Below are 56219 nucleotides of genomic sequence, written 5' to 3'. Positions count from 1 at the left end.
GCTGGTGTGGGTTGGCGCGCTTGCGATTCCGCATCCAGGCGCTGGTCGGTGCGTCTCCACCCACCGGCGCGAGTGTTCGGTAACAGGAGGACACAGATGTCCGAGACCTTGGCCGCCGACGGCGGCGGGCTTTCCCTTACCGGAAGCAATGTGACGTACGTCGTCATCGCCGCGGTGATCGCGCTGGTGGCGCTCGTCTTCGCCGCCGCCCTCACAAAGGCGGTGTTGGCAGCCGGCAAGGGCACCACCAACATGCAGGAGATCTCGGGGGCGGTCCAGGAGGGCGCCTCCGCCTACCTGCTCCGCCAATTCCGCACCCTGGCGATCTTCGTCGTGATCGCCGTGGTGCTGCTCTTCCTGCTGCCGGTGCACGACACCGACGGCAGCGAGACGGCCGTGAAGATCGGCCGCTCGCTCTTCTTCGTGGTGGGCGCACTGTTCAGCGCGTTCATCGGCGGCGCCGGCATGTGGTTGGCCACCCGCGCCAACCTGCGCGTCGCCGCCGCCGCCCGGGAGCGACAGGGTGGCCGCGAGGCCGCCATGAAGATTGCCTTCCGGACCGGTGGCGTGGTCGGCTTCCTCACCGTCGGCCTGGGCCTGTTCGGTGCGGCGCTCGTCGTCCTGGTCTACCGGGGCGACGCGCCGACCGTGCTGGAGGGCTTCGGCTTCGGCGCCGCGCTGCTCGCGATGTTCATGCGGGTCGGCGGTGGCATCTTCACCAAGGCCGCCGACGTCGGCGCCGACCTGGTCGGCAAGGTCGAGCAGGGCATCCCGGAGGACGACCCGCGCAACGCCGCCACCATCGCCGACAACGTGGGCGACAACGTCGGTGACTGCGCAGGCATGGCCGCCGACCTGTTCGAGTCGTACGCGGTGACGCTTGTCGCCGCGCTCATCCTCGGCCGGGCCGCGTTCGGCGAGGACGGCCTGGTCTTCCCGCTGATCATCTCCACGATCGGTGTGCTCGTCGCGATCGTCGGCGTCTTCATCACCCGACTGCGTGCGGCGGACCGCAACGCGCTGACCGCGATCAACAGGGCCTTCTACCTCTCCGCGGTCCTCTCCGCGGTGCTGGTGGCGATCGCCGCGTACGCGTACCTGCCGGCGACCTTCGCCGGTCTGGAAGGCGGGCTCACGGACGTCGACCGCAACCCGCGGCTGGTGGCCATCGGCGCGGTGGTGATCGGCATCGTGCTGGCCGCCGCGATCCAGGCGCTGACCGGCTACTTCACCGAGACCAACCGTCGCCCGGTGCAGGACATCGGCAAGAGCTCCCAGACGGGTGCGGCCACAGTCATCCTCGCCGGCATCAGCATCGGCCTGGAGTCTGCCGTCTACTCGGCGCTTCTCATCGGCGCCGGCGTCTTCGGCGCGTTCCTGCTGGGCGGCAGCTCCATCACGCTGTCGCTGTTCGCGGTGGCGCTGGCCGGCACCGGCCTGCTCACCACCGTCGGCGTCATCGTCGCCATGGACACCTTCGGGCCGATCTCCGACAACGCCCAGGGCATCGCGGAGATGTCCGGCGACATCGACGAGCACGGCGCGCGGACGCTCACCGAGCTGGACGCGGTAGGCAACACCACCAAGGCGATCACCAAGGGCATCGCGATCGCCACGGCGGTCCTCGCCGCCACCGCGTTGTTCGGCTCGTACACCGACTCGCTGCGCACCGCGTACGCGGACGCCGGGGTGGGCGACGTGGGGTCGGAGATCCTCAACTCGCTGAACGTGGCCAATCCGCGCAACCTGGTCGGCCTCATCATCGGCGCGGCTGTGGTCTTCCTCTTCTCCGGGCTTGCCATCAACGCGGTGTCCCGCTCGGCCGGTGCCGTGGTGATGGAGGTCCGCAGGCAGTTCCGTGAGCTGCCCGGCATCATGGACCGCACCCAGCGCCCGGAGTACGGCAAGGTCGTCGACATCTGCACCCGGGACGCGCAGCGCGAGCTGATGACCCCCGGTCTGCTCGCCATCCTGGCGCCGATCGCGGTCGGCTTCGGTCTCGGGCCCGGCGCGCTGGCGTCGTACCTGGCCGGGGCGATCGGGGCGGGCACCCTGATGGCGGTCTTCCTGGCCAACTCCGGTGGCGCCTGGGACAACGCCAAGAAGCTCGTCGAGGACGGCGCGTACGGCGGTAAGGGCTCCGAGGCGCACTCCGCGACTGTCATCGGCGACACCGTCGGCGACCCGTTCAAGGACACCGCCGGCCCGGCGATCAACCCGCTGATCAAGGTGATGAACCTGGTCTCGCTGCTGATCGCGCCGGCCGTGGTGGCGTGGAGCGTCGGCGACGACCGCAACGTCGGTCTGCGGGTGACCATCGCGCTGGTGGCGACGGCGATCATCGTGGCGTCGGTGATGTTCAGCAAGCGCAAGGGCATCGCGATGGACGACTCCGACGCCGGTGGCAACACCGGCGCGGGCAGCACGGACCACCGCCCGGAGACGGTCAGCGCCTGACCGTCGACGGCACCGGGGTCCCCGGTCGACGTACGCGTCGGCCGGGGACCCCGGCCGTCCGGACCGGTGCCACGCCTGGCCAAAGGCCGTACGCTGCAACGCATGCGTACGTGCCGGGCGTCTGCCGCCGGAAAGTTCACGGTGGTCCTGGCCACGATCGTCGTCGTGCTCACCGGCTGCGGAGGGAACCCCAGCCCCCGGGCCTGGGCGGCCACCGTCTGCGGTGCGCTCACCCCGTGGCGCTCCGAGATCGACAAGCTGACCAGCAGCACGGATGAGCAGATGACCGCGCAGACCACCCCGGCGCAGGCCAAGGAGAACCTGGTGCGGCTCTTCGGCGGGGCGGAGCAGGCGAGCGAGACCGCACGCCGCAAGGTGGAGCAGGCCGGCGTGCCGGAGACCGACAACGGCGAGGTGATATCCGCAGGCTTCCGTGGCTCCCTGGAGAAGATGCGGGACGCGTACGGTCGGGCCCGGGACACCATCGACAAGCTGAGCACAAGCGAGCCGACAGCCTTCTACGCCGGTGTGCGGGCCGCCGTCGAGACGCTCAACAAGGAGTACGACGCCAGCGCCCTGGACACCAGCCAGCTCAACTCCGAGGAGCTGAAACAGGCCTTCGACGAGGTGCCGGAGTGTCGCTGAGCGGGCTCGGTGACCCCGGGAAGGCGCAACCGCCCCCGGCGCTGTTCCCCGCGCCCGAGCCCGACGTTTCCGTACCCGCGCGGCGGCGCGGCGGCCCGGCCCACCCTGACCCACAGGTCCCGGCCGACGACGCCGGCAGGCAACTGGTCTTCTTCGGCGCCGACGCGGTCGAGCCGACGGTCGCCGACCTGGCCGGACTGCTCGCCGGCCCGGGCGAGGTGGTACGGATGGGCGGCACCGCACGCCTCTCGGTACGTGTGGACGCCGCCTGGCGGGTGCACGTGCTCGTCGCCGAACTGAGACAGCGCGGGCTGGCGGCGAGCTGGGAGCCGACCGGGGACGAGCGACACGCCGTCCGTACGTCGTACACCCGGGTCTTGAAACCGCTCGCGGCAGCGTGGCTGAACGGCCCGGCGAAACGCCCACCTGCCACCTTCCATCTCACCGGCCGGCGGCTGCGGTTGTGGCTCGCCGCCGCCGGGACGCCGGAGCCGCCCGGCGGGTTCCTGCTGGGGCTGGGGGAGAGCGACCGGGAGTGTTGGGAACCGGTGGGCGCGGCGCTCGCCGCCGCCGGGTTGGCCGGCACGTTCGTCGGCTCTGACGAGGGCGGACCGGCGTACCGGATCACCGGCCGTCGCCGCCTGGCCCGGCTCGCCGAGCTGGTCGGCGGCCCTCCGCCCGCCACTCCGGCCGACGCCTGGCCGGTGCGTCCCTGACCCGCCCTGTCGGGTGGGGGCGGGCCTGGGCGGCGAGGTGTCAGGTGTAGGACAGTCCGGCGGGTCGATCCAGGCCGAAAACGGGCGGGTCGGGCCTCGGCCGACGGTCCGCCATCGTCACAGTGACCCGCTTCGGGGCCTACCCACGGTGTACGGTGGCGCCGTCCGGCAGTGCCGAGCGCGGCGGGGCGGGAGTTGACCGTCGCGCGGTGGCGGTTTGCCGCCCGCGAAACCCGAAACGCGGACGGCGCGTTACGTTGGACATCCGGACCGCCGGTGCGACGGCGGGGTCGAAAGCGGTCGCTGTCCGGGCGCCGGCAGGCCACGAGCAGGAGTGAGGTCGGGGAGAGACGTGCCGAGCAACGCTGGAACCACCCGTCTGGTCATCGTCGAGTCACCGGCGAAGGCCAAGACGATCTCGGGCTACCTCGGCCCGGGGTACGTCGTGGAGGCCAGCTTCGGTCACGTCCGCGACCTCCCGCGCAACGCCGCCGACGTGCCTGCCAAGTACAAGGGTGAGTCCTGGGCCCGCCTCGGCGTGGACGTGGACAACGGCTTCCACGCCCTCTACGTCGTCTCCGCCGACCGCAAACAGCAGATCAGCAAGCTGGTGAAGCTGGCCAAGGAGGTCGACGAGATCTTCCTGGCCACGGATGAGGACCGCGAGGGCGAGGCGATCGCCTGGCACCTGGTGGAGACGCTGAAGCCCAAGGTGCCGGTCAAGCGGATGGTCTTCCACGAGATCACCAAGCCGGCGATCCAGGCGGCGGTGGCCAACCCCCGGGAGATCGACCGCGACCTGGTCGACGCCCAGGAGGCGCGGCGGATCCTCGACCGGCTCTACGGCTACGAGGTCTCCCCGGTGCTGTGGAAGAAGGTCATGCCGAGGCTCTCGGCCGGCCGTGTGCAGTCCGTGGCGACCCGGATCGTGGTCGAGCGGGAGCGGCAGCGGATGGCGTTCCGCACCGCCGAGTACTGGGACATCCTGGCCACTCTCGCCGTGGCGGACGCCGGCGAGGGGCCACGAAACTTCAACGCCACACTCATCGCGCTGAACGGCGACCGGATCGCCACCGGCAAGGACTTCGAGCCGACCACGGGCCGCGTCCGCGCCGGCGCCGGGGTCGTCCACCTCGACGAGAGCGGCGCCCGTGGGCTGGCGGCCCGCCTCGACGGGCGGCAGTTCACCGTCACCCGGGTCGAGGAGAAGCCCTACCGCCGCCGCCCGTACGCGCCGTTCATCACCTCCACCCTCCAGCAGGAGGCGGCCCGCAAGCTGCGCCTGTCCTCGCAGCAGACGATGCGCACCGCGCAGCGCCTGTACGAGAACGGCTACATCACCTATATGCGTACCGACTCGGTGAACCTGTCCGAGACGGCCATCTCGGCGGCTCGCCGGCAGATCGTCGAGCTGTACGGCGAGCGCAGCGTGCCGCCGGAGCCGCGCCGCTACACCGGCAAGGTGAAGAACGCGCAGGAGGCGCACGAGGCGATCCGCCCGGCGGGGGACAACTTCCGCACCCCGGGCGAGGTGGCCAAGGAGCTGTCCGCCGAGGAGTTCAAGCTCTACGAGCTGATCTGGCGGCGCACCATCGCCTCGCAGATGACCGACGCGGTCGGCTCCAGCGTGTCGGTGCGGATCCGGGCGGTCTCCACCTCGCAGGAGGAGGCCGACTTCGGCGCGACCGGCAAGACCATCACGGACCCGGGCTTCCTGCGCGCGTACGTCGAGTCCTCCGACGACGAGAACGCCGAGGCCGAGGACGCCGAACGCCGGCTGCCCACCCTGGTCAAGGACCAGCCGCTGACCGCCGACGAGCTGGCCGCGCAGGGCCACCACACCCAGCCGCCGTCGCGCTACACCGAGGCGTCGCTGGTCAAGGCCCTGGAAGAGCTGGGCATCGGCCGCCCGTCCACGTACGCGTCGATCATGCAGACGATCCAGGACCGGGGGTACGTCACCAAGCGCGGTCAGGCGATGATCCCGACCTTCCTGGCGTTCGCGGTCATCGGGTTGATGGAGCGGCACTACCCGCGCCTCATCGACTACGACTTCACCGCCACGATGGAGAACGAGCTGGACGAGATCGCCGGCGGTGACCACGCCGCTGTCGACTTCCTCACCGCGTTCTACTTCGGCAGCGCCAACGGTGCCGGCGACCAGGACATCGCCCGCTCCGGCGGGTTGAAGAAGCTGGTCACCGAGAACCTGAGCGACATCGACGCGCGCAGCGTCAACTCGATCCCGCTCTTCACCGACGACGAGGGGCGCGAGGTCGTCGTACGGGTCGGCCGGTACGGGCCGTACCTCCAGCGGGAACTGCCCGGCGGGGAGCAGGCGGCACCGGCTCCGGCTTCCGGCGAGGGCGACGAGGGCGGCACCCAGGGCGACCGGGCACCGATCCCCGAGGGCCTGGCCCCGGACGAGCTGACCCCGGAGAAGGTGCACGAGCTGTTCCTCGGCGGCGGCGGTGAGCGCAAGCTGGGCGACGACCCTGCCACCGGCGAGCCGATCGTGCTCAAGTCCGGCCGGTTCGGTCCGTACGTGTCCAGCGGCGAGCGCAAGTCGTCGCTGCTGCGGACGCAGACACCTGACTCGCTGACCCTGGACGAGGCGCTCAAGCTGCTCAGCCTTCCCCGGCTGGTGGGCGTCGCGCCGGACGGTGTCGAGGTGTTCGCCAACAACGGGCGTTACGGCCCGTACGTGAAGCGAGGCGAGGAGTTCCGGTCGCTGGACTCCGAGGAGAAGATGTTCACGGTCACCCTCGACGAGGCGCTGGCTCTGCTGGCCGCCCCGAAGACCCGTGGCCGTCGTGCCGCCGCGCCGCCGCTGCGGGAGATGGGCGTCGACCCGGCGACCGAGAAGCCCTTGGTGATCAAGGATGGGCGCTTCGGCCCGTACGTCACCGACGGGGAGTTCAACGCGTCGCTGCGGCGCGGGCAGACCCCTGAGGCGTTGACCCTGGAGGAAGCCTCCGAGATGCTCGCCGAGAAGCGGGCCAAGGGTCCGGCGCCGCGCAAGAAGGCGGCGGCGAAGAAGGCGCCCGCCAAGAAGGCGACGGCCACCAAGAAGACGGCCGCCGCCAGCAAGTCCACGGCCGCGAAGAAGACCACCACCGCCAAGGCGACGGCGGCCAGGAAGGCGGCCCCGGCGAAGAAGGCGGCCCCGAAGAAGGCCACCGCCAGTCCTGCCGAGGAGTGACAGCCAGCAGGCCGCCCCTAATGGGTTAAATGTCCAATTTGGTGGCGAGGCTCTGGTGTGGACTGCCTAATGTGAGGGGATGTTCGCAGCTCCTGTCCCGCGCCGGCGCGTGCTCGTCGGTGCTGCGGCGGGTGCGGTGCTGCTCGCCGTGGCCGCGGTCGGCATCCGGACGATGGACGCGGACAGCCCTTCGCCAGCCGTCGCCACGGCGTCGCACGCCTCCCCGCACACCGTCGCCCCCGGGTCGTCCACCGGGCTGACCCGGGATCCCGCCAACCGGCGGACCGTGCGACTCGTCGCCGCCGGTGACGTTCTGATCCATCCAGCGGTGACCGACCAGGCGCGCCGGGACGGTGCCCGCGCCGGCGGTTTGGACTTCGCCCCGATGTTCGCCGGGGTCGCCACGGCGGTCCGCGGCGCCGACCTGGCGCTGTGCCACCTCGAGACGCCACTGGCCGATCCCGAGGGCCCGTTCGCCGGCTATCCGTCGTTCAACGCGCCTCCGCAGGTGCTCGACGGGCTGCGCACCACCGGATTCGACGGCTGCTCGACCGCCTCCAACCACACCCTCGACCAAGGCGCCGACGGAGTGGCCCGGACAATCCGCGCACTCGACGCCGCCGGGCTGGGGCACACCGGCAGCGCCCGCAGCGCCGCCGAAGCGGCCAGGCCCCGGATCTACCAGGTCGGCGACGTCCGCGTCGCCCACCTGGCGTACAGCCTGAACTTCAACGGGCTGAGCCGCCCCCCGGGCCAGCCGTGGCTGGCCAACCTGATCGATCCGCCCGAGATCCTCGCCGCCGCCCACAAGGCGCGCAGCGCCGGCGCCGACATCGTCGTGCTCAGCCTGCACTGGGGTACGGAGTATCAGCACCTGCCGGACGCCGACCAGCGGGCCTGGGCCCAGCAGCTGATCTCTTCGCCCGACGTGGACCTCATCCTGGGCCATCACGCCCACGCGGTGCAGCCGTTCCAGCGCTTCGGCGACAAGTGGGTGGTCTTCGGCATGGGCAACGAACTGGCCCGGCACGAGGAGCCGATCGACGACAACCGCGAGGGTGTGATGGCCCGGGCGACCTTCACCGAGACCGCCCCGGGGCGCTGGACGGTGACCCGGATGGAGGCACTGCCAACCTGGACCGACCTGGCGCCGGCCCTCCGGCTGGTTGACCTGACCGCAGCGCTTGCCGACCCGGGTACCCCGCCAGGTCTGCGGGGCGACTACCGGGCGGCGTACCAGCGGGTGCTCGGTTACGTCCGGGCCCTGGGTGCCGGCGCGGACCAGGTGGTGGCGTCGGGCGGCTGAGCGCCGCCGCCGAGGCCGCCGTCGACCTGGCCGACCTCGCGCGCTAGCCGTCAGGCCCCGAGGACGTGGGTCAGGTGAGGGCTGGCGAACACCCGGTCGGGGTCCAGGCGGTCACGGACGGCCTGGAAGTCGGCGAAGCGGGGGTACGCGGTGGCCAGCGAGGCCGCGTCGCGGTAGTGCAGCTTGCCCCAGTGCGGGCGACCGCCCAGCTCGGTGGCGACCTTCTCGAAGGCCTGGAAGTACGGCTCGTACGGCATCCCGACGTACTGGTGCACGGCGATGTACGCGTTGTCCCGGCCGTAGCCGTGCGAGAGCCAGATGTCGTCGGCGGCGGTGAAGCGCACCTCGACCGGGAACAGCACCTTGAACGGCAGCCCGTCGACGATCCGTCGGAGCGCGGCGAGCGCGTCGGGCAGCGCCTCACGGGGAAGCCCGTACTCCATCTCGACGAAGCGGACCCGGCGCGGGGTGCAGAAGACCCGGTCGGAGCGGCCTGTGTAGTGGCGTTCGGTGAGCGCGCGGGCGGACACGGCGCTGATGCCGGGGGCCAGCGCCGGCAGGGCCCGGCCGAGACGGCAGGCGCCGGCGAAGACGGTGTTGGACAGGAAGTCGTCGTCCAGCCAGCCGCGCCAGCGGGGCAGCGGCCGGTCGTTGGTGGGTACCCGGTCGTTGGCCTTGACCTGGACCCGGGACGTGTACGGGAACCAGTAGAACTCGACGTGGTCGTGTCTGCCGATGAGCGCCGGCAGATCGTCGAGCACATCGGTCAGGGCGGCGGGGCGTTCGTGGGCGCGCAGCACGAAGGCGTCCACGCAGCGCAGGGTGACCTCAACCAGGACGCCGAGCGCGCCGAGGGACACCCGGGCGGCGGCGAGGACGTCGGGGTGTTCGTCAGCCGAGCAGCGCAGCACCTCGCCGGTGCCGGTGACCAGGGTGACCGCCTCGACGAAGGTGGACAGGCAGCCGTAGCCGGCGCCGGTGCCGTGGGTGCCTGTGGAGATCGCCCCGGCCACGGTCTGCGCGTCGATGTCACCGAGGTTGGGCAGCGCGAGTTGGTGCCGGGCGAGCAGGCTGTTGAGCGCGTGCAGGGTCATTCCGGCCGGTACGGTCACCAGTCGGCGTTCGACGTCGACGCTGATCGTGGTGGCCAGTTCGGCCAGGTCCATCCGCCTGTCGTCGGCGAGCGCGACGGCGGTGAACGAGTGGCCGCTGCCGGCCACCCGGATCCGGTGACCGGTCGACGCCGCGTCCCGGACGGCTTCGATGACGTCGTCCGGCGAGGCGGGGCGCAGGATGGCGGTGGCGCTGCCACGCTGGTTGCCGGCCCAGTTGGACCAACGGGCGGTGAGCGGTGCGGTGCCGGCCATGCGCGCTCCTCATTCATGAATATGAACTGACTTCATATCAGGAACGTTGTACCTGGTAAATACCGCAATCGAGCTCCGCTCGTTGTACCGGTAGTCACGGACTCGTGACGTGTAGATATGTTCATCCGTCGAAGGGGGGTGGCGCCGAGTGTCCACACCAGCCGCCACGACCGGGCCGCTGCGCCGCGTACCGGTGCAGGGTCGAAGTGTCGCGCGGGTACAGCGCATGTTGGATGCCTGCGCCGAACTCGTCGACGAGGTGGGGTACGAGGGACTGACCACCACCCTGCTCGCCGAGCGTGCCGAGGTGGCGATCGGGTCGGTCTACCAGTTCTTCCCGGACAAGCGGGCGATCGTGCAGGCGCTGACCCTGCGCACCATGGAGTCCTACCTCCAGCGGCTCGACGAGCGGTTCGCCTCCGACGAGATGACCCACTGGTGGGACGGCGTCGACGCGGGCATCGACGAGTACATCACGATGCACCGCACCGTCCCCGGCTTCCGTACCCTGCACTTCGGCGACGTGGTCGACCTGCACCTGCTCGACGAGCAACGGGACAACAACGGCGTGATCGCCGACCAGTTGGCCCGGGTGCTCACCGAACGTTTCGGCCTCACCGACGTACCGAAGCTGCGCTTCGTGCTGGAGATCGCGGTGGAGGCGGCGGACGCGCTGATCAAGCTCGCCTTCCGCCGGAAGCCCAACGGTGACGAGCGGGTGCTGCTGGAGGCGAAGGCGCTGATCCGGGAGTACCTGCACCGTCAGGTCGACGGCCGGGACAGCGACCGGACCGCCGACGAGCCGGCCGGGGCGGCGCAACCCGCCTGACGCGGCGCCGGGGCCGGCCTCAGAGAAAGGCCTGCCCCTCGCCCCGGTAGGTGGGCACGGTCGCCACGACCGCGTCCCCCTCGACCAGGTGCAGCTCGTTGACGCGTTCGCACAGCTCGCCGGCCTTGGCATGGCGGAACCACACCCGGTCGCCGACGCGCAGGGCGGCAGCTGCCGGGCCGGCCAGCGGGGTCTGCACCTCGCCGGCGCCCTCGGTCCCGACCAGCTTCAGCCCGGCCGGCAGCCACGGCCGGGGCAGCCGGCTGTCGGCGGCCGGACCGGAGGCGATCCACCCGCCGCCGAGCACCGTCGCCAGCTCCGGCGTCGGCCGGCGGACCACCGCGCAGGCGAAGAACGCCGCCGGGGTGGGCCGCCAGGCGCGGTAGGCGTCGAAAAGCGTCGGCCCGTACAGGCCCGATCCCGCGGTGACCTCGGTGACCGCGGGATCGGCGCTGGTCGCGGCCACGCTGCCGGTGCCGCCGCCGTTGACGAATTCCAGGTCGGCGTGTTCGCGTACCGCGGCCACCGCCGCACCCCGGCGGGCCAGCAACTCGCGGTACGACCCGCGCTGGGCCAGCCTGATCGCGCCGGCCAGCAGCGTCTGCCCCGGCGGAGCGTCGCCCAGGCCGGCGATCTGCGCCTCGTACGACATGAGCCCGACCAGCCGGAAGCCGGCCCGGCCCGCGACTGTGGCGGCGAGCGCGCCGGCCGCCCGGGCGCTGTGCACAGGTGAGCGGCGTACGCCCACGTGCACCCGCCCGCGCAGCGGTCGCCAGGACGCGTCCAGATCGAGGCAGAGCCGCAGCTCGGCGCGCTGCCCGGGGGCGCGGACGTGGTCGATGAAATCGAGCTGCCCGGTGCCGTCGATCATCAGGGTGATCGCGGCGGCCAGTGCCGGGTCGGCGGCCAGCTCGGCGAGGGCCGCCCGGTCTGCGGTGGGGTACGCGAGCAGCACGTCGTCGCTCACGCCGGCCCGGACGAGCCAGATCGCCTCGGGCAGGGTGAACGCCATCACGCCCCGCCAGCCACGCCGGCTGAGCGCCCGGCTGATCAACTCCCGGCTGCGGACCGACTTGCTGGCGAGGCGGACCGGCTTGCCGGCGGCGCGTTCGGCAAGCGCGACCGAATTGGCGTCGAAGGCGGTGAGGTCGACCACGGCGTACGGCGGGTTGAGGTGGGTGGTCGCCCGGTCCAGGCGCTCGCGAAGTTTGTCGCTTTCGATGGCCACGTGTGCACGCTAACTGTCCGACGATGAATGCGAAACACCCTCGCGTACGTCCGGGCTGCGGTCGGTGCCTCAAGCGGCCTAGGCTCAGCGAGCAGGAGAATGTCGCCGGTGGGGCGGCCCCCCACCGGGACTAGAGTGTTCCACCGGGAATGCCCAGCGATGGGCCGGCACGTGGAGGTACGGCCATCGAAAGCCAGAACAGCGGCGAGTCGCCCGGCGTGTCGCGCCCGGGGGACCAGTCGGGCAACGCCGCCAACAAGCCCAACGGCGGCCAGGTCGACGCGTCCGGCTACGCCGCCATCCGCTCGGTGCTGCGCATCCGGCCGTTCCGCAGGCTCTGGATCGTGCTCGGCGCGGCCTCCTTCGGGGACTGGCTCGGCCTGCTGGCCACCGCCCTCTTCGCCGCCTCGCAGGTGCAGGGCAGCACCGCCCAGGGTGCCGCGTTCGGTGGGGTCACCGCGATCCGGCTGCTGCCCGCGCTGGTGCTCGGTCCGGTGGCCGGCGTCTTCGCCGACCGGTTCGACAGGCGCTGGACGATGGTCATCTGCGACCTGCTGCGCTTCGTGCTCTTCGCCTCCATCCCGCTCTACGCCCTCAGCGGTGCCGCAGGCGGCCTGGTGGTCGGCTGGGCGCTCATCGCCACCTTCCTGATCGAGTCGCTCACCCTGCTGTGGATTCCGGCCAAGGAGGCCGCGGTCCCCAACCTGATCCCGCGGGCCCGGCTGGAAGCGGCCAACCAGCTCACCCTCATCACCACCTACGGCCTCACCCCGGTCGCCGCGGCCATCGGCCTCGCCGTGCTCGACCGTGGTGTCCGAGGCGCCGTGGGCGGCGACCTGCCCTCCTGGGCGGAGCCCGCCCAGCTCGCGCTCTGGTTCAACGCCTTCTCCCGGCTCGCCACCGCGTTGGTGGTGGCGTTCGGGATCAAGGAGATCAGCGAGGCGCAGCGCGGCGAGGCGGAGCGTGCCGAGCAGAGCATGTTCCGGCAGTTCTCCGAGGGCTGGAAGTACATCGGCCAGACACCGCTCGTCCGAGGCCTGGTGCTCGGCATCTTCGGCGCCTTCGCCGGCGGCGGCATCGTGGTCGGCACGGCCAAGTTCTTCGCCAACTCGCTGGGCGCCGGTGACGCCGCGTTCTCACTGCTCTTCGGCGCGATCTTCGTCGGCCTGGCGCTCGGCATCGGCCTCGGCCCGATGGTCGTCAAGGAGATGTCCCGGCGCCGCTGGTTCGGCATGAGCATCGTGCTCGCCAGCGCCGCCGTGATGACCCTCGCCTTCGCCATCCACCTGTCCATGGCGATCGTCGGCGCGGTACTTGTCGGCGCCGGCGCCGGCATGGCCTTCCTGGCCGGCACCACCCTGCTGGGCGGCGAGGTGGCCGACGAGGTGCGGGGCCGGGTCTTCGCGGTGGTGCAGATCGGCACCCGGCTGGTGCTGATCCTGGCCATCGGGCTGAGCAGCGTGCTGGTCGGCGTCGGTGGCTCACGCAAGCTGGAGATCGCCGACCTGGGCCTGTCCATCTCGTCGACCCGACTGCTGCTGCTCGCCGCCGGTGCCGCGGGCATCTTCGCCGGGATCAGCGCGTTCGGGCAGATGGACGACAAGAAGGGCGTACCGGTCCTCGCCGACCTCTGGGGCTCCATCCGGGGTCGTCCGCTCATGCCGTCCGAGCCGTTCGTCTCCGCCGGGCTCTTCGTGGTCTTCGAGGGCGGCGAGGGCGCCGGGAAGTCCACCCAGCTCACCGCGCTCGCCGAGCGGTTGCGCGATCAGGGGTGCGACGTCGTCGTCACCCGCGAGCCGGGGGCCACAGGCGTCGGACAACGGATCCGGTCCCTCGTGCTGGACACCTCCGGCGACGACGCGCCGTCCCCACGCGCCGAGGCGCTGCTGTACGCCGCCGACCGGGCGCACCACGTGGCCACCGTCGTCCGTCCCGCGCTGGTCCGGGGTGGTGTGGTGATCAGCGACAGGTACGTCGACTCGTCCCTGGCGTACCAGGGTGCGGGGCGTACTCTCCCGGTCGACGAGGTCTCCTGGCTCTCCTCCTGGGCCACCGGCGGCCTCAAGCCGGACCTGGTGGTCCTGCTCGACGTCGAGCCGCGCACCGGCCTGTCCCGGGTGGCCTCGCGCAACACCGGCACCGACCGCCTGGAGGCCGAGTCCGTCGCGTTCCACGAGCGCGTCCGGTACGCCTTCCTCGACCTCGCCGCCTCCGACCCGAAGCGCTACCTGGTGCTCGACGCGTCCCGGCCGGCCGACGAGATCACCGCGCAGGTGGTCCGCCGGGTCGAGGAGATGCTCGGCAAGCCGGGCGGCATCGTGCACCCCCGCCCGGCGCAGGGCCCGGACACGTCGGTGCAGCCTGAGTTATCCGATGCGGAGCTGGTGACGATGGAGCACAAGACCTGATGCCTGACGTCTTCGCCGACCTGGTCGGTCAGGACGAGGCGGTCGCCGAGCTGCGCCGGGCCGCCGCCGCGGCAGCGGCCGTGCTACGCGCCGGTGCCGCCGACCGGGAGCCCGCGCTGATCGCCGCCGGCCCGACCAGCGGCACCGACGCCGCGCCCGGTGGCGTGGACCCGTCGAGCGGGATGACCCACGCCTGGATCTTCACCGGCCCGCCCGGCTCCGGCCGCTCGGTGGCCGCGCGGGCCTTCGCCGCCGCGCTCCAGTGCGCGTACGGCACCGGCTGCGGCGAGTGCCCCGGCTGCCACACCACGATGGGCGGCACCCACGCCGACGTGCGGATGGTGGTGCCCGAAGGGCTGTCCATCGGCGTCGGCGAGATGCGTGCGCTGGTGCTGCGCGCGGCCAGCACGCCGTCCGGCGGGCGGTGGCAGGTGGTGGTCATCGAGGACGCCGACCGGCTCACCGAGGCGGCCGGCAACGCGCTGCTCAAGGCGATCGAGGAGCCGCCACCGCGTACGGTCTTCCTGCTCTGCGCCCCGTCCACCCACCCGGACGACGTCTCGGTGACCATCCGGTCGCGCTGTCGTGTCGTACCCCTGCGGCAGCCGCCGGCCGTTGCGGTGGCCGAGGTGCTGGTCCGGCGGGACGGCATCGCGCCCGACGTGGCGCAGTGGGCGGCGGCGGCCGCGCAGGGGCATGTCGGTAGGGCCCGCCGGCTGGCCCGCGACCCGGAGGCCCGTAAGCGACGCGAGGCGGTGCTCGCCGTTCCTCGCCGGCTGACCGGTGTCGGCGCGGCGTTCGACGCGGCGTCGGCGCTGATCGAGGCGGCCGAGGCGGAGGCCGAGGCGTCGGTCGCCGAATCGGACACGGCCGAGCGGGCGGCTCTGGAGACGGCGCTCGGCGCGGGCGGCACCGGGCGGGGCGCGGCAGGCGCGATCCGGGGTGCCGCCGGCCAGCTCAAGGAGTTGGAGAAGCGGCAGAAGTCCCGGGCCACCCGCGCGCAGCGTGACGCGCTGGACCGGGCGCTCGTCGACCTGGCCGGCTTCTACCGCGACGCGCTCACCATGGCGCTGCGCGCCCCCGTCGTCCCGGTGCACACCGACACGGCGGCGCTGGCCGGTGCCGGCGCCCAGAAGTGGGACGCCGAGGGGGCGCTGCGCCGCCTGGAGGCCGTGCTCGCCTGCCGGGCGGCGATCGAGGCGAACGTCAAGCCGCGGATCGCGGTCGAGGCCATGATGCTCGCCCTCTGGAAGGGCTGACCCGCAGCTCCCCGGCCCGTGGTCCCACCCGGGGGACCGGTCATCCACAGGCATCGACAGGCGCGATTGCTGTGCGGTACGGTCCGGTGTGCCGTGGTGACGGTGACGGCACGCTCAGTAAGGGTCATCCGGGAGGAGTCGGCCGATGCCGCGGGGGGAGATCGACGAAGCCTGGATCGAGGAGGCGGTGCGGCGCTACCGCCGCATCGAATCCCTCCAGGCCGAGTTCGACCAGGCGGTGTCGACCGTCGAGGTCACCGTCCGGTCTCCGGACGGCCTGGTCGAGGTCGTGGTCACCGCCGGCGGGCGGATCACCGACGTCCGGTTCCTCGGCCCGCTGCACACCCGCAGCCCGCGCGACGTGGCCGGTTCCGTGCAGGCCGCTGTCACCGCGGCGGCCGACGCCGCCGAGTGGGCGCGCGAGAAGCTGCACAACGAGACGTTCGCCGCCTACCGACCGCTCGCGGGGGCCTGAGATGGACACGCTGCGCGCGCTCTCCGCCCGGCTGGACGAGGCGAGCGCCACCCTCACGACCCTGTCCCACCGGGTCACCGCAAGCGATCCGGCCCAGGTGGCGTTCGGCGCGGACGCCCCCGGCCGCCCCGGCGAGATCGGCCGGGCGCTGCACAGGCAGTGGACCGCCGCCACCGACGACCGGGCGCGTGAGGCGCGGGCCGCCGCCGTCCGGCTGGCCGCCGCCGCGTCCGCCGTTCGTGAGGCCGCCGACCGTTACGGCGAGGTCGACCGGGCCGCCCGCCGCCGGCTCACCGGGGAGCCGTGATGGATCCGCTGGACCGGCTCGCCGAGCCCGGCCTCGACCTGCTGCACCGGGTGGACGCGCTGCTCGCCGCGGGCGTCCCCGAGGGGCACCGGGTCTGGCCGCTGCTGCGCCGCATGCAGGTCCTGCCCGGCGACGCGGTCCGTGGTTTCCTCGACCTGCATCCGGCGCCGCTCACCGCCGCCGGGCACGCCGTGCGCCGGCTCGTGCGGGGGTACGACGACGTCTGCGCCACGCTCACCGACCCGGTGCTGTGGTCCGGTCCGGCCGCCTCCGCGTACGGGCAGGAACGCGCGGCGCTGCTGCGCCACCTGGACGAGGGTCCGGAGAGCCTGGTCGGCCGGCTCGAATCCACAGCCGGGTACGCGGACGCGCTCGCCGACTGGGTGGAGGGCAGCCGGCTGGCCCTGGCCCGGACACTCGCCGACGTGCTCCGTTCGGCCGAGGCGGTCGCCGTGGTCGCCGCCACCGCCGCGGGTCCGCCGCTGCCGCCCGGGCCGGTCGGGCCGGGGGTGGCCGACGCCGCCGAGATCGCCGCGCGGGTGCTGGCGGTGCTCTGCGTCGCGTACGACGGGGCCGAGACGCTGCTGCGTCAGTGGGCGCCGAGCCTGGCCGAGTCCGCCTGGCGTCCACCGGTGGACGGCAGGCCCCGCTACGGGCAGCCCACCCGCGTCGGCTGGTAGCCGGCGTTCCGGACAGACCACGGCGCCGCTCGCGGGCACCCGACGTGAGCCGGCGCCCACGGCGACGCCGTGGTCTTCCCCCTGCACCCCCCGCAGGTCTGCCTCCACTCAACGCCGCCCAGGTGCGTTTGTCCTGCGCGCCGGCCCGGATTCAACCGTCCGGGCGAGGCGCAACGGCACGACGGGTCGCCGGGCAATAGGTCAAGTCGACGGTCATGGATGGCGGCGGCCGTGCCGGCCGGCGCGCTCGCGGCGGTGTCCCGTCGTAGGGTGGGGGGATGGGCATGCTCTGCGCGGTCAGCTTCAACCGGTACGGGCGCCTCTACTACCTCGACCCGGGCGACCTGCGTCCGCAGGTCGGCGACCGGGTGCTCGTCCCGACCGACGACGGGCCCGAGGTGGCGGAGTGCGTGTGGGCCGCCCAGTGGGTGACCGAGGAGACCGACGGGTTTCCCCGTCTGGTGGGGCTGGCCGGTGACGACGACCTGCGTCGGGACGAGGCGTTACGCCGCCGCAAGGCCGAGGCGAAGGTGGCCGCGAAGCGGCTGATCCGCGCGCACGGCCTGCCGATGAAGGTGGTGGCCGTCGACCATGTGCTCGGCTCCGCCGAGGGTGGTGGCGAGCGCAGCACCGTCTACTTCACCGCGCCGCACCGGGTGGACTTCCGCTCCCTGGTCCGCGACCTGGGTGCCACGCTGCACTGCCGGGTGGAGCTGCGTCAGCTCTCCGCCCGCGACTCGGCGCGGGTGCAGGGCGGTATCGGTTCGTGCGGTCGCGACCTGTGCTGCGCCACGTTCCTCACCGACTTCGAGCCGGTGACCATCCGGATGGCCAAGGACCAGGACCTGCCCCTGAACCCGCTGCGCATCTCCGGGGCGTGTGGGCGGCTGATGTGCTGCCTGAAGTACGAACATCCGCTATATCAAAGATTTCAGGAGACCGCCCCGGCGGTCGGCAGTCGGGTCTCCACGCCCGAGGGCGACGGCCGGGTGGTCGGCCACAGCGTTCCACGGGACGCGGTGACGGTCCGCCTGGACGCCGACGGTTCCCGCTGCTCCTGCTCCCGCGCGTCGGTCTGCGCCCCCCGCCAAGCCCACGACCAGCACTACGCCCCCTGACCACCCAGCCCCGGCCCTCGCCCTCCAGCCCCCGGCCCGGCCGTCGGCCCGGTTGATCATGAAGTTATTGCCCGTCCGCTCGGCGTGTCCGGGCAACAACTTCATGATCAACATTTGGCGTGGGCTTCAGGGGAGGGTGATCGGGGGTTCGGCCAGGCGGGGGTTCAGCGGGGCCTTGGGAGTCAGCCAGCTTGCCGCGGGTGACTGGTCGGGGTTGATCTGCCAGTCTCTGGAGACCCGGTCCACCGCGACGGGGTAGATGGTCAGGGTGCCGTCCGGGTCGATGCGCAGCCGCAGGAACGCCTTGGAGTCCTCGATGCCCTGACCGGCGAAGAGTTCGTTGACATTCACCCCGAACGCGCTCGCCACCAGCAGGTACGCGGCCACCACCTGACTGGACACCAACCCGATCACCGGGCCGTAGAGGACCGCTGCGGCGACCGCCGGCAGTGGCCACGGCCAGTCGTAGAACGGCAGCGCCAACCAGATCCAGGTGCCCCCGGCGGCCAGCGCCACCTGGGCCACGCCGTGGCCGACGCCGAGTATCCAGTGCCGCGCGTGCCGCTTGCCGCTCGCGCTTGGCGGCTTGGCGAACAGGGCCGCCGCCACCACAGTCACGAGCACCATCGCCACCAGCGGAACGCTGAACAGCCGCTGGTTGGTGCTGTCGGCCCAGTTCGCGGTCGCGCCCGCCATGGCCAGCATCAGCAGGGTGTGCAGGGTGCCGAGCAGCGTGGCGAAGCCGGGGTTGCGGAACGGCAGCCGGCCGAAGATGCCCCAGCCGTAGCGGCGGGAGCGGGCCGCCTCCGGGTAGCGGGCGGCCAGGTCGTACGCCTCGGTGCGGCTGGCACGCCGCGTCGGCGTGTCCCGTGGCGGCACCTCGATGCGCTCGGGCAACTTGTGGGTGGGGTAGAGGTACGCGCCGCCGCCACCACAGGTGATCAACTGCCTGTCCGTGCCGGCGTAGCGGGCGTAGTGGTGCAGGTCGCCGGAGAGCAGCAGCCGGACCTGCGCCCCCGTCGGGTCGATGATGGTGCGGACGAAGTAGTCGATCGAGTCGTACGCCGTCGGACTGTCCGCCGCCTTGACCCACGTCGGCGCCGGCGCCGCGATGATCACCTTTGACTCGGGGCCGAGCCGGCGGGCCACCTCGTCGAAGTAGGCCAACTGCGGGTCGTCCAGGTACGAGCCGGACTGGTCGTCCACACCCAGCAGCCACCAGCCCGCCGGCAACTCGATCGCGAAGTACGACCGTGACTGCCCGGTACGCCAGCCGGCGAAGTTGCGGTCCCGGGAGCGGACGAACAGCCGCAAGAACGCGGTAAGGCCGTCGTACCAGTCGTGGTTGCCGGGCACCGCGAACAGGGTGGGCTGCTCTTGTGGCATCACGGGCAGCGCGGCCTGGTAGGGGCCCTTGCAGCGGTCCTCGTACGAGGCGTACGCCGCCGACGGGTACACCTGGTCGCCGCCCATCACCAGGGTCTGCGCCCGGGGCAGCCGGTGCCCGTCCACCGTCAGTTCGGCCTGCGCCAGCAGGTACGCCACCGAGTAGGTGGCGTTGAAGCCGTCGCCCAGGTCGGCGACGTAGTCCAGCCACACCCCGCCGTCCGGCCCGACCTGGCGGAAGACGTCGTCGCCGAACGCGTTCTGCAACTCCCGCTTGTCCAGGTACGCCCCGAAGAGCACCGCCAGCAGCGTACGGATGCCCGTGCTGATCAGCAGGAACGGCGCCAGCCACGGCACCGGCTTGCGCGGCGTGAAACCCAACTCCAGCGGGTCGGTGCTGCGTGGCCGTCGGACGGCCCGCTCGGGGTGGTCGCGTTCGTCGCTCACCCGCCGCAGCGTAGTACCGGACCCGATCATGCGCTGTCCGGTAAACGTCCAGATGGCGGCCGATGTCCGCTTGGTGATACGGAGGCGGGGAGGGGTATCCCGTTCGGCCGGCGCGCGGGCGGTGCCGTACACTTGCTGATCGTTGCCGCCTTAGCTCAGTCGGCTAGAGCGACGCACTCGTAATGCGTAGGTCGACGGTTCGATTCCGTCAGGCGGCTCGGTACGGAAGCCCAGGTCATCGACCTGGGCTTCTGCCTTCTCCGCCTGAAGTGCTCCCTGCCGCCACCGGTGGGCAGCCGTTCCCGCCGGGACTTCCAGTCGTCTGCGGCGATTTACCGTCTTACCGGTGCTGATGTGGGAAGTTCGGCGGCGACCGTTCCCAACAGGGCCAGTGCCTGCGCCGACCGGCTGTTGGCCTCGGCTTGGTAGACGATCAACTGCTGGCCCGTCGCGCCGTCGACGGTGAGGGAGTCGTAGGTGAGGGTCAACTCGCCGACGTCGTGATGGTGGAACACCTTCGCCTCGTGGGTTTTTCCGCGTACGTCGTGACGTACCCACAGCCGGCGGAACTCGGGGCTCTTGAGGGACAGCTCCCCGACGAGGTCGATGAGTCGGGGGTCGTTGAGCATGTCGCCGGCGGCGGCCCGCAGGGCGCCGAGGCTGGACTGCGCGACCTGCCCCCATTGGGGGTAGAAGGAACGAGCTGCAGGGCTCAGGAAGACGAACCGGACGAGATTGGGCTCGTCTTCCTCGAACGCCTTGGCGAAGAGCGCACGCCCCAACCGGTTACCGGCCAACATGTCCATTCTGCGGTCGATGATCAGTGCGGGGGTGTGCAGCCAGCCGTCCATCAGGCGCAGCAGGCTCGGCCGGACGGTCTCACGGTGCCCCCTGCGGACGGGACCGCGGCTGGTCCTGGTCAGCAGGTGCAGGTGCGCCGTCTCCTCGTGATCGAGTCCCAGGGTGCGGGCTATGGCGTCCAGCACCTGGTCGGACGGGTGCTGTTCCCGCCCCTGCTCCAGACGGGTGTAGTAGTCGGTGCTGACTCCGGACAGCTGGGCGACTTCCTCCCGTCGCAGACCGGGCGTCCGGCGTCGGCCCGAGGAGACGACTCCGACCTCTCCCGGGCTGGTCATTTCACGCCGGGCGCGCAGAAAGTCGCCGAGTGGATTGGTGCCGTCCATGTTCCCAACATTAGCCACGGGCGACCGGCAGCCGAGGGGGTCTGCGGGGGTGTGACGCACCCTGGTTGACGGCCGCCGGAGGTCGGACCGTGGAGCCATGGAAACCACAAAAAAGGTCGTTCTGGTTACCGGCGCGAGCAGCGGGATCGGCGAGGCGGTCGCCCTGCGCCTGGCCCGCGAGGGGCATGACGTGGTCGCGGGCGCTCGACGGCGAGAGCGGCTCGCCGCGCTCGCCGACCGCCACGACAACATCCGGGTACGGCGGCTCGACGTGACCGACCGTGGCGACGTCGCCGCGTTCGTCGACAGTGCGGTCGCCGAGTTCGGGCGGGTCGACGTACTCGTCAACAACGCGGGTCTGATGCCGTTGTCCCGGCTCGACGCCCTGCTGGTCGATGAGTGGGACCGGATGTTGGATGTCAACGTGCGGGGATTGCTGCACGGAATCGCCGCTGTCCTGCCGGTCTTCCAGCGGCAGGGCAGCGGTCACCTGGTCACCGTCGCCTCCGTCGGCGCGCACGAGGTGGTGCCGACCTCCGCCGTGTACTCGGCGACGAAGTTCGCGGCGTGGGCGATCACCGAGGGTCTGCGTCTTGAGGCCGACCCGAGCCTGCGGGTGACCACGATCACGCCGGGCGTCGTCGAATCCGAGTTGGCCGAGACGATCACCGATCCGGTCGCCCGTGAGGCCATGAGGGAGTACCGCAGGAACTCGATTTCGCCTGATGCCATCGCACGGGCGATCTTGTTCGCCGTCGAGCAGCCGGCGGACGTCGACGTCAACGAGATCATCATCCGTCCGACCCGGCAGCGAGGCTGACATGTCAGGTATCTCGACCACCGAAGCCACCCCACACCCGTACGTCGGGATGTGGGTCACCGCCGACAACCAGATCCGGCAGGAGTTGCTGGCCAACGGGCGTTACGACGAGGCACGTGGCCAGCGGGACAGCGCCTACACCGGCCGGTACGAGGTGACGGGCGACCACATCGACTACTGGGATGACAGTGGGTTCACCGCCGACGGCCGCTTCGAAGGCGATGTCCTGCACCACGGCGGCTACCTGTTCTATCGCGAGGGCAGCGCGGCCCACCAACGGGCTGCTGTTACGCGGGGATCCAGCGGGTCATCCTCCTGAGCCGGGAGCGACGGCGTGTCTTCCACGCGGACGCGCCGTCGCCGTCTCCGCTGATCGCGCGAACATGATGCCGCCGAGACGGCTCTCCGGCGAGACGAGGATCGTCTGCGCCTCGACCCTGAAGCCGGCGTCGCGCAGCCAGGCTGCCATCTGAGCCGGTTGACGGCGGTGCACGTGGATCTTCATGGGGTGGCCGCCGTAGCCCTCCGTCTTGAGGGTCGTCTCGTCGCCCACGTGGAAGCCGAGCAGCAGTGGGCCGCCGGGGCGTACGACCCGCCGGAAGTGCGCGAGGACCCCGCCGAGCTGGTCGTCGGGGATGTGGATGAGCGAGTACCAGGCGATCAGGCCGGCGACCGAGCTGTCGGCGAGGCTGAGGTCGGTCATCGAGCCCACCGCGAACGCGAGGTTCGGGTGGTCGCGGCGTGCCACGGCGATCATCCCGGGCGACAGGTCGATCCCGAAGGCGTCGAGGCCGAGGGTTCCCAGATGGGCGGTGATGCGTCCGGGCCCGCAGCCGACGTCGGCGACCGGTCCGCCTCCGACGGTGGCCACGAGTTCGGCGAACAGCCCCAGGGCGGCTCGTTCGTACGGTGCCTGCGCCAGGAAGTCGCGCAGCAGGTGCGCGTAGTCGACAGCGACGGTGTCGTAGGAGGTGCGGGTGTTGGCCAACCAGTCGTCAACGGTCACCACGGCCACCCTAATTCACGGAATACTGGCGCGGTGACCGTGACCGTGAGCCTGCCCATCGCCGACCGTCGGACCTCGTACCGTTTCTATCGGGACGGGCTCGGCCTGGACGCGGTGGGGAGCTTGCCGACGACGGCCTGCCGGAGCCGTTGCAGTTCGCGGTGAACGACGGGTTGCGACTGATGCTGATCCCCAGTGGGCGCGCCGCCGGCGCCGAGGTGGTCACCGAGCCGGCCGCACAACCCTGGGGGTACGCGGGCATCTTCGCCGATCCGGACGGTCACCTGTGGACGGTGTCGGCCGCCCCGGAGTGAGCGGTGCGGGTGACCGCGGTCAGGCGTAGATGGTCTTCGCGTACTCCGGGCCGTAGTGCCGTTCCAGGTCTTCCAGGCTCTCCGCCGGCGCCTCGACCTCCTTGATCAGTCGGGCGCGGGTCGGCAGCGCGTCGGGCTGCCAGGTCTCCGGCCGCCACAGTTCGGAGCGCAGGAACGCCTTCGCGCAGTGGTAGAAGATCTGCTCGATCTCCACCACGACGGCGAGGATCGGCCGGTGTCCCTTGACCACCATGTCGTCGAACCAGGGTGCGTCGCGCACGAGCCGGGCGCGTCCGTTGATCCGCAGCGTGTCGGTGCGGCCAGGGATCATGAAGAGCAGACCGACGTGCGGGTTGTCGAGGATGTTGCGGTAGCCGTCGGCCCGCTTGTTGCCCGGCCGTTCGGGAAGCGCGATTGTCGTGTCGTCGAGCACCAGGGCGAATCCGGCCGGGTCGCCCTTGGGCGACACGTCGCAGGTGCCGTCCGCCCCAGCCGTGGCCACGAGGCAGAACGGCGAGGCGGCGAGCCAGTCGCGGTCGCGTTCGTGCAGGCGGGGGCGGTCCTTGTTGGCCGCCCGCGGGTGGGGGACGCCGAGCAGGTCGCGTAGCTCCTCATGCGAAGTGATCTCCACCGTCACGTTGATCCTCCCTCGACCGTTGAGCCGGTGGCGGGTACCACCGTCGGCCAGCCTAGGCCGCCGTGACCAGCGTGAGGTTTGCGCCGGATCGCCCGGGGTACGGCCCGCCGTACGAGACCGTCGCGCAGTGCAGCCGACACGTGGAGGCCGGGACATGGAGAGCCGACTCAAGGTGCTGGGTCACCCAGTCCATCCGATGCTTGTCATGTTCCCGGTCGCGCTGCTGGTCACCGCAGTGTTGTTCGACGTGGTGGACACGGTCGGCGGTCCCGACTTCCTCGGCGAGGTCGCGTACTGGAACATCACCGTCGGTCTGATCGGCGGCCTGCTCGCGGCGGCGGCCGGCTCCTTCGACCTGCTGGCGATCCCGACCGGCACCCGCGCGAAACGGGTGGGTCTGCTTCACGCGGGGGCCAACGTCGCGGTGATCCTCCTCTTCGCGGCCGTCTGGGCGGTCCGGCTCAACGCGGACTCCCGGGCCGCCGGCGGCGCCTTGATCGCGATCGAGGTCGTCGCGCTGGCGATCCTCGGCATCAGTGCCTGGCTCGGCGGTGAGCTGGTCGACCGGCTCGGTGTGGGCGTCGACCGGGACGCCGGCCTGGACGCGCCCAGCTCCCTGCGGCCGACCACGGCCCCTCAGCGGATCGGAGAGGTGAGATGAGCGAGCAGCAGGGTGGTTTCGGCAGGGGGTGGCGAGGCCGCCAGCAGGGCTGGGACCCGATGGGAGAGTTGCAGTCGTTGCGCGCCGAGCTGAGTCGCCTGGTGGGTGGCCGGTCCGCGTCGTCAGACGTCGAGCTGACCGAGACCTCCGAAGGCTGGGAGGTGGTCGTCCGGCTGCCCGGCGTGGCGCCGGAAGAGGTGGCGGTCGAGCTGGACGACCGGGAGCTGTGCGTGCGGGCCCGTTCCGAGGCGGAGGTCAACGCCGACCAGGGCATCCCCGGCGGCTTCGAGACGCGGGGCTTCGAGTACCGGATCGACCTGCCGTCCCGGGTCGACCCCGACGGCATCGACGCGGTGATGGACCACGGTCTGCTCCGCGTCCGGGTGCCCCGCGCGACGCGGCCCACGCCGCGCACCATCACCGTCGGCCGCACCGGGCCGCGTTCCGGCAACGCCTCCGGGGGTACGCCGACGCCTGCCGATCCCGCGGCGGACCGGGAGCTGCACCACCCGGACACCGTCGGCGAGATCGACAGGCCGTAGCGGCCGCGTGGCCACCCCGTCCCTGCTCGGCCCGACGGCTGGGCTCGTCCCCGACGTGCGGCGGGTCGCCGTGCTGCGCGCGAACGCGCTAGGTGACTTCGTGTTCGCGCTGCCGGCGCTCGACGCGCTGCGTGCGGCGTACCCCTCGGCGGAGATCGTGTTGCTCGGTGCGCCGTGGCACGTGAAGCTCTGGCAGGACCGGCCCGGCCCGGTGGACCGGGTCCTTGTGGTGCCGCCCGCCCCCGGCATCCGTACGCCGGAGTCGGGTGAGCCGGAGTCGTCGATTGACGACTTTGTGGCCGCCGCCGTCGGCGAGGACTTCGATATTGCGGTGCAGATCCACGGCGGAGGGGCCAACTCGAATCCGTTCGTCAGTCGGCTCGGCGCCCGACTGACCGTGGGCCTGCGCGCCGACGACGCACCGCCGCTGGACAGGTGTCTGCCGTACATCTACTACCAGCACGAGGTGATCCGCTACCTGGAGGTGGTGGGGCTGGTGGGCGCTCCGGCGACCACGATCGTGCCGACGCTGGCCGTCACCGACGACGACCGGGCCGAGGCGGCCCGGGTGCTCGGGCCGGCCGACCGCGCCCGGGTGGCGCTGCACCCGGGCGCCACCGACACCCGCCGTCGCTGGCCCGCCGAACGTTTCGCCGAGGTGGCCCGTGCGCTGCACGACGACGGGTACGAGGTACTGGTGACCGGTACGCCCGCCGAGCAGGAGGTGGTGGACCGGGTGGTCGCGGCGGCCGGGGTGCCGGTCCGGCCGCAGGTGGGCACGTTCAGCCTCGGCGGGCTGGTCGGTTGCTACGCCGACTGCGCCCTCGTCGTCTCCAACGACACCGGCCCGGTGCACCTGGCCGCCGCGGTGGGCACGCCCACGGTCGGCATCTTCTGGGTCGGCAACCTGATCACCACGGCGAACCCGTTGCGAGGCCGGCACCGGCCCATCAGCTCCTGGATGGTGCACTGCCCGGTCTGCGGGGTGGACTGCACGCCTGGCATCTACCCGCACCGGCCCGGCGACGGCGAATGCCCGCACCGCGACTCGTTCGTCACCGACGTGCCTGTCGTCGAGGTGCTGGAGGCCGCGCGGGACCTGCTCAGCCGGTAGCGGGCGCTCAGGCCGGCTGCGGGGTGTCCTCGTCGGCGAGGACCACCTCCCACGCCTCCACGTCCCGTTCGGTGACGGTGGTGGGGGATTCCAGGTGGTAGGCGCCGCTGGGCAGGATGCCCGCCCCGCCGTGCCGGGCCAGCACGGCGAGCTGGGCAGCGACGTCCTCGCCCTGGTGCTTCTCGTGTAGCCGACGCCAGAAGTCGAACCCGCCGGAGTCGACGAGCTTCGCCCGGTCGTAGAGCACACACCCGCCGATCCAGGACACCTTGTACGCGCGCCACGCGCCGGGCGGCAGCGCCACCTGATCCGTGACGTGCAGCAGATTGGCCGCCGAGTGGATCCGGGCCCGGTCCCACTGCGGGGTGCCCGGCCGGATCCGCTCCGGCGTGGGTGGCCCCGCCCACTCCTCGTAGTGCCCGTGCGCCTCCGGTCGGACGTCCTCGACGTACGACAGGCCGTGCACGCCGTTGCCGACGAAGCCGCAGCCCAGCTCGCCTATCGCGGTGACCAGTCGGTGCAGCGCCCCCGGTTCCAGCCAGACGTCGTCGTCGAGGTTGAGCACGTACCGGGCGGCCGAGGCGGCGAGCAGGTACGCGCGGTGTTCGGCCAACCCGCGTCGGGGCAGCCGGCGGGTCAGCAGCACCGGGTGCCCCCGGTGTCGCAGCGCCCGGGCCATCGTGGCCGCCGCCGGGTGGGCGTACGCGGGCTCGCCGTCGGACTGGTCGCTGACCACCACCCCGAAGCCGGGCACCCCTTCCTGGGCGGCGAGCCCGGCCAGGGTGACAGCCAGTTCGGCCGGCCGGTTGCGGGTCGGGATCAGCACGTCGACAAGCCGGTCGGCGCGGAAGCCCTCCGGCGTGCCGGGGTCGAGTGGGCGGTTCACGATGCGCGGGTGCGGGTGTTCAGCGACGGGTCGGGTTCCCGGGCCGGCTCGGGTTCCCGGTCGTGGCTGTGCGCCCGGATCCGCTCGATGATCGCGGACGTGGACCGGTCCGGCACGTACCCCAGGGTGCGGACCTGACCACCCAGCCGGCGCACCAGCGGCGCCTCGGGCACCAGCTCCGGTGGGTAGTCGCCGCCCTTGACGTACACGTCGGGGCGGACGGCCTCGATCAGCGCGGCAGGTGAGTCCTCCTCGAAGACCACCACGTGGTCCACACAGGACAGGGCGGCGAGCAGGGCGCCGCGGTCCTCGACCGGGTTGACCGGCCGGTCCGGGCCCTTCAGGCGACGAACGCTGCCGTCCGAGTTGACCGCGACGATGAGCAGGTCGCCCAGGGCGCGGGCCTGCTCCAGGTAGCGGACGTGTCCCCGGTGCAGCACGTCGAAGCAACCGTTCGTGAACACCACCGACCGTCCCGCCTCGCGGTGCTCGGCGACGAGCGCCTCCAACTCGTCGGTGCCGACGAGCGACGGATGCCCGGCGGTCTCCGGCGGCAGGTCGAGCGCGGTCAGCAGGTCCTCGCGACGGCACACGCAGGTGCCGGTGTCGGAGACCGTGATGGTGGCCGCCAGTTGGGCGAGCTGGGCGGCGGTGGGCAGCGGTGCGTCGGCGGCCAGGGCCAGCGTCATCGCCGCCAGGTACGCGTCGCCGGCGCCCACGGCGTGGCTCGCCGGTACGGGCGTGCTGTGGCTGCGCCGTGGCTCCCCGTCGGCGCCGCCGACCACCGCGCCCTCGGTGTCCAGGGTCACCGCGACCACGTCCGCCCCGGTGTGGGCGCGCAGTTCGGCGAGGCGTGACTCGGCCAGGACGGCCCGGTCGACGCCCGCCCCGGCCTCGGTGTTCACTGTGACGCCGGTGCCCGTGACGCTGAGCCCGTCGCCGGTCAGGGCGACCCGGCCCTCGCCGGGTGTGGGCTCACCGACCGGGCCCTGGCGGTCGTCGGTGGCGTCGTCGGCGCGGGCACCGCCCGGGGCGGCGCCGACGCTCAGTTCGGACGGGCCGTCGGCCGGATCGTGGTCGGGATGTTCCAGGTGCAGACCGGGGCCGGTCGCCGGTCGGGTCGCACCGCCGGCGCGGGCCAGCAGTCGGGTCGCCTCGGCGAAGCTGGGAGTAACGACAGTGGGCGCGAGCCCCCGCCAGTCGGCCAGGTCGTGGGCGTCCAGCGCGACAGTGGCGTACCGCTCCCGCTGCTCGACCAGCCAGGCGCGCACCGGCGCGGGCAGCGCGCCGAGGCCGTAGTCACAGACCACAAGCGTCGGCGCCTCCCCGCCGGCGGCGGCTCGCAACTCCTCGGTGGCGCAGTCCAGGGCGGTGAGCAGTCGGGTCACGCCGTCCGGGTCGAGCGCGTCGTCCGGGTCGCCGGAGTCCTCCCGGAGCAGGATCTGGTTGCCGGCCAGCATCCGCCGCTTCACCGGGGTGGGCCGGCCCGGCTGGTTGACCGTCCGGTCCCAGACGCCGGCGCGGTCCAGGCAGTCGTGCAGTTCGTCGCCGGCGACGTCCGCGCCTACCGGTGCGACGAGCACCGCCCGGCCGCCCAGGGTGGCCACGTTGACCGCGGTGTTCGCGGCCCCGCCGGCGGCGGAGATCCGGCGGCGCAGGGTGAGGACCGGGGCGGGTGCCTCCCGGCACAGCCGGTCGGACTCGGCGAACCGCCACTCGTCCAGCATGGCGTCGCCGACGACGAGGACCGGGCGTCCGAGCCAGCTCTCCACGACGGTGGCGAGCCGGCGCTGTTCCGCTGCTGCTCCTGCCATGCCGCCCCGGGTCCCCAGCGGCCTGCCGGACAAACCTGCGCGGCGACGGGTCGTGCCCTTCCTTACTGGCTTGGGCCGTTTCGGGCGTTGCGGGCCGGGAAGGGAACTGTGGTACCCCTCGGAAAGGAGATGTACCGAGATGGCAGCGACACTTCAGGGCAAGCGGATCGCCTTCCTGGCCGCCGACGGCGTCGAGGAGGTCGAGTACGTCCAGCCGCGCGAGGCGGTCGAGAAGGCAGGCGCGACGGCCGAGCTGGTCTCGCTCAAGCCCGGTTCCATCCAGGCGTTCAACCACCTGGACAAGTCCCGCACGTACGACGTGGACGTCACCGCGGACAAGGCGGACGCGGCCGGCTACGACGGGCTGGTGCTGCCCGGCGGGGTGGCGAACCCGGACTTCCTGCGGGGCGACCCGGACGCGGTGCGGTTCGTGAAGGCGTTCTTCGACGCGGGCAAGCCGGTCGGGGTGATCTGTCACGGCCCGTGGACGCTTGTCGAGGCCGACGTGGTGCGGGGCAGGCGGATCACCTCCTGGCCCACCCTGCGGACCGACCTGACAAACGCCGGCGCCACCTGGGTCGACGAGGAGTGCGTAACGGACGGCAACCTGACCAGCAGCCGCAAACCGGACGATCTGCCCGCCTTCTGCGCCCAGATCACCAAGGCCTTCGCCTGACCCCACCCGCCCATCGGTGTTGATCATGAGGTTGCCGCCATCGCGGCCGGCGTGTCGTGGCGATAACTTCATGATCAACGCCGGTAGGGCGGGGTTGGGGTTTTTCGCGGCTCGGCGCATGTTCTGCGGCTCGCGGGATAGAAGGGCACATGACCACCGAAGCCTCCGCCGCGCCGGTGCTGAACCGTCAGCAGATCCGGCTGCTCATGATCGGTCTGATGACCGGCATGCTGCTCGCCGCACTCGACCAGACAATCGTCGGTACGGCCCTGCCGACAATCGTCGGTGAGCTTGGCGGCATCAACCACTACTCGTGGGTGGTGACCGCGTACCTGCTCGCCTCGACGGCGTCGACCCCGCTGTACGGCAAGATGGCCGACCTGTACGGGCGCCGCCCGGTGTTCCTGTTCTCGATCGGCACGTTCCTTGTCGGCTCGCTGCTGGCGGGGCTGTCGCAGAACATGACGCAGTTGATCGTCACCCGGGGCATCCAGGGCCTGGGCGCCGGTGGTCTGCTCACGTTGGCGTTCACCATCATCTCGGACGTCGTGTCACCCCGCGAGCGTGGCCGCTACCAGGGGCTGTTCGGCGCGGTCTTCGGCATCTCCTCGGTGGCCGGCCCGCTGGTCGGCGGTTACTTCGCGGAGACGGACTGGCGGTGGATCTTCTACATCAACGTGCCGCTGGCGATCCTGGCCATCGTGGTCTGCTACCACGTCATGCGACTGATCCCGTTCGAGCGCCGCGACCACGCGATCGACTGGCTCGGCGCCGGCCTGCTGGTCGCCGGGGTGAGCTGTCTGCTGCTGGCGCTGAGCTGGGGCGGCAACGAGTACGCGTGGGGCTCCGGGGTGATCATCGGGCTATTCGTCGCGGGTGCCGTACTCGCCGTGCTCTTCGTACTCCAGGAGGCCCGCGTCGCCGAACCCATCCTGCCGCTGCGCCTGTTCCGCAGCGCCACGTTCGCGCTCGCCAACTCGGCCGGGTTCGTCCTCGGTCTGGTGATGTTCGGGTCGATCATCTTCATCCCGCTCTACCTCCAGATCGTCAAGGGCGCCTCGCCGACCCGCAGCGGTCTGCTGATGCTGCCGATGATGACCGGCATCATCGTCACCTCCATCCTCACCGGGCGTGCGATGAGCCGGATCGGCCGGTACAAGTGGTTCCCGGTCGCCGGGTCGGTGACGCTGCTGGTCGGCATGCTCCTGTTCACCCAGTTGAAGGTCGGCACCTCGCTCTGGCTCGCGTTCGCCTTCATGGTGGTGATCGGCGTCGGCCTGGGGCTCTGCATGCAGTCGCTGGTCCTCGCGGTGCAGAACGCGGTCTCCGTACGCGACCTGGGCGCCGGCACCTCGTCGGCGACGTTCTTCCGGTCGCTCGGCGGTTCGTTCGGGGTGGCGATCCTCGGCGCGGTGCTCTCCACGCGGCTCGCCGGAGGGCTGTCCGACCGGCTGCCCGGCGCGATCGCCCAGCTCCCGCCGCAGCAGCAGGCACAGGTGGCGGCGAGCGGCGGCACGAACATCTCGATCAACGACCCGGCGACCATCATGGCCCTGCCCGGGCCGGTGCGGTCGGCGATCCAGAACGCCTTCGTCGACGCGCTCGACATGGTCTTCCTGACCGCCGGCCTGATCGCGATCGTGGCGGTGGTGGTGACCCTGGCGCTGCCCAACAAGGAACTGCGCGGCGCCGGTCCGCAGGGTGCCAAGGGCGGTGCCGACCCGCTCGGCGGCGAGGCTCCGCCACCCGGCGGCAAGCCGCTGACCCGCGAGTCCAAGGACGAGGCGGCCGCCGACATGGAGGCCAAGTCCCAGACGATGATCTGACCTGGCGGCGCGAACGTGCCCCCGTCCCGCCGTGTGGACCGCGTAACGAAATCACGACCTTCGACGTCCTTCAGGGGGAACCGCCGATCGGCGGTTCCCCCGGCCGGTCGCACGGGGCGTACCGGCCGGCGCCGCTCGCGGCGGCTCCGCCGGCCGCGCGCGGTCTTCCTACCTACTCGGGGGACGTGCATGCCTCAGTACCTCGGACGCCGCCTGCTCGGCGTCGGTCTCGCGCTGCTCACCTCAGCTGCGGCAGTCGCGACGACGCAGGCCACGCCGGCCGCAGCCGCCGGCCGCGCCGACCTACGGCTCGACCTGACCACCGTCAGCTCCTCGGCCATGATCTGGCCGGACCGGACGACCGTGGTCGTGCGGGCGAGCGTCGACAACATCGGCACGGCGGGCGTGGACGATGTCCGGGTCTCCTTCAAGCTGCCCTCCGGCAGTTCGATCGTCGGCGCATCCTGGCAGTGCGACTACACCACTTTCGAATGCGTCCACAACTACGGCGCGGTGCCGGCGGGCGGCTCGGCGGAGCCGCTACTGATCTACCTCGACCTCCCGGCCGGACCTGCCGGAAAGGTCGCCACCATCGCGGCGACGGCCTCGACCAGCGCGCGTGAGGTGACCAGGACCAACAACACCGACCAGGTCCAGACGACCTACGCGCTCGCCGCGGACCTGCACCTGCTGCCCGGCCCGGACACCGGGGTGTGGGGCGAGACGGACGTGCCGGTCGAGGGTGGCCTGCTCCAGCCGATGTTCACAGTCAAGAACACAGGTACAGCGACCGCGCAGAATCTCCGGCTGGTCGTCGACCGCCCGACAGGCGTCACGCTTGACGGCGAGCCGTCCGGCGCCGACGGTTGGACCTGCGACCTGGCGTCGACGCCGTTGATCTGTACCGCCGGTCCGCTGGCCCCGGACGCCACCGCCGCCATCACCATCCCCATGCGGGCTGCGGCAGGCGTCGACGACGAGCGCTTCTCCGTGCACGGACGGGTCACCACGTCCAGCCGGGAATGGATGATCGACTCGAACAACGAGACGGACGTGCTGTACCGCTATGTCGGTCCCGGCCCGGTGGACGCCACCGACATCGCGGTCACCAACGTGGTGCTCCTCGACGACCAGGTGGTCGCGGGTGACACCCTGCCTGTCGGTGTCGTGGTGGAGAACCTGTCCGACCAGCCGGCCGAGGACGTCCGGGTCCGTCTGCTGCTCGCCCCCACGGTGCGGCCGACGGCCGGCGGTGCCGGCAATCCGGACTGGACGTGTGAGCCGGGGCAGGAGGCCGGGAGCGGCGTCTGGTACTGGGAGTGCCAGCGGGACGCCGTGTACCGGGGCGAGTACCACTACCTCCCGCTCGACGTCACCGTCGGCGCCGGTACGCCCGCCGGCCCACTGACCCTGACGGCGGCGGTGACCTCCGCGAACCCGGACACCGACCAGGCCGACAACACCCGTTCGGCAACGACTGTTTACCTTCCCCAGGGCACCGTACGCGGCACCGGCTGGAACGACGAGAACCGCGACGGCCAGCGGGACGCCGGTGAGCCGTTGATCTCCTACGAGCCGCCGGTGAACAGGCTGACGTTCATCCCCGAGGGCGGGTCCCCGATCGAGGCGCCCACGTCCGGATTCTCGATCTACGGCGACTACGAGCGCGCGTTGCCGCCGGGACGGTACGTGGTCCGGGCCGGGCTGATCTACGGCTGGCTGCCCACCATCCCGGACGTCGGGGACGACGCGACCGACTCGGACGTCACGCTGGTGCCGGAGTCGCCGTACAACGCCCCGTACGCCGACAGCACGGTGATCGAGGTGGTGGACGGCGGTGTGGTGACGATCGACGTCGGTGTGGTGCCGGCGACCTGATCCGACCTGGTGAGGCCCCGGAGTCGACCGGCTCCGGGGCCTTCCTACTTGAGGATCAGGCGGTTGGTCTTCTCGAAGACGTCCAGGTCGGCCAGGGTTTCCAGGACCGAGCCGGAGAGCGGGGCGGGGAACCGGTCCCGGGGGAAGAAGCCGGCGTCGGTGGTCTCGTCGGTGGTCCGGGTCAACTGCCCGTCCCACTCCTCGACCTTGAACGCCGTGGTGAAGACCTGGTACGTGTGCCCGTACATGTTGGTGCTGGTCCGGTCCGGGCCGGTGTAGAGGGCGAACGCGCAGACCCGCAGCGCCCTAAGTCCGGTCTCCTCGCGGACCTCCCGCACCGCGCAGTCGGCGATCGACTCGCCCAGCTCCATGGCCCCGGCGGGCATGGCCCACTGGCCGTTGTCGGAGCGTTGGATCAGCAGGATGCGTCCGGCGTTGTCGCTGACCACGGCACGGGCGCCGACGAACATCAGCGTCCGGTCCCCGGCGAGCGCGCGTAACTGTCCCACGTACGAATCGGCCCAGGAGATGCTCACCTGCGACAATTTACGGGGGTTCCCAAGGTGTGACCGGCGACACTAGCTTGTTACCCATGCGTAGCACGATGATGGACGCCCCCCTTCAGGTCTCCCGGATCCTCGACCACGGCGCCACCGTGCACGGCACGGCGGAGGTGGTCACCTGGACCGGCGCCGAACCCCGCCGGATGACGTACGCCGAGGTGGGTCGGGCCGCCGCCCGGCTGGCACACGCGCTGCGTGACGAGTGCGGGGTGACCGGCGACGAGCGCGTCGCCACCTTCATGTGGAACAACAACGAGCACCTGGTCGCCTACTTCGCGGTGCCGAGCATGGGCGCGGTGCTGCACACCCTCAACATCCGGCTCTTCCCCGACCAGGTCGTCTACATCGCCAACCACGCCGAGGACCGGGTGGTGCTCGTCGACACCACCCTCATCCCGTTGCTGGCCCGGGTGATCGGCGAGCTGACCACGGTGCGGCACGTGGTGGTGGTCGGCGGCGGCGATCCGGCGCCGCTCGTCGCGGCCGCCGGTGACCGGATCACCGTGCACCACTGGGACGCGCTGCTCGCCGACCGGCCCGAGGTGTACGACTGGCCCGAGGTGGACGAGCGCGACGCGGCGGCGCTCTGCTACACCTCCGGCACCACGGGCAACCCGAAGGGTGTGGCGTACTCGCACCGGTCGATCTATCTGCACTCCTTGCAGGTCTGCATGCCGGAGGGCTTCGGTCTCGGGCCGACCCACCGGGAGCTGGCCATCGTGCCGATGTTCCACGCCATGTCGTGGGGCCTGCCGTACGCGGCGTTCCTCTCCGGCGCGTCGATGATCATGCCGGACCGGTTCCTCCAGGCCGCCCCGATCGCCGAGATGATCGCCGCGGAGCGGCCCACCCTGGCCGGAGCGGTGCCGACGATCTGGACCGACCTGCTGGCCTACCTGGACGACCACGACGTGGACACCTCCTCGCTCACCGAGGTGATCGTCGGCGGGTCGGCCTGTCCGCCGGCGTTGATGCACGCGTTCGACGAGCGGTACGGGATCGACGTCATCCACGCCTGGGGGATGACGGAGATGTCCCCGCTGGGGTCGGTCTCGCGTCCACCGGCCGGCGCGAGCGGTGAGCAGGCGTGGCGGTACCGCTACACGCAGGGGCGGGTGCCGGCGGGGGTGCAGGCGCGGATCGTCGGCCCGTTGGGCGAGCCCCTGGCCGCCGACGGCACGGCCGTGGGGGAGCTGGAGGTCCGGGGGCCCTGGGTGACCGCCCGGTACGTAGGCGACGACGTCCCGGACGAGGAGAAGTTCCGCGACGGTTGGCTGCGTACGGGGGACGTGGGCACCCTCTCGCCGGACGGGTACATCACGTTGACCGACCGCGCCAAGGACGTGATCAAGTCCGGTGGCGAGTGGATCTCGTCGGTGGAGCTGGAGAACGCGCTGATGGCCCACCCGGCGGTGCTTGAGGCATGCGTGGTGGGTGTGCCGGACGAGCGGTGGGACGAGCGGCCCCTGGCCACCGTTGTGGTCCGGGAGGGTGCCTCGGTGACCGCTGAGGAGCTGCGCGAGTTCCTGGCCGGTTCGGTGGCCCGCTGGCAGTTGCCCGAGCGGTGGGCGTTCATCGACGTGGTGCCGAAGACCAGCGTCGGCAAGTTCGACAAGAAGGTCGTCCGTTCGCAGTACGCCGGGGGCGAGCTGACTGTCCGGGAGCTGACAGCCCCGTAACGTATTTCCGGGCACCGTCGCCTGTTGGGTGAGGGATTACTCCTGACATTCCTCCCCAGGGGGCGGCCCCGGCGTTCGCACCGCGCCGGGGCCGCCCGTTCCACGCGGGGCGACCCGCACTGTCATTGTTGCGAAACTTGTTCGCCTCTGTCCTGATGACGGGGAAATCGGGTGCTGAGCGACCCGATCAGGCGTCGCTGGTGCTGATCAGCACCTTGCCCACCGCCGAGTCCTCCACCGCCTGGTGTGCGTCGGCCGTCCCGGCCAGCGGATAGCGGTGCAGCGGCAGGCCCGCGTCCGCTCCGACCCGGATGCCGCCCTGGTTGGTCGCCGCCGCCACGTCGACCACCCCCTGCGCCTTGGCCGCCTTCGGCTCGGTGTAGACGAGCACGAACTGCCAACGCGCGTTCGGCGCCATCATCGGCCGGACCGGGATGGTCACCTCGCCCCCGCCGTCGTCGGCGTACATGCACACCGCGCCGCCGTGCCGCAGCACCTGCACGTCGACAGCGGCGTTCCGGGCGGGGGAGACCTCCACGATCGTGTGCACCCCGTCGGGGGCGATCCTGCGGACCTCCTCGACCACGTCCTGCTCCAGGTAATTGATGACGTGGGAGGCGCCGGCCGCCGCCGCGAGCTGCGCCTTCTCCGCGCTGCTCACCGTGGTGATCACCGTGGCGTCGGCCCAGCGGGCGAGCTGGATCGCCGCGTTGCCCACCGCGCCCGCCCCGCCCTGCACCAGCACCGTGTGGTCGGCCAGGGCGCCGGCGCGCAGCGCGTCAGGCATGAACTCACCGGCGGTCAGGCAGCGGTGCGCGGTGAGGAACGGGATGCCCAGACTGGCCCCCACCTCGAACGAGGCGTCGCCCAGGCGTACCACCTGCCGGACCGGCACCAGCGTGTACTCCGCGGCGGTGCCCCACGGCCGCCGCCAGGCCGCCTCCCAGATCCAGACCCGCTCACCGATCAGCTCACGGCCGACCCCCTCGCCGACCGCCTCCACCACACCCGCCCCGTCCTGCCCGGGGATCTGCCACCCGTCCGGCGCGGCGCTGCGGCGGGACTTCCAGTCCGTCGGATTCACCCCCGAGACCGCCACCCGGACCAGGACCTCGCCCGCTCCCGGCTCCGGCACCGGCCGATCGATCAGTTCCAGCACCGAAGGATCGCCGGTGCGCTCGTACACGATGGCTTTCATCCGTGGTCTCCTCACCCTGCACGGCTTCCGCGCCGAGCACCGCGGCTGCGGTACCCCGCTCAGCCTCGATCAACCCAGGTCGTCCACCAGCTCCGGGGTCAGCTCGCCGATCGCGGCGAGCGACACCACGGCCAGCCCGGCCGCGTCCGGGTCGAGAGGGTACGACCCGTGCGGCACCGCCACCACACGCATCCCCGCGGCGGCGGCGGACCGGACCCCGTTCGACGAGTCCTCCACCGCCACGCAGCGGGTCGGGTCGACGCCGAGGTGCCGCGCCACGCTCAGGTACACGTCCGGGGCCGGCTTGCCGCGTTCGGTCTCCTCGGTGGACAGGGTCGTCACGAACGCGTCGGTGAGACCGGTGGCGGCCAGCGCCGCCGCGATCAGCCGGGTCGGCGACGAACTGGCAAGCCCCAGCGGCCACCGCGCGGCCAGCCGGCGCACCACCTCGTCGGCACCGTCGATCAGGGGTACGTGGTCCCGGTAGCGCCGGGTCATTTCCTCGACCACCTCGTCGGCGACCTGCCCGGCGGTGCGGTCCACCCCCAGCTCGCCGCTGAGGTAGTGCGCCCACTCACCGGTGCTCATGCCCATCAACCGGCGCTGCGTGTCCGGTTGCCACGTGCCGCCGTGCGCCGCCACGTACGCCCGCCGGACCTCCTCCCACACCGGCTCGGAATCCACGATCACGCCGTCCAGGTCGAAGACCACCGCATCCGCCACGGGCCCATCCTGCCCGACCCGGAGGCGTCCGGTCAGCCGGGCAGCGCGGGCAGTCCGATCGGGCTGCCCTCCGGGATCAGCGTGTGGCAGGACCTGGCGATCGGCTCCAGCAGCTCCCGGAGCCGGTCCGTGTCGTCGGAGCCGAGGGCCTGCCACGGGTGGGCGGCGGCCAGGTCTGTGGCGTCCTCGACCGCCTGGAAGCCGGCCCGGCCGTGCTCGGTGGCCGTCCCGTCCGGTGTCAACCAGCCCCGCTGCGCCAACCGCTCGCGGGCGGCCCGCCACTGCTCCTCGGACCAGCCCCGACCCAGCAGGTTCACCGGCGACATGTCCACGGCGACCCGCCACGCCAGGGTCTCCACCGGGTCCAGGCCGGCGGCCACAAGCGCCGCCACGTGCCCGTCGCCCCGGTGCTCGCGCAGCGTGGTCGCGGCCTGCCACATCCGGGCCAGGGGGTACTCCCCGATCGGCAGTGCCGCGTTTACCGCGCCGAGCAGCCGGCCGGCCGGCTGCGCCGCCCCGGCGGCCCGCTCCAACAGGTCGGCGGTCTCCGCCAGATGGGTCTCCGGCAGTTCGTACGTCAGCTCGGCGAGGGCCTGCACCGCGCCGGTCAGCCGGGCACGCAGCGCCTCCTGCGGAGTGGCCAACCGCCACACCGCAGGCAGAGCCCGGGTCACCATCGGCGGCGCGAAGGTGAAGAACGCGGAGATCACCGGGGCCGCCTCGGTGGGGCCGAGCGGAGCGGCCCGCCCGGCGAAGTAACCCCGCCAGTAGCCGCGCAGCCCGACCGCCTCGTACGCGGCCCGCGCCCGGGGGTGGAAGTAGGTGACCGCGTGCACCGGCTCGAAATGCGTCCACATCAACCGGGCCGTACGCCCAGGCTCGTCAGTCACGTGCACCTCCGCGTCCCGCGTCCGCATGGTCACCCCGGACGGTGGGCCGCCCGGGGTGACGCCGAACCTACTGCCGGAGGGTGACGGGCCGGAAGCCCCATGTGAACAACTCCATCGCGTCCCGGCGACAACCGGGACGATCTGGGCAGGTCACTGGGCGGCGAGCACGTCCACCATGAAGCGCAGCGGCCCGGTCGGGCGTCCACCGGCGGCGGCCTCGTCGTTGCCGTACGCCAGCTCGCCCGGAATGTCGAGCTGCACCCGGCTGCCCACGGTCACGCCGACCAGGCCCTGGTCCCAGCCGGGGATGACCTGGCCGACACCGATCGGGAAGGAGGCCGGCTGGCCGGAGTTCCAGGACGAGTCGAACTCCTTGCCGTCCTTGTAGAACACGCCCACGTAGTTGGTCGTGATGGTCTGCCCCTGCTTCACCGCCGGGCCGGTCCCCTTGATCACGGGGGTGACCGTGAGCTTCTTCAGCTCGCCCTTGCCCGCCGTCACCTTCGGCTTGCTGCCCAGCGCCGGGTCGGCGCCCTCGGGCAGCTGCGGGGCGGGCGGCGCGGTGGGCGCGTCCGGAGCCGCGGCGGAGGCGCTCGGGGTCGCGGCGGCCTGGTTCGCGGACTTGTCGTCGTCGCCCCGAGTCTTGTCGACCCACACGAAACCGCCGATCAGCAGTGCCATCACGGCGATGCCGGCGAGGCCGCCCGCCCACGCGTTGCGGCGGCGCTTCGCCTCGGCGGCCTTCTGCTCCGCCAGCTGGGCGGCCAGCCGCCGCCCCGCCTTCGTCGCCGGGCTTTGGCCCTCCGACCGGTTCTGCTGCGTCCGCTCGCTCACGTCGTCGACTCCCTGCTGCGAAGGTGTGGCCGGCACCCGGTGCCGGGGGGAAAGCCGACGCACACGGTACCCGCCCGGCGGCCTACCGTGCCCGCCCCGGACGGCACGGATCGCCCAGGGACGCCGTCGGAGGCGGTTATCCCGGGACGACCATGAAGTCGGTCACGAACGAGGTGACCCGCCCGTCGGCGGCCCGGCCGATCCAGGGGCCGTAGCAACCGTCACCCCAACCGGTGGCGACGGTGACGACGTTCGCGCCGGTGGCCTCGTCCAGGACGGCGGTGATCAGCCCCGGGACCGGCGACGAGGGCAGCTCCGCCGGGATGAACACCTCCTCGACCTGCTCCTCGTCCCAGGTCTCCAGGACGGCGAGCGCCGTCGGGTCGGCCAGCGTGCCGGCGCCCGCGTCCACCCCGTACCCGAAGTAGTCGTCGGCGCCGAGGTCGGTGACGTCCTGGTCGCCGACGACTGCCGGCTCCCAGCGGACCGTCGGCCCGTCGGAGATCACCAACTCCAGCGCGGCGACCCGCCGGTCCACCTCGGCGTCCTCCCGGAGCACCGCGGCCACCCAGGCCCGGGCCGGATGCCGCCCCGGGGGCACGGTCACCGTGAACGGCTCGGCCTCCGGCCGGACCAGCGGGTCGCACCCGACCACCTGGCCGGTCGGCAGCGCGATGTCGCCCACCGGGTGGACCTCGATCAGGTACGCGCCGTGCTGGTCCGTGAATCGGGCGCCGGGCGTCAACAACCGACCCAGATCAGGGGTGTACGGCATGAGGGCTCCTCCGGTGGCCACTGGCCGGCGGAGCGTACCCGGTCCGGCGGACACCCCCGGTGCGGCGTACGGTCAGGCGCTCTTGCGGGGCGCGGTCTTGCGCGCGGTCGTCTTCTTCGCGGGCTCCGCCTTCTTCGCGGGGGTCTTCCTGGCGGCGGTCTTCTTCGCCGGCTCGGCGGCCTTCTTCTCCGCCGTCTTCTTCGCGGCGGTCTTCTTCGCGGGCGCCTTCGTCGCCTTCTTCTCGGCCGTCTTCTGCGCCGAACGGGCCGACGAGATAGGCGTCGGCTCGCCACCGCCGCCACGCGCGGGCTGCTCGCCGCGGGCCGCCCGGGCCCGGTCCACCGACGCCTTCAGCGCGGCCATCAGGTCGACCGCCGCCGCCGGGGCCTCCTCGACCTCCTCCGGCTGCACGACCTCCCGACCCTCCACCTTGGCGTCGATGACCTCCTGCAACGCCGCCCGGTAGTCGTCGGTGAAGACGTCCGGCTCGAACTCGCCGGTCATCGAGTCGATGAGCGAACTGGCCATCGCCAGCTCGGGCGGACGCACCTTGAGGTCCTCGTCGAGGAACCCGAAGTCGGGGGTACGGATCTCGTCCGGCCAGAGCATCGTGTTGAGCAGCAGCACACCCTCGCGTACCCGCAGCGTGGCGAGCTGCTCCCGCTGGCGCAGCGCCACCTTGACGATGGCCACCCGCTCCGAGTCGATCAGCGCGTCGCGCAGCAGCACGTACGGCTTGGTGGCCGTGCCCTCGGGCTCCAGGAAGTACGCCTTGTTGTAGAGGATCGGGTCGACCTGCTCGGCGGGGACGAACTCCAGCACGTCGATCGCGCGTGAACTGGTCAGCGGCAGGTCGGCGAAGTCCTCGTCGGTGAGGATCACCATCTCGCCGCCGCCGATGTCGTAGCCCTTGGCGATGTCGTCGTAGGTGACCTCCTCGCCGCAGACCGAGCAGGTGCGCTTGTAGCGGATCCGCCCGCCGTCCTCGCGGTGCACCTGATGGAACCGGATGTCCTTCTCCTCGGTCGCGGAGTACAACTTCACCCCGATCGAGACGAGCCCGAACGACACGGCTCCCTTCCAGATGGCACGCATCCTGCGCTCCCTTCCCCGGTATCGACCATGCTCGCATCCGAAAGAACCGGACGCGAGGTGTTCGGCCTGCTACTACAGTCGGGTCGTGCCCGGCGCGCCGCTCAAGCCGATGCTCGCGATGACCGGGTCGCTCCCGGCCGGTGACGGCTGGGTGTACGAGTTCAAATGGGACGGCATCCGCGCCCTCGCCGACATCTCCGACGGTGCTCAGCGCCTGTATGCCCGTTCCGGCGCGGAGATCACCGCCGCGTACCCGGAGCTGGCCACGCTGCACGAGCAGGTCGACGACGCGCTGTTCGACGGCGAGGTGGTGCTGCTCGGCGAGGGTGGGCAGCCGTCGTTCACGGCTCTCGCCGAGCGGATGCACGTGCGGGACCGGAGCAGAGCGGCCCGCCTGGCGGCGGTCATGCCGGTGACGTACATGATCTTCGACCTGCTGCGGTGGAACGGCGACGATCTGACCGGCTGGCCGTACGAGCGCCGCCGCGAGGCTCTGGACGCGCTCGCCCTCGGCGGTGCCCGGTGGGCGGTCCCGCCGGTCTTCTCCGACGGCCCGGCCACCTACGAGGCGGCAGGTGAGCACGGCCTGGAGGGGGTGATGGCGAAGCGGGTCGGCGCCGTCTACCGTCCCGGGGTCCGCTCGCCGGACTGGGTGAAGGTCAAGCTGGAGGTGACCGGCGACTTCGTGGTGGGCGGCTGGCGGCCGGGAGCGCGCCGGATCGGTGGCCTGCTCGTCGGGGTGCCCGGCCCGGACGGTCGGTTGATCTACCGGGGGCGGGTCGGTGGCGGGATCGGCGCGGCCATCGAACGGGCGCTCCTCGCCGAGCTGGAGCCGCTGCGCTCCGGCGCGTCGCCGTTCGCGGCGGGTGTGCCGCGCGAGGATGCCCGGGGCGCCATCTGGGTAGAACCGAGGGTGGTGGTGGAGGTGAAGTACGGCCAGCGCACCCCCGACGGCCGGCTGCGCTTCCCCCGGGTGCTGCGGTTGCGCCCGGACAAGCCGCCGGAGGAGGTCGACGATGCCGGCTGAGCGGCTACGGGTGGACGTCGAGGGCCGCCCGCTTGAGCTTTCCAACCTGGACAAGGTGCTCTATCCGGCGGCCGGCTTCAGCAAGGGCGAGGTGATCGACTACTACACGCGGATCTCGCCTGTGCTGCTGCCGCACCTGCGGGACCGGCCGGTCACCCGGATCCGTTTCCCCAACGGGGTGGACGACAAGTCGTTCTTCGAGAAGAACACGCCGGCCGCGACCCCGGACTGGGTACGCGTGGAGAATCTGCCCGCGCCCGGCTCGACGAAGGGCCGGGAGACGATCGACTACGTGGTCGCGGACGACCTGCCCACCCTGGTCTGGCTAGCCAACCTGGCCGCGTTGGAGCTGCACACGCCCCAGTGGAAGGTCGGCGAGCACCCCGACATGATGGTCGTCGACCTGGACCCGGGCCCGCCGGCCGGGCTCGCCGAGTGCTGCCCGGTGGCGGTGCTGATGCGTGACCGGCTCGCCGACGACGGAATCGACTCGTACCCGAAGACGTCTGGCAAGAAGGGCATGCAGCTCTGCTGCCCGATCGCCGGCACCCAGTCCGCCGACGACGTCTCTGCCTACGCGCGTCGGATCGCGCAGGAGCTGGAGAAGGCGCATCCGAAGCTGATCGTGTCGAAGATGGCGAAGAACCTGCGCCCCGGCAAGGTCTTCATCGACTGGAGCCAGAACAACGCGGCGAAGACGACAGTGGCGCCGTACTCGCTGCGGGCCCAGTCGGTGCCGTCGGTGTCGACGCCGCTGACCTGGGACGAGGTCGAGGCCGGCGCCCGCGGCCGGAGGCCTGCCGTCCGCCAGTTCACCGCCGCCGAGGTCCTGGACCGGGTCGAGGAGTACGGCGACCTGCTGGCCGCGCTGCTCGACGGCGGCCCGGAACTGCCTCTGAGGTGAGGTGGGACGGCGTGGTTCCCGATGAGGGTTCTGCCGTCGTCCGAAGATCGAGGGCTCACTCTGGGTTTCCCAGGCTCCGCGACGGGGTCTACGTCACTGAGCGCAAGTCTGCCCGTGCCCCCGGCCGGACCGGCCAACCCCTTTGCTCTGCATACCAATAGGCAACACCCACGTTGAGCTGCGACTTCATGCCGGCCTTCCTGGGCGGCGGCCATCGTCGTGCTCGCGCAGCGTGAGTGTCGCGTATAGGTATGCAGAGCAAAGGCCGGGGGGTGATGGGTGGCGGACCGCGCTCGGCGTCACCTTGTGTGACCGGCCGGACGTCCGTCGTAAGCGGGCACCGCGCCGGGAGGTGCACGGCAGCGGGCACCTGCCGCCGCTCCCGGTGCACGCTGACCACCAACGTCGTTGCGTAGGGTGGTGCCGACGTCGTCACCCGGGAGCACGCAGATGCAGCCACACGCCACGGCCGACCCGATCGTCCCGCCCACAGCGGTCGAGAGCCCGCTGCTGAGTTACCGCGACGAGGCGACGGGTGAGCGCATCGACCTGACCGCCCAGCAGGTCGGCGCCTGGTCGGCGCGCAGCGCCAGTCTGCTGCGGGACGGCTGCGGGCTCGGCCCCGGCAGCCGCGTAGCGGTGCTACTGCCGCCGCACTGGCGTACGGCTGCGGTGTTGTTGGGCGCGTGGGCGTGCGGCCTGGCGGTGTCGTTCCGGCCGCGCGCCACGGCGGGTCTGCCAGTGCTCGAACCCGGCGGTGACCGGCCGTTCGACGCGGTCTTCGTGACTCCGCAGCGGCAGGACGACTGGCTGGAGGACGTGCCGGACGCGCCGCACCGCTACCTGGTCGGCACCGGGCCGGGCCGGCTGGCCGACGTGCCGTTGGGCTGGTTGGACTGGTCCGCCGAGGTGCTCCGCCACCCGGACGTCACGCCCGACCACACCGCGATCCGCCCGTCCGACCCGGCCAGCGCGGACGGCACCACCTACGGCCAGTGGGGGGCGCTCGCCCGGGAGGTCGCCGGGATGCTCGGCCTGCGTCCCGGTGACCGGCTGCTCGTCGACGCCGCCGAGCACGAGCAGCCGTTGAAGTGGTTGCTCGCGCCGCTGTCGGCTGGCGCGTCAGTGGTCATCAGCGCCAACCTCGACCCGGCCCGGCGGGACGCCGTGGTCGCCGCCGAGCAGGCCACCCGGGTCCTCTGAACTCCGCCGGAGCGGCCAAACAGCGCTTGCCGATCCGGATCCGTTACATCGCCGTCCGCCCTGCTCAGGGGTCTGTTGTCGATGTCGTCGGCGTGTTCTCATACCCGAGCAAGGACGTCATCGACGCCGCACCGCCTCCCTCACTGAAAGGTGCACCGATGCGCAGGAGACCGACCTTCCGACTGGCGGTCCTCACCGCCACCGCCGCGACGCTCCTGGCGTCCGGCGGCGCCTCCGGGGCACTCGCCACGGCCGCCCCCGCGACCGCCTCCCCGGGCGTGGCGGCGTGCGAGCCGGGCGCCGACCCGCACGGCGCGGCCCGGCTCGCCCAGGGCGCCACCGCCCAGGAACCGGAGCTGTACTCAAAGAACGAAGCCAACGCCTACGGCGTGGTCAAGGACGCTCCGCGCCTGCCGAACGGCAGCGTCACCATCCCGACGGTCTTCCACATGATCTCCGACCATCCGCTCACCACCGCCGAGACGACCAGGTGGAACAACCTGATCGCCGCGCAGATGACGGTGCTCAACGACTCGTTCGCGGGTCGCACCGCGGCGGACGCCTCCAACACGCCGTTCCGGTTCTCGCTCGTCGACACCACGTGGACGGTGAACAGCGCCTGGTACACGGTGGAGCCCGGCAAGAACGAGCGGGACATGAAGAAGGCGCTGTACACCGGCGACTCGGAAACCCTCAACGTGTACGCGGCCAACATCGGCGGTGGGCTGCTCGGCTGGGCGTACTTCCCGAAGGGCTACAACAACGGCCGCGACTACATCGACGGCGTGGTGATGCTCGACGAGTCGATGCCGGGCGGCACGGCCGGCAAGTACGCACTCGGTGACACGCTGACCCACGAGGTCGGGCACTGGCTGATGCTGGAGCACACCTTCGCGCACGGCTGCTCCGCCTCCGGCGACTTCGTCGCGGACACCCCGCGCGAGGCGGCACCTCAGTTCGACTGCCCGGTGGGAGCTGACACCTGCACCGCGCCCGGGCTCGACCCGATCCACAACTTCATGGACTACACGCAGGACTCCTGCATGAACATGTTCACCGCCGGTCAGGCCGACCGGATGAGCGACGCCTGGGTGGCGTTCCGCGCCGGCGGCGCCGGCTAGCCGGGGAGCGCAGGTCGGGGTCGACGGGCCGCCTCCGGGCGGCTCGTCGACCCCGCTTCGCGTGGCAGGTCAGGCGCGCGCGGCCTGCCAGGCAGCGCTGGTCCGGCAGGTGGTGACCTCTGTCGGCGGAAGGTCGACATGGGTTATGCCGCAAGGGTGATCATGGTCCGGATGACGGTCGCAGACCACCCGAATCGGCTAGCCGACACCTGGCCATACCTCGATATGCTCTGGCCCCTCGGTGGCGATGTACGCCATCGTCTACGGGGGAGGGGCATCGTCGTGCGCGCACGAAGATTGCTGGCCGGTTCACTCGGCATAGTGCTCGGTGCGGGTCTGGTCAGCGTGACCGCCGCACCGGCTCAGGCTTACCAGCAGTGGGACGTGAGCAAGTCCAGTTGGGCCTACACGGATTCCCAACTGCCGAAGAAGTCGTTCGTGGACCAGTCCGGGGACGCGCCGATCGGCGCGTGGACCGATGAGGGCGGAAAGAAGCACAAGTCCCGTTCCTACTTCAGCTTCGACATCTCACGCTTCAGCGGCACCGTCGTCCACAAGGCGGATCTGGTCATCGCCGAGAGGTCGGCTGCCGACTGCGCCTCGGCGCAGCCGGTCGAGCTGTGGCGCACCGATGCGATCAAGGCCACCACGAGCTGGGATTCGGCACCGCGTCGACGCGAGCTGCTCGGCACCGTCCAGGCCGGCGGCGAGGCAACCTGCCCCGGTTACCTGGCGTGGAACATCGCGCCCGCCCTACAGAAGTTGGCGAAGCAGGGCGCGGCGACCCTCACCGTCGAGATCCGGGTGCCGCACGGTTACGAGGGCGACCTCTCCCACGGCCGTAAGCTCCGGCCGTTCCCGGCGATCCGCACCGAGACCAACCACGCGCCGACGGTGACGCAGATCGGGCTCGAGTTCCCGTCGTGGGCCTGTGGCACGAAGGCCAAGCCGCAGCCCGTGGGGGCGCGCAACTACACCCTGATGGTCCGGGGCGAGGAGGCGGACCCCTACGACCCCAACTACTGGGGACAGTTCGCCGCCTGGCCGGTCGGCCATGAGGACCAGCGCTCCGAGTTGTCCGGATCGAGCTACGCGAACGCCCTGTCCAAGGTCACGTGGGACATGGGGCAGTATCCGCACGGCACCGTTGTCGCGTGGACCGCACGCGCCTACGACGGTCACGACTACTCCTCCTGGGCGAAGCCGTGCTTCGTGAAGGTGGACGGCGAGCGGCCGGCGACTCCCCTGATCAGTTCGGTCACGTACCCGAACGATGGTGTGCCACACGGCGGCTCGGGAGTACCGGGCACGTTCACCTTCAAGGCGAACGGGTCACCGGACGTGGTCGGCTACTACTGGGGGCGCTTCGGCGACACGTACAACTACATCGCCGCTCCGCAGCCGGGCGCGGACGTCACCCTCGAATACACGCCCACCTCGTTCGTCGAGTTCCTGAGCGTGCGTAGCGTGGACAGCGCCTCCAACTCCTCCGAGGTGGTCGAGTACGAGTTCTTCGTCAAGTCCACGGCCCCCGGTGTGCGGGTGACCATGGGCGGTGTCGGTCTGCCGAGCGAATTGGCGATCTCGACGAATGTCGAAGGGGTCACGGAGTTCGGTTACCGGGTCGGCGACGGCGCGGAGGTCCGGGTGCCGGCCGACGCCGACGGCACCACTGTCGTCCCGGTGGTGTTCGCCCAGACTGGTCGCGTCCGGGTCCAGGTGCGCAGCTACGTCGGCGCCGAGATGGTCGGCGCGTACACCGAGGACGTGACGGTCCGCGACACCCCGGTCGTGGAGTCGGCCGACTTCGCCTTCCCGGAGCATGACGGCGTGGTGGACCGCGAGGGTGGCTTCACCTTCCGTCCCGGCCGGGCGGGGGTGGTGGCGTACGAGTACGCGTTCCAGTCCGACGAGATGCGACGCGTCGACGCGGCGGCGGACGGCACCGCGGTGCTGCGCTGGACGCCCACGGAGCCGAACTGGTACACGCTGAACGTGCGCAGCATCAGCGCCGACGGCACCGTCTCGGACGTCGAGCAGTACCAGTTCAACGTCATCGACACCAAGCCGATCGTCTCTTCCAGCACCTACTACGAGTACGGCGCGTGGGGCGGTGTGGGCATCCCCGGCGAGTTCAACTTCGACACCGCGATGCCGGACGTCGACGCCTACGTCTACCGGCTCAACGACGGCGCCGAGCAGACTGTCGACCCGGAGTACAGCTGGGGGCGGGCGACGATCACCCCCGAGCGCTCCGGCAGCAACACGCTGACGGTACGTACGCGCTTCCTGGACGGATCGTTCTCCCCGCCGCGGACCTACACGTTCGACGTCAGCGACGCCCCGGTGGTGACGTCCAGCGAATACCCGGAGAACGGCGACGGCGGCCAGCCCGGCCAGCCAGGTCGCTTCACCTTCAATCCGGGTCGCTCCGACGTGGTGGAGTACCGCTACGTGCTGGAGTACAGCGGCGAGGAGCAGGTGGTGGCCGCTGGACCGGACGGCAGGGCGACCATCGAGATCGCGCCCGCGCACGCCGGCTACACCCTGCTGACGGTCACCAGCCGGGCGGCGGACGGCACGGCCAGCGCCGAACGGCGGTACTACTTCCGGGTACGCGATCCGCGGGTGAACGTGAGCAGCGCGTACGACGAGTACACCCCGCGTGGCGGTATCGGCGCGGTCGGCAGGTTCGATGTCTACACCGAGATCGGCGAGGTGACGACCTTCGAGTACCAGCTCAACGGCGGCGCCTGGCAGAGCGTGCCGAAGACGCCCGAGTCGCTGGTCACCGACATCTCGGTGACGATGGACCGCAACGGCGCGAACGTCTTCTCGGTGCGCGGCCGCACCGAGGCGGGGGCGTACACGCCGCAGACGGACTACCCGTTCCTGGTTGGCACCGCACCCCGGGTGTCGTCGACCACCTACCCGGAGAGCCAGTGGTCCGGTGGCGTCGGCGAGCCGGGCGACTTCACCTTCACCCAGGGCAGCCCGGGCGTGGTGGAGTTCGAGTACGCGATCGACAACAGGGAGCCGGCGACGGTGGCGGCGAACGCCGCCGGGGTCGCCACCGTCACCTACACGCCCACCTCGACCAGTTCGCACACCATGAGGGTGCGTGGGCGTACGGCCGACGGGGTGTGGAGCGACCCGACCAACTACTACTTCCTGGTCGACTTCTCCTGACCCGGCCCTGACACGGTGGGTCGCCCCGGACGGGGGCGACCCACCGCGCTCAGTCGAAGGACGGTAGGGACGGGCCGAGGACGTCGTCGGCGTCGACGATCGTGTACGCGTAGCCCTGCTCGGCCAGGAAGCGCTGCCGGTGCGCCGCGTACTCGGTGTCGATCGTGTCCCGGGACACCACCGTGTAGAAGTGCGCCTGCCGCCCGTCGGCCTTCGGCCGGAGCACCCGACCGAGCCGTTGCGCCTCCTCCTGGCGTGACCCGAACGTGCCCGACACCTGGATCGCGACCGCCGCCTCCGGCAGGTCGATGGAGAAGTTGCCGACCTTCGAGATCACCAGGGTGCGCAGCTCACCGGAGCGGAACGCGTCGAACAGCCGCTCCCGCTCCTTGTTCGTCGTCGAGCCCTGGATGATCGGCGCGTCGAGGTACTCGCCGAGCTGGTGCAGCTGATCGATGTACGCGCCGATCACCAGCACCTGGTCCTCCGGGTGCCGGTCGACGAGCGCCTTCACCACCGGCAGCTTCGTCCGCGCGGTCGCCGCCATCCGGTACCGCTCCTCGGCCTCCGCCGTCGCGTACGACATCCGCTCCGCGTCGGTAAGCGTCACCCGGACCTCGGTGCACTCGGCCGGCGCGATCCAGCCCTGCGACTCGATGTCCTTCCACGGCGCGTCGTACCGCTTCGGCCCGATCAGGCTGAACACGTCACCCTCGCGGCCGTCCTCGCGTACCAGAGTCGCCGTGAGGCCCAGCCGGCGGCGGGCCTGGAGGTCCGCGGTGAACCGGAAGATCGGCGCGGGCAGCAGGTGCACCTCGTCGTAGACGACCAGGCCCCAGTCGCGGGCGCCGAACAGGTCCAGGTGGGTGAACGCGCCGCCGCGCCGCGAGGTGAGCACCTGGTACGTGGCGATGGTGACCGGACGGATCTCCTTGCGCTCACCCGAGTACTCGCCGATTTCCTCCTCGGTCAGCGACGTGCGGGCGATCAGCTCCCGCTTCCACTGCCTACCGGCGACCGTGTTGGTGACCAGGATCAGCGTGGTCGCCTTCGCCTCGGCCATCGCCGCAGCGCCGACAAGCGTCTTGCCGGCGCCGCAGGGCAGCACCACGACACCCGACCCGCCGGCCCAGAACGCCTCCACGGCCTCCCGCTGGTACGACCGCAGCGTCCACGGCTTGCGCCCGTCCTTGCCGGCCTCGGCCAGCTCGATCGGGTGTGCCTCACCGTCGACGTAACCGGCCAGGTCCTCCGCCGGCCAACCCAGCTTCAGCAGCGCCTGCTTGAGCCGGCCGCGTTCGGACGGGTGCACCCGGATGGTGTCGTCGTCGATCTTGTCGCCGAGCATCCCGGCGAGCTTCTTGCTCTTGGCCACCTCGATCAGCACCAGCCGGTCCAGCGCACGCAGCACCAGCCCGTACGCCGGGTCGTTGGCGAGCTGGAGCCGGCCGTACCTGTCCATCGTCTCGGCCACGTCCACAAGCAGCGCGTGCGGCACCGGATAGCGGGAGTACTTGAGCAGCGAGTCGACGACCCCCTCGGCGTCGTGCCCCGCCGCCCGGGCGTTCCACAGACCGAGCGGGGTCAACCGGTACGTGTGCACGTGCTCCGGTGAACGCTCCAACTCGGCGAACGGCGCGATCGCCATCCGGCAGGCTTGCGCGTCGGGGTGGTCGATCTCCAGCAGCAGGGTCTTGTCCGACTGCACGATCAGTGGTCCACCGCTCACGCCAGTGTCCTCTCCTCGGTTGGCCGACCATCAAGTGTTGCACGGTGGGGGATGTCGAAAGAAAGATGCTCACCAGGTGCAACCGGGACGGCACTTACGAACGTCTAGCAAAGGGACAACTGTCCAGGGGAGGTGCCATGAGGCGTGTCCAGAGCACTTTCCGGCTGGTTGCCCTGCTGGTGGTCGTGCTGGTCGGTGCCGGTGCGTGCACGTTCGATCCGCAGTCCGGCGGGAGTGGTGGCGGGGGAGCCGCCCCAGCCGGTGCCGCGGAACAGGCAACGGGGGCGAGCGGCACGTCCGGGCCGGACCAGCGCGGCCGACCCACGCCGACCACCCCCACCCCGAAACCCTCCCGGAAGCCCACCCCGAAACCCACGCGCAAGGCCCCCACGCCGACAGCCGCCCCGAGTACGTCGACAGTCGCCGGCTGCCCCCAGGGCCAGCACCAGCGCGCCGTCGAGACCTACCTGGCCCGCCTGGGTGGCTTCGGGACCGTGACCGTGGACGGCCGGCAGTCTGCCGCCGACTGCGCCGCCATCAAGAAGTTCCAGAAGAGGTACGGCATCCGCCCCGTCGAGGGTCGCGCCGGCCCCACCACCTACGACGTGGCCCAGCGCCTCGCCACCACCAACCCGGCCAGCTGCAAGGCCGGCACCGGCACCACGTTCTGCGTCGACCTGACCCGGCAGACCGTCTGGGCGATGCGGGGCGGCAAGGTGGTCATGGAGCCGACCGTGACCCGTACCGGCATGTCCGGCTACCGCACCCCCGCCGGCACGTACACGGTCAACTTCCGCAACCCGAAGGAGTGGTCCGACCCGTACGAGGTGTGGCTGCCCTACTGGCAGCACTTCACCCAGGGCATGGGCTTCCACGAGACCACCACCTACCTGCACGACAAGTCGATCGGCTCGCACGGCTGCGTCAACCTGCTGCACGCCGACGCCGTGCGGATGTGGGAGCTGGGCAAGGTCGGCACCCGCGTCGTGCTGGTCGGTCGTCGCCCCGGCACCTGACCGACACACCCCCGGATCGGGGGTTTATCCCCTGTCACACCCGTCTCAGGAGTGTCACCCTGGGAGTCCAGGGCCGGACCGGGCGGGGAGGCTGGGCATGACGGTCGACCGTGAAGTGATCGCGCAGTACGAGCAGGCACCGCCCGACGAGGTGTCCCGAGCGACCGTGATCGCGTACGCCGTCGCGGCGACGCTGCTGTTCGGGTGGTTCCTCTTCGGGTGGTTGGTGCTCCAGCAGGGCTTCGTCGACTCGGTCGGGGAGGCCGCCGGCGCCGGCTTCGCGCTGCTGCTTGTCGTCTCCGTCGTCGGCACCGTACGCCGCAGCCGCCGCTGACCGACCAGGCCAGCGGCGGCACGCCCGGTCAGTCCGCGAGCACCGCCGCCGTGATCCGGTGCAGCGCGAACGTGTGCAGCATCTCGGTCCGCTCGTCCTCGGCGCGCAGATACCCGGCGCCGATCGAGACGGGCTTGACCAGCCGGGACGCGGTCGCCCCGTGTGCGTCGACGTAGCCGACCCAGACCAGCGCCTTGTCGCGGACCGCCTGCTGGAGCACTGCGAGGGCCTCGGTGTGCGTGTGCGCCGGCACCGGACCGCCGCCCAGCCCCGCCGCGCCGCCGCGCACCACCGCTGGCGCCCGCCGGGCCGCCCGCGCCGCCGCGTCACCCCGACGGATGTGCTCCACCACGCCGAGCAGGCGGGGCATGGGCAGTTTCGGAGCGGCAAGCGGATCCAGCGTCCGGGTGGTCATCGGAACCCGGGCCGGTGCCCGTCGGATCCGGGGCCGGGACAGCACGGTGCCGCCGGTGGCGTCCTCCTGCACCGGCGCGTACCCGGCCTCGCGCAGCGCGCCCAGCAGCCGACCCACCTGGTACGGGGTGCACAGCACCGTCGGCGCGAGCCGGCGCAGCGTCAACGGCTCCAGCCGCCGGTCGGCCAGCACCTCGCTGAGCAGCGCCTCGTCGTCGCTGCGCAGGTACGCCCCGGCCAGGCCGACCCGCAACCCGCCGTGCTTACGGGCCACGTCGTCCACCAGGTAGGTCAGGCCCTGCGGCACCGGCGTACGGGAGCGTCGGCGGAACACGTCGTGCAGGTCACCTGCCGAGTAGCCGGAGTCCAGCGCCCGGCGCACGCTCGCCGTGGTGACCCGGTGCACGCTGGCCCCGCCGGCCGACTCGAGTTCGGTCATCGCCTCCAACTCGGCGGCCAACGCCGGTTCGGGCGGGCCGGGCACCACAACGGTCAGGTCGGCCTGCACCAGGAAGTGGTCGACCGGCGCGGGCAGCAACGCGTCAAGTGCGCGGGCGGCGTCCGACGGGTCGCCGCTCTCGACGTCCGCGTGCACGCCCAGCGGGTCGTCCGCGCCCCGCTCGTCGGCCGACGTGAGGTCGCCCAGCAGCAGCCGCCCGTACGAGGTGAGCGCCCCCAGCCCGGTGACGCCGAGCTGCGCCGCCTCGGCCAGCACCTCCCGGTGGCCCGCCTCCCGGCCCCGGCTGCGCCGCGGCGCCCGCCAGTCCAGCAGGTCCTGCACCTCCTCCGGCGTGGGCGCGGTCGCCGGCTCCAAATCGGCGAGTACGCCGAGGACCGCCCGTCGGGTGGCCGGCGCGCCGGCCCGTTCGGCCTCGGCGGAGAGCGCGGTGATCGGCCGGTCCCGGTCGTCGCGGCGACCGACCAGCCCCACCTGCCTGGTCATCGTCAGCCAGGCGCGGGCCAGTTGCTCCCAGCGCTGCGCCAGCGACGCGGCCCTCCACACCTCGTACCCGCCGGTGGGCATCACCTGCTGATCCACCCCGTACCGGGTGGCGGCCGCGCCGGGCGTCTCCAGCTCACCGGCGAGCCCCGCCGCGTACGCGACCTCCAGCAGCAGCGCGGTCGTCGGCTCGTCCAGCCCGGCGGTACGTGCCAACCGCCGCAGGTCACGTACGCCGATGCCGCCGGACCGCAGCACCGGCGCTGGTTCCGCGGCGAGTTGCTCCAGGATCCCCTCGGTGTGCCGGACCACCTCCATGGTCTGCCCGGCGCCGGCGGAGTCGACTGCCTTCGCCTCGCGCGGAGCGGCGGCCACCGGCGGTGGACTGGTACGCAGCGGGCCGAGCGGACCACTGTCGCGGCGCAGCAGCAGGCCGACCTCACGGGGCAGTTCGACGGTGCCGCTCGCCGTCGACGAGCCGGCCGAGATGGGCACGAGCAACCGGTTGTCGACAAGCCAGCGCACCGGGGAGCCGGCCGGGGCGCCGCCGTTCGTGGGGTCGGAGAGGACCGGGTCCTCCGCGCCGACGGGTGGCGCCTGCAACGCGCCAGGGGGCACGCTGCCCACCGGGGGACCGGCCGCCAGCCGGTCCAGGATCGCCCGGGCCGAGGGCGGCGCGGCGAGCAGCGTCCGACGCAGTTTCGCCGCGTCCGCGCAGAGCGCGGCCGTGCGCGGGTCCAGGTCCGCGGCGGGCCGGCCGAGTCCTGCGGGGTACGGGGCCACCTCGTCGACGGCGGGCGTCACCTGGAGCGCGTGCTCCGGGCCGTACAGCAGGAAGAGCGCCCGTAGCCTGCCCACGGCGGCCCGCACGGCCGTCGGTGCCGGCGGGTGCGGCCCGGTGGTCGCCATGGCGAGCACCGCGTCGGTGGCAGTGGTGCCGTCGTCCGGGTTCCGGGTGAGGCGGGCGGCGTCGAGGATCTGGAGGGTGAACTGGTCCAGCCCGTCCAGCGCGCGGGCCACCGAGACCCGGGACTGGGCCCGGATGGCCAGTGCGGAGATGTCGGCCGGTACGGGCACGACGAGGTCGGGCCGCAGTTGCAGGAGTGCGGCCAGTGACTCGTCGGGCAGCGACCGCAGGTGGTCGGCGAGTGAGGTGCTCATCGTCTTTCCACGCTAGCCCGGCACCCGGTCATCGCGCCCCTCGGACGTCCGCCCGGTCGGGAGTCTCCGGGTACGTTTCTCGGCATGTCTGCGCTGACCGTCGGATTCGATCTCGACATGACCCTGGTGGATTCCCGTCCCGGCATCGCCGCGACGTTCCGGGCGTTGACCGCGAGGACGGGCGTGCCGGTGGACGCCGACCTGGCCGTGTCCCGGCTCGGCCCGCCGCTGCGCACCGAGATCGCGCACTGGTTCCCGCCGGAGCACGTCGAGTCGGCGGTGCACGCGTACCGCGAGCTGTACCCGGCGTACGCGATCACCCCGACGGTCCCGATGCCGGGTGCGCGGGAGGCCATCGACGCGATCCGCGCGCGGGGCGGTCGGGTGCTTGTCGTCACCGCCAAGATGGGCCGGCTGGCGCGGCTGCACCTGGAGCACCTCGGTTTCCCTGTCGACGAGCTGGCCGGGGACCTGTTCGCCGAGCAGAAGGCGTCAGCCCTGCGGGAGCACGACGCCTCCCACTACGTCGGCGACCATGTGGCGGACATGGTGGCGGCCGGGGCCGCCGGGGTGCCTGGGATCGCCGTGGCGACCGGTCCGTGCTCGCCGGACGAGTTGCGCGCGGCGGGTGCGAAAGTGGTTCTGGACGATCTCTACGGATTCCCAGGGGCGCTCGACGGCATGATCCAGCTAGCCTTGGAGCAGTAGCGGCTCAAGTGAAGCAGGGGTTTTCAGGTGCCTACGGGTCGAGTGAAGTGGTACGACACGGCCAAGGGATACGGCTTCGTCACCAGTGACGAGGGCGGTGACGTGTTCCTGCCCAAGGGTGCGTTGCCGGCGGGCGTCACCGACCTCAAGGGTGGTCAGCGGGTCGACTTCAGCGTGGTGGACAGCCGCCGGGGCGCGCAGGCCATGGGCGTCAAGCTGCTGGACGCGCCGCCGTCGATGGCGGAGTTGCGTCGCCGGCCGGCCGAGGAGTTGCACGGCCTCGTCGAGGACATGATCAAGGTGCTGGAGGCGAAGGTCCAGCCGGACCTGCGTCGTGGCAGGTATCCGGACAAGAAGACCGCGCAGAAGATTGCTCAGCTGGTCCACGCGGTCGCGCGCGAGCTGGAGGTCTGAGGCACCAGCCCGGCGGTGGCGGCGCGGTCGAGGAGCGCCGTCACCGCGGCGAAGCCGGCCTCGCCCAGGTCCGCGGTGAACTCGTTGACGTAGAGGCCGATGTGCCGGTCCACCACGTCGAGTTCCATCTCCTGTGCGTGCGCGAGGACGTACTCCCGGCTGGCCGCCGGGTCCGCCCAGGCCTGCCGGACCGACTCGCGGATCCAGCCGGCGGCGGCTTGCGGATCGACCGCGCCGCGCCGGGCGAGGATCGCGCCGAGGGGGATGGGGAGGCCGGTGTCGGCCTCCCACCATTCGCCGAGGTCGACAAGCGCGGTCAGGCCGTGCCGGTGGTAGGTGAACCGGGCCTCGTGGATGACCAGTCCGGCGTCGTAGCGGCCGGCCGCGACGCCCGGCATGATTTCGTGGAACGGGACCACCTCGATCCGCGCCGGCGGTTGACCGGCCGACCAGAGCCGGAACAGCAGGTACGCGGTGGTCCGGTCGCCCGGCACCGCCACCGTGGCCCCGGTCAGGTCGGTGCGGTCGCCCCTGGTGAGCACCAGCGGCCCGCAGCCGCGCCCGAGCGCCCCGCCGCAGGGCAGCAGGTGGTAGTCGTCGAGCAGCCACGGCAGCGCCGCGAAGCTCACCTTCACCAGGTCGAACGCGCCACGCTCGGCGGCCGTGTTGGTGACGTCCACGTCCGCGTACGTGACCTCGACCGGCGGCGCACCCGGCACCCGGCCGTGCACCAGCGCGTGGAAGACGAACGTGTCATTGGGGCAGGGGGAGATCGCCAGAGAGAGCGCCACGCCCTCACGTTAGCCCCGCACCCGCTGACGCCTTCTTCGTGGTGCCGGGTCTGTGAGGTGCGAGCCGGCCATCGTCGGGGTGGCGGCCTGGGCGGGGTGGCGGTGGTCACCGCTGCTCCCTGTAGAGCTGCCCCGTGAGTGGGGCGCGATGGCGGCGGTGATGATCAGCGTGGGTACGGCCACCCGGCGGGGTGGGCCGGACCTTGTGCGTCAGGGTGAGCTGCGGATCTGCGGTGCTCGGCCCGGCGGGCACCTGTCCTGCTCGGCCCAGCGGGGACCTCCGTTGCTCGGCCTGGCCGGGACCTCCGTTGCTCGGTCCGGCG

At 71.8% G+C, this 56219-nt stretch carries 50 protein-coding genes and 1 tRNA gene; 33 read left to right on the top strand and 18 right to left on the bottom strand.

Annotated features, from left to right (window positions below; translation table 11 throughout):
* Positions 1-96: 96 nt before the first annotated feature.
* The 5 genes from AB0N27_RS15570 (at position 97) to AB0N27_RS15550 (ending at position 8326) form a co-directional block, all read left to right on the top strand.
* Complete coding sequence (locus AB0N27_RS15570) at positions 97-2457, top strand: sodium-translocating pyrophosphatase (RefSeq protein ID WP_364369063.1); 2361 nt, start codon at positions 97-99, stop codon at positions 2455-2457.
* 102 nt (positions 2458-2559) lie between these two features.
* On the top strand, positions 2560-3102 hold the full coding sequence (locus AB0N27_RS15565; protein WP_364369060.1) for a hypothetical protein: 543 nt from the start codon (positions 2560-2562) through the stop codon (positions 3100-3102).
* A gap of 143 nt (positions 3103-3245) precedes the next feature.
* The gene (locus AB0N27_RS15560; RefSeq protein WP_364370747.1) at positions 3246-3818 is read left to right on the top strand and encodes a hypothetical protein; all 573 of its coding nucleotides are present in this window, start codon (positions 3246-3248) and stop codon (positions 3816-3818) included.
* Between the two features lie 352 nt (positions 3819-4170).
* Positions 4171-7020, top strand: a complete 2850-nt coding sequence (gene topA, locus AB0N27_RS15555) for a type I DNA topoisomerase (protein WP_364369057.1) — start codon at positions 4171-4173, stop codon at positions 7018-7020.
* A gap of 79 nt (positions 7021-7099) precedes the next feature.
* A complete protein-coding gene (locus tag AB0N27_RS15550) occupies positions 7100-8326 on the top strand; it encodes a CapA family protein (RefSeq protein ID WP_364369054.1) in 1227 nt (408 codons plus the stop codon).
* A 50-nt stretch (positions 8327-8376) separates the two neighbouring features.
* On the opposite strand, the gene AB0N27_RS15545 is transcribed toward AB0N27_RS15550, so the two are convergent.
* Positions 8377-9693 carry a D-arabinono-1,4-lactone oxidase gene (locus AB0N27_RS15545; RefSeq protein ID WP_364369051.1) on the bottom strand — a complete coding sequence of 439 codons (1317 nt, stop codon included), beginning with the start codon at positions 9691-9693 and terminating at the stop codon, positions 8377-8379.
* Positions 9694-9919: 226 nt separating this feature from the next.
* On the opposite strand from AB0N27_RS15545, the gene AB0N27_RS15540 reads away from it, so the two are divergent.
* Complete coding sequence (locus AB0N27_RS15540; protein WP_364370744.1) at positions 9920-10522, top strand: TetR family transcriptional regulator; 603 nt, start codon at positions 9920-9922, stop codon at positions 10520-10522.
* 19 nt (positions 10523-10541) lie between these two features.
* Here the strand turns inward: AB0N27_RS15540 and AB0N27_RS15535 are convergent, their stop codons facing one another.
* Positions 10542-11750, bottom strand: coding sequence for an alanine racemase (locus AB0N27_RS15535; protein WP_364369048.1), 1209 nt, complete (start codon positions 11748-11750; stop codon positions 10542-10544).
* 149 nt (positions 11751-11899) lie between these two features.
* Between AB0N27_RS15535 and tmk the strand changes: the two genes are divergently transcribed.
* The 6 genes from tmk to ricT all read left to right on the top strand — a co-directional run bounded on the left by tmk (position 11900) and on the right by ricT (position 17997).
* On the top strand, positions 11900-14158 hold the full coding sequence (gene tmk / locus AB0N27_RS15530) for a dTMP kinase (protein ID WP_364369045.1): 2259 nt from the start codon (positions 11900-11902) through the stop codon (positions 14156-14158).
* Positions 14158-15417: a DNA polymerase III subunit delta' gene (locus AB0N27_RS15525; RefSeq protein ID WP_364369042.1), complete on the top strand. Its 1260-nt coding sequence runs from the start codon at positions 14158-14160 to the stop codon at positions 15415-15417. Before tmk ends, AB0N27_RS15525 begins: the two co-directional genes overlap by 1 nt.
* A gap of 145 nt (positions 15418-15562) precedes the next feature.
* Positions 15563-15892, top strand: coding sequence for a YbaB/EbfC family nucleoid-associated protein (locus AB0N27_RS15520; RefSeq protein ID WP_007454690.1), 330 nt, complete (start codon positions 15563-15565; stop codon positions 15890-15892).
* A 1-nt stretch (position 15893) separates the two neighbouring features.
* Positions 15894-16199: a hypothetical protein gene (locus AB0N27_RS15515; protein ID WP_139583726.1), complete on the top strand. Its 306-nt coding sequence runs from the start codon at positions 15894-15896 to the stop codon at positions 16197-16199.
* Positions 16199-16879, top strand: coding sequence for a hypothetical protein (locus AB0N27_RS15510; RefSeq protein ID WP_364369038.1), 681 nt, complete (start codon positions 16199-16201; stop codon positions 16877-16879). Before AB0N27_RS15515 ends, AB0N27_RS15510 begins: the two co-directional genes overlap by 1 nt.
* A 278-nt stretch (positions 16880-17157) precedes the next feature.
* Positions 17158-17997 (top strand): regulatory iron-sulfur-containing complex subunit RicT, encoded by an 840-nt coding sequence (gene ricT / locus AB0N27_RS15505; RefSeq protein WP_364369035.1) that lies wholly within the window; start codon positions 17158-17160, stop codon positions 17995-17997.
* Between the two features lie 126 nt (positions 17998-18123).
* On the opposite strand, the gene AB0N27_RS15500 is transcribed toward ricT, so the two are convergent.
* Positions 18124-19830 carry a metallophosphoesterase gene (locus AB0N27_RS15500; protein WP_364369032.1) on the bottom strand — a complete coding sequence of 569 codons (1707 nt, stop codon included), beginning with the start codon at positions 19828-19830 and terminating at the stop codon, positions 18124-18126.
* A 144-nt stretch (positions 19831-19974) separates the two neighbouring features.
* Between AB0N27_RS15500 and AB0N27_RS15495 the strand changes: the two genes are divergently transcribed.
* Positions 19975-20048, top strand: a tRNA-Thr gene (locus tag AB0N27_RS15495).
* 114 nt (positions 20049-20162) lie between these two features.
* Here the strand turns inward: AB0N27_RS15495 and AB0N27_RS15490 are convergent.
* On the bottom strand, positions 20163-21014 hold the full coding sequence (locus AB0N27_RS15490) for a helix-turn-helix transcriptional regulator (protein WP_364369029.1): 852 nt from the start codon (positions 21012-21014) through the stop codon (positions 20163-20165).
* Between the two features lie 97 nt (positions 21015-21111).
* On the opposite strand from AB0N27_RS15490, the gene AB0N27_RS15485 reads away from it, so the two are divergent.
* Positions 21112-21834 (top strand): SDR family oxidoreductase, encoded by a 723-nt coding sequence (locus AB0N27_RS15485; RefSeq protein ID WP_364369026.1) that lies wholly within the window; start codon positions 21112-21114, stop codon positions 21832-21834.
* A 1-nt stretch (position 21835) separates the two neighbouring features.
* Positions 21836-22153 carry an Atu4866 domain-containing protein gene (locus AB0N27_RS15480; protein WP_364369023.1) on the top strand — a complete coding sequence of 106 codons (318 nt, stop codon included), beginning with the start codon at positions 21836-21838 and terminating at the stop codon, positions 22151-22153.
* Here AB0N27_RS15480 and AB0N27_RS15475 read toward each other — a convergent pair.
* Positions 22142-22840, bottom strand: a complete 699-nt coding sequence (locus AB0N27_RS15475) for a class I SAM-dependent methyltransferase (protein ID WP_364369020.1) — start codon at positions 22838-22840, stop codon at positions 22142-22144. The two genes, AB0N27_RS15480 and AB0N27_RS15475, sit on opposite strands and share 12 nt — an antisense overlap.
* Before the next feature lie 182 nt (positions 22841-23022).
* Here AB0N27_RS15475 and AB0N27_RS15470 point away from each other — a divergent pair, with 182 nt between their 5' ends.
* Complete coding sequence (locus AB0N27_RS15470) at positions 23023-23154, top strand: VOC family protein (protein WP_364369017.1); 132 nt, start codon at positions 23023-23025, stop codon at positions 23152-23154.
* A gap of 19 nt (positions 23155-23173) precedes the next feature.
* Here the strand turns inward: AB0N27_RS15470 and AB0N27_RS15465 are convergent, their stop codons facing one another.
* Entirely contained in the window at positions 23174-23791 is a 618-nt protein-coding gene (locus AB0N27_RS15465) for a pyridoxamine 5'-phosphate oxidase family protein (protein WP_354816294.1), read from the bottom strand.
* A gap of 154 nt (positions 23792-23945) precedes the next feature.
* On the opposite strand from AB0N27_RS15465, the gene AB0N27_RS15460 reads away from it, so the two are divergent.
* Genes AB0N27_RS15460 through AB0N27_RS15450 form a run of 3 tightly spaced genes read left to right on the top strand, consistent with a single transcriptional unit; the run spans position 23946 to position 26108 of the window.
* Positions 23946-24452 carry a DUF2231 domain-containing protein gene (locus AB0N27_RS15460; protein ID WP_364369013.1) on the top strand — a complete coding sequence of 169 codons (507 nt, stop codon included), beginning with the start codon at positions 23946-23948 and terminating at the stop codon, positions 24450-24452.
* Positions 24449-24994, top strand: a complete 546-nt coding sequence (locus AB0N27_RS15455; protein WP_364369010.1) for an Hsp20/alpha crystallin family protein — start codon at positions 24449-24451, stop codon at positions 24992-24994. The genes AB0N27_RS15460 and AB0N27_RS15455 overlap by 4 nt, the downstream gene beginning before the upstream one ends.
* A gap of 7 nt (positions 24995-25001) precedes the next feature.
* Entirely contained in the window at positions 25002-26108 is a 1107-nt protein-coding gene (locus tag AB0N27_RS15450; RefSeq protein WP_364369007.1) for a glycosyltransferase family 9 protein, read from the top strand.
* 7 nt (positions 26109-26115) lie between these two features.
* Here the strand turns inward: AB0N27_RS15450 and AB0N27_RS15445 are convergent, their stop codons facing one another.
* Both AB0N27_RS15445 and rfaE2 read right to left on the bottom strand, forming a co-directional pair.
* Positions 26116-26994 carry a glycosyltransferase gene (locus AB0N27_RS15445; protein ID WP_364369004.1) on the bottom strand — a complete coding sequence of 293 codons (879 nt, stop codon included), beginning with the start codon at positions 26992-26994 and terminating at the stop codon, positions 26116-26118.
* A complete protein-coding gene (gene rfaE2 / locus AB0N27_RS15440) occupies positions 26991-28808 on the bottom strand; it encodes a D-glycero-beta-D-manno-heptose 1-phosphate adenylyltransferase (RefSeq protein ID WP_364369001.1) in 1818 nt (605 codons plus the stop codon). The genes AB0N27_RS15445 and rfaE2 overlap by 4 nt, the downstream gene beginning before the upstream one ends.
* 139 nt (positions 28809-28947) lie before the next feature.
* On the opposite strand from rfaE2, the gene AB0N27_RS15435 reads away from it, so the two are divergent.
* The 3 genes from AB0N27_RS15435 to AB0N27_RS15425 all read left to right on the top strand — a co-directional run bounded on the left by AB0N27_RS15435 (position 28948) and on the right by AB0N27_RS15425 (position 33188).
* Entirely contained in the window at positions 28948-29484 is a 537-nt protein-coding gene (locus tag AB0N27_RS15435) for a type 1 glutamine amidotransferase domain-containing protein (protein ID WP_364368998.1), read from the top strand.
* A 149-nt stretch (positions 29485-29633) separates the two neighbouring features.
* Positions 29634-31310 carry an MDR family MFS transporter gene (locus AB0N27_RS15430; protein ID WP_364368996.1) on the top strand — a complete coding sequence of 559 codons (1677 nt, stop codon included), beginning with the start codon at positions 29634-29636 and terminating at the stop codon, positions 31308-31310.
* 189 nt (positions 31311-31499) lie between these two features.
* Complete coding sequence (locus tag AB0N27_RS15425) at positions 31500-33188, top strand: hypothetical protein (protein ID WP_364368994.1); 1689 nt, start codon at positions 31500-31502, stop codon at positions 33186-33188.
* 44 nt (positions 33189-33232) lie between these two features.
* Here AB0N27_RS15425 and AB0N27_RS15420 read toward each other — a convergent pair whose 3' ends face one another.
* Complete coding sequence (locus AB0N27_RS15420) at positions 33233-33724, bottom strand: NUDIX domain-containing protein (protein WP_364368992.1); 492 nt, start codon at positions 33722-33724, stop codon at positions 33233-33235.
* A gap of 71 nt (positions 33725-33795) precedes the next feature.
* Between AB0N27_RS15420 and AB0N27_RS15415 the strand changes: the two genes are divergently transcribed.
* Positions 33796-35430 carry a long-chain fatty acid--CoA ligase gene (locus AB0N27_RS15415; protein WP_364370742.1) on the top strand — a complete coding sequence of 545 codons (1635 nt, stop codon included), beginning with the start codon at positions 33796-33798 and terminating at the stop codon, positions 35428-35430.
* 187 nt (positions 35431-35617) lie between these two features.
* Here AB0N27_RS15415 and AB0N27_RS15410 read toward each other — a convergent pair whose 3' ends face one another.
* The 6 genes from AB0N27_RS15410 to AB0N27_RS15385 all read right to left on the bottom strand — a co-directional run bounded on the left by AB0N27_RS15410 (position 35618) and on the right by AB0N27_RS15385 (position 40945).
* Positions 35618-36628, bottom strand: coding sequence for an NADPH:quinone reductase (locus tag AB0N27_RS15410; protein ID WP_364368989.1), 1011 nt, complete (start codon positions 36626-36628; stop codon positions 35618-35620).
* 69 nt (positions 36629-36697) lie between these two features.
* Complete coding sequence (locus AB0N27_RS15405) at positions 36698-37351, bottom strand: HAD family phosphatase (RefSeq protein ID WP_364368988.1); 654 nt, start codon at positions 37349-37351, stop codon at positions 36698-36700.
* A gap of 32 nt (positions 37352-37383) precedes the next feature.
* Complete coding sequence (locus tag AB0N27_RS15400) at positions 37384-38241, bottom strand: hypothetical protein (protein ID WP_364368985.1); 858 nt, start codon at positions 38239-38241, stop codon at positions 37384-37386.
* A 150-nt stretch (positions 38242-38391) separates the two neighbouring features.
* Positions 38392-39111, bottom strand: a complete 720-nt coding sequence (locus AB0N27_RS15395) for an FKBP-type peptidyl-prolyl cis-trans isomerase (protein ID WP_364368982.1) — start codon at positions 39109-39111, stop codon at positions 38392-38394.
* A 100-nt stretch (positions 39112-39211) separates the two neighbouring features.
* Entirely contained in the window at positions 39212-39850 is a 639-nt protein-coding gene (locus AB0N27_RS15390; protein ID WP_364368979.1) for a DUF4241 domain-containing protein, read from the bottom strand.
* 72 nt (positions 39851-39922) lie between these two features.
* Positions 39923-40945 (bottom strand): Ku protein, encoded by a 1023-nt coding sequence (locus tag AB0N27_RS15385; protein WP_364368976.1) that lies wholly within the window; start codon positions 40943-40945, stop codon positions 39923-39925.
* Between the two features lie 85 nt (positions 40946-41030).
* Here AB0N27_RS15385 and ligD (AB0N27_RS15380) point away from each other — a divergent pair, with 85 nt between their 5' ends.
* The 5 genes from ligD (AB0N27_RS15380) to AB0N27_RS15360 all read left to right on the top strand — a co-directional run bounded on the left by ligD (AB0N27_RS15380) (position 41031) and on the right by AB0N27_RS15360 (position 48389).
* The gene (gene ligD, locus AB0N27_RS15380) at positions 41031-41972 is read left to right on the top strand and encodes a non-homologous end-joining DNA ligase (RefSeq protein ID WP_364368973.1); all 942 of its coding nucleotides are present in this window, start codon (positions 41031-41033) and stop codon (positions 41970-41972) included.
* On the top strand, positions 41962-42876 hold the full coding sequence (ligD, locus tag AB0N27_RS15375) for a non-homologous end-joining DNA ligase (RefSeq protein WP_364368970.1): 915 nt from the start codon (positions 41962-41964) through the stop codon (positions 42874-42876). Before ligD (AB0N27_RS15380) ends, ligD (AB0N27_RS15375) begins: the two co-directional genes overlap by 11 nt.
* A 450-nt stretch (positions 42877-43326) precedes the next feature.
* Positions 43327-44079, top strand: a complete 753-nt coding sequence (locus AB0N27_RS15370; RefSeq protein WP_364368967.1) for a TIGR03089 family protein — start codon at positions 43327-43329, stop codon at positions 44077-44079.
* A 158-nt stretch (positions 44080-44237) separates the two neighbouring features.
* Complete coding sequence (locus tag AB0N27_RS15365) at positions 44238-45200, top strand: zinc metalloprotease (RefSeq protein WP_364368964.1); 963 nt, start codon at positions 44238-44240, stop codon at positions 45198-45200.
* A gap of 282 nt (positions 45201-45482) precedes the next feature.
* Positions 45483-48389 (top strand): hypothetical protein, encoded by a 2907-nt coding sequence (locus AB0N27_RS15360; RefSeq protein ID WP_364368961.1) that lies wholly within the window; start codon positions 45483-45485, stop codon positions 48387-48389.
* A 49-nt stretch (positions 48390-48438) separates the two neighbouring features.
* Here the strand turns inward: AB0N27_RS15360 and AB0N27_RS15355 are convergent, their stop codons facing one another.
* Positions 48439-50118, bottom strand: coding sequence for a DNA repair helicase XPB (locus tag AB0N27_RS15355; RefSeq protein WP_364368959.1), 1680 nt, complete (start codon positions 50116-50118; stop codon positions 48439-48441).
* 137 nt (positions 50119-50255) lie between these two features.
* On the opposite strand from AB0N27_RS15355, the gene AB0N27_RS15350 reads away from it, so the two are divergent.
* Both AB0N27_RS15350 and AB0N27_RS15345 read left to right on the top strand, forming a co-directional pair.
* The gene (locus tag AB0N27_RS15350; protein ID WP_364368957.1) at positions 50256-51134 is read left to right on the top strand and encodes a L,D-transpeptidase family protein; all 879 of its coding nucleotides are present in this window, start codon (positions 50256-50258) and stop codon (positions 51132-51134) included.
* A gap of 97 nt (positions 51135-51231) precedes the next feature.
* Positions 51232-51468 (top strand): hypothetical protein, encoded by a 237-nt coding sequence (locus AB0N27_RS15345; RefSeq protein ID WP_364368955.1) that lies wholly within the window; start codon positions 51232-51234, stop codon positions 51466-51468.
* A gap of 28 nt (positions 51469-51496) precedes the next feature.
* Here the strand turns inward: AB0N27_RS15345 and AB0N27_RS15340 are convergent, their stop codons facing one another.
* Positions 51497-53983 carry a helicase-associated domain-containing protein gene (locus AB0N27_RS15340; protein WP_364368953.1) on the bottom strand — a complete coding sequence of 829 codons (2487 nt, stop codon included), beginning with the start codon at positions 53981-53983 and terminating at the stop codon, positions 51497-51499.
* 84 nt (positions 53984-54067) lie between these two features.
* Here AB0N27_RS15340 and AB0N27_RS15335 point away from each other — a divergent pair, with 84 nt between their 5' ends.
* Entirely contained in the window at positions 54068-54691 is a 624-nt protein-coding gene (locus AB0N27_RS15335; RefSeq protein ID WP_364368951.1) for an HAD family hydrolase, read from the top strand.
* Between the two features lie 27 nt (positions 54692-54718).
* Positions 54719-55105 (top strand): cold-shock protein, encoded by a 387-nt coding sequence (locus AB0N27_RS15330; RefSeq protein ID WP_088986676.1) that lies wholly within the window; start codon positions 54719-54721, stop codon positions 55103-55105.
* Here the strand turns inward: AB0N27_RS15330 and AB0N27_RS15325 are convergent.
* The gene (locus AB0N27_RS15325) at positions 55066-55896 is read right to left on the bottom strand and encodes a 1,4-dihydroxy-6-naphthoate synthase (protein WP_364368948.1); all 831 of its coding nucleotides are present in this window, start codon (positions 55894-55896) and stop codon (positions 55066-55068) included. The genes AB0N27_RS15330 and AB0N27_RS15325 overlap by 40 nt on opposite strands.
* Before the next feature lie 52 nt (positions 55897-55948).
* Here AB0N27_RS15325 and AB0N27_RS15320 point away from each other — a divergent pair.
* On the top strand, positions 55949-56219 hold a 271-nt coding region (locus AB0N27_RS15320), incomplete at its 3' end, for a hypothetical protein (protein WP_364368945.1).

It is taken from the genome of Micromonospora sp. NPDC093244, from assembly GCF_040683695.1.
In the GTDB taxonomy this organism is placed as follows: Bacteria; Actinomycetota; Actinomycetes; order Mycobacteriales; family Micromonosporaceae; genus Micromonospora.
Note: the sequence above shows the minus strand (reverse complement) of the source record. Positions and strands in the feature narration are given on the sequence as shown.

Excerpts from the sequence above, each read along its gene's own strand:
- AB0N27_RS15570 (WP_364369063.1), top strand. The coding sequence starts at position 97 with ATGTCCGAGACCTTGGCCGCCGACGGCGGCGGGCTTTCCCTTACCGGA.
- AB0N27_RS15565 (WP_364369060.1), top strand. The coding sequence starts at position 2,560 with ATGCGTACGTGCCGGGCGTCTGCCGCCGGAAAGTTCACGGTGGTCCTG.
- AB0N27_RS15550 (WP_364369054.1), top strand. The coding sequence starts at position 7,100 with ATGTTCGCAGCTCCTGTCCCGCGCCGGCGCGTGCTCGTCGGTGCTGCG.
- AB0N27_RS15545 (WP_364369051.1), bottom strand. The coding sequence starts at position 9,693 with ATGGCCGGCACCGCACCGCTCACCGCCCGTTGGTCCAACTGGGCCGGC.
- AB0N27_RS15540 (WP_364370744.1), top strand. The coding sequence starts at position 9,920 with ATGTTGGATGCCTGCGCCGAACTCGTCGACGAGGTGGGGTACGAGGGA.
- tmk (WP_364369045.1), top strand. The coding sequence starts at position 11,900 with ATGCCCAGCGATGGGCCGGCACGTGGAGGTACGGCCATCGAAAGCCAG.
- AB0N27_RS15525 (WP_364369042.1), top strand. The coding sequence starts at position 14,158 with ATGCCTGACGTCTTCGCCGACCTGGTCGGTCAGGACGAGGCGGTCGCC.
- AB0N27_RS15520 (WP_007454690.1), top strand. The coding sequence starts at position 15,563 with ATGCCGCGGGGGGAGATCGACGAAGCCTGGATCGAGGAGGCGGTGCGG.
- AB0N27_RS15515 (WP_139583726.1), top strand. The coding sequence starts at position 15,894 with ATGGACACGCTGCGCGCGCTCTCCGCCCGGCTGGACGAGGCGAGCGCC.
- AB0N27_RS15510 (WP_364369038.1), top strand. The coding sequence starts at position 16,199 with ATGGATCCGCTGGACCGGCTCGCCGAGCCCGGCCTCGACCTGCTGCAC.
- ricT (WP_364369035.1), top strand. The coding sequence starts at position 17,158 with ATGGGCATGCTCTGCGCGGTCAGCTTCAACCGGTACGGGCGCCTCTAC.
- AB0N27_RS15490 (WP_364369029.1), bottom strand. The coding sequence starts at position 21,014 with ATGGACGGCACCAATCCACTCGGCGACTTTCTGCGCGCCCGGCGTGAA.
- AB0N27_RS15485 (WP_364369026.1), top strand. The coding sequence starts at position 21,112 with ATGGAAACCACAAAAAAGGTCGTTCTGGTTACCGGCGCGAGCAGCGGG.
- AB0N27_RS15480 (WP_364369023.1), top strand. The coding sequence starts at position 21,836 with ATGTCAGGTATCTCGACCACCGAAGCCACCCCACACCCGTACGTCGGG.
- AB0N27_RS15470 (WP_364369017.1), top strand. The coding sequence starts at position 23,023 with ATGCTGATCCCCAGTGGGCGCGCCGCCGGCGCCGAGGTGGTCACCGAG.
- AB0N27_RS15460 (WP_364369013.1), top strand. The coding sequence starts at position 23,946 with ATGGAGAGCCGACTCAAGGTGCTGGGTCACCCAGTCCATCCGATGCTT.
- AB0N27_RS15455 (WP_364369010.1), top strand. The coding sequence starts at position 24,449 with ATGAGCGAGCAGCAGGGTGGTTTCGGCAGGGGGTGGCGAGGCCGCCAG.
- rfaE2 (WP_364369001.1), bottom strand. The coding sequence starts at position 28,808 with ATGGCAGGAGCAGCAGCGGAACAGCGCCGGCTCGCCACCGTCGTGGAG.
- AB0N27_RS15435 (WP_364368998.1), top strand. The coding sequence starts at position 28,948 with ATGGCAGCGACACTTCAGGGCAAGCGGATCGCCTTCCTGGCCGCCGAC.
- AB0N27_RS15430 (WP_364368996.1), top strand. The coding sequence starts at position 29,634 with ATGACCACCGAAGCCTCCGCCGCGCCGGTGCTGAACCGTCAGCAGATC.
- AB0N27_RS15425 (WP_364368994.1), top strand. The coding sequence starts at position 31,500 with ATGCCTCAGTACCTCGGACGCCGCCTGCTCGGCGTCGGTCTCGCGCTG.
- AB0N27_RS15415 (WP_364370742.1), top strand. The coding sequence starts at position 33,796 with ATGGACGCCCCCCTTCAGGTCTCCCGGATCCTCGACCACGGCGCCACC.
- AB0N27_RS15410 (WP_364368989.1), bottom strand. The coding sequence starts at position 36,628 with ATGAAAGCCATCGTGTACGAGCGCACCGGCGATCCTTCGGTGCTGGAA.
- AB0N27_RS15390 (WP_364368979.1), bottom strand. The coding sequence starts at position 39,850 with ATGCCGTACACCCCTGATCTGGGTCGGTTGTTGACGCCCGGCGCCCGA.
- AB0N27_RS15385 (WP_364368976.1), bottom strand. The coding sequence starts at position 40,945 with ATGCGTGCCATCTGGAAGGGAGCCGTGTCGTTCGGGCTCGTCTCGATC.
- ligD (WP_364368970.1), top strand. The coding sequence starts at position 41,962 with ATGCCGGCTGAGCGGCTACGGGTGGACGTCGAGGGCCGCCCGCTTGAG.
- AB0N27_RS15370 (WP_364368967.1), top strand. The coding sequence starts at position 43,327 with ATGCAGCCACACGCCACGGCCGACCCGATCGTCCCGCCCACAGCGGTC.
- AB0N27_RS15365 (WP_364368964.1), top strand. The coding sequence starts at position 44,238 with ATGCGCAGGAGACCGACCTTCCGACTGGCGGTCCTCACCGCCACCGCC.
- AB0N27_RS15350 (WP_364368957.1), top strand. The coding sequence starts at position 50,256 with ATGAGGCGTGTCCAGAGCACTTTCCGGCTGGTTGCCCTGCTGGTGGTC.
- AB0N27_RS15345 (WP_364368955.1), top strand. The coding sequence starts at position 51,232 with ATGACGGTCGACCGTGAAGTGATCGCGCAGTACGAGCAGGCACCGCCC.
- AB0N27_RS15340 (WP_364368953.1), bottom strand. The coding sequence starts at position 53,983 with ATGAGCACCTCACTCGCCGACCACCTGCGGTCGCTGCCCGACGAGTCA.
- AB0N27_RS15335 (WP_364368951.1), top strand. The coding sequence starts at position 54,068 with ATGTCTGCGCTGACCGTCGGATTCGATCTCGACATGACCCTGGTGGAT.